The sequence below is a fragment of the Kitasatospora sp. NPDC002040 genome (assembly GCF_040296785.1).
Taxonomy (GTDB): Bacteria; Actinomycetota; Actinomycetes; order Streptomycetales; family Streptomycetaceae; genus Kitasatospora.
The window spans coordinates 57,672-114,060 of sequence record NZ_JBEOXV010000011.1; the positions used below are offsets into that span (position 1 = coordinate 57,672).

A 56,389-nucleotide genomic window follows, 5' to 3' on the forward strand; every position below is an offset into this window, starting at 1 on the left:
TTCCGTGCAGGAAGGACCCGAGCGGGTCAGCCGGCGGGGGCGGGAAGTCGTCTCCCGGCTCGGGGCCGATGTCGTTGTAGCCGACGATGAGCATCATCGCTGCCCCAGTCTCAGCGGGAGAGAGCCCACCGTTGATCGGAAGGTAGCTGAACGGCTTCAGCTCCGCGACGGGCCAGAGGTCGAAGTCGTCGTCAGGGATATCTATTTCCAGCACAGGCTGCATCACGATCACCCGGCGAAGTGTGTCCCACTCCCCGCTCATCCCGCCTCCCCTTTACGTATGGCACCCTCATTGCCCTCTGGCGAGCAGCGAGTCTGACAGAGCACGTTCGGCTGTACCTCGCTGGGTACATACAGGTGTACGCCGACACAGGGCGACGGCAGGCCGGCGGGCGCGGGGCCCGGCCGCCCGGTGACAGCGGTCCTGGACCGATTGCCATCGAAGGTGGACCGAACTCAGTTCGTGTCGGCGAAGCTGGACCACCGAAGGTCAGTCGTCCTGTCGTAGGAGCGAGAGTCGTCGTTGGGCCTCGTCGCGAACACCTGGATCTGCGTCCGACGTCAGCGCTTGGAGTTGCCGGATGAGCTCGGCCGCGCCGTTGCCGGTCATCCAGCGCGGGTCAGCGTCAAGCTCTGCGCTGAGCTGGTCTGCGGTTCCCTGGTCGGCGGCATTGGCTCGGGCGGCGAGCACGGCTTGCAGACCGGGTAGGTCTCCACGTGCCAGCAGGGCCACGGCTGTCTCGGAGGTCACTGCGCTGTCGTGAGCGTCGAGCAGGAGCCGGTGAAGGACATCGGCGACGGCCTCAAGCTGAGGTGCTGCCGCCAGCCGACGCCCGGCAGCGGCCCTGACGCTCCATGAAGGAGAGGCTGCGGCAACGAGCGAATCAATCAGCTCGCGATCTTGGAAACCGTTCATGCCACCAGCGTGCCAGGGGACATCTCGGCTGCGGTGGTCCATCTTCACTGTCCTGGCCGACTGCGGCCTCGGCCAGTGGGAGTGCGTGGCGGGTGAGCACCCGTACAAACCGCACATGTCCAGCGAACACGCCTGGCTGGAGCTCGACGGCCTGATCATGGACATCACCGCCGACCAGTTCGACGATGCGCCGGGAGAACGGGCCTGGGTGACCCGCGACCGCCAGTGGCACGACACCTTCGAGGCCACCGTGCGGAACCCCAGGATGTACCGGTCGGAAGACGACGATCGGCTGGATGCCTACCCGACGCTGCGCACCCTCGCTGACGGCGGGTAGCGAACAGCCTTGGGGTCGGGATCTGACTCGCACCAGGCGGCGGGCAACGAGCAGCCTGCACCAACTGGAGCGCGGGCCTGCTCCTGAAGGATCGTCAGTTCAGGGTGTCAGGTCAATGATCCTGACCGGCCGCCCCTTCCTACGTGCTCCTCGTTGGTCAGCGGACCTTCCAGGCGCGGGCACCGAGCGCGGCGCGGTGGATGGCAACGACCGGGGGCAGGAAGGGGCGCCCCCGATGGCGCCCAGCAACTCCACCCCACGCACCAGCGGCCGCGTCCGTCGCCTCGCCCGCCACCCCGCACACCGGTTCCTGCACGGCGCGGCCTCCGCCATCACCGCCCTCGCCCAGTGGCTCCTCAACCACTGACACCCGGCCACCCGGCGGGCAGGCCCAGCGAGAGGAGCGCCACCCGGGACTGCTGCCCGGGATCCCCCGGGGGGGCAGCTGATGCTGTCAGCTCTGCAGCTTCCAGGCCTCGCACAGGATGTCCTCGACCTGCCATGCCGGGTACCGCTTAGGCACCTGTGGAAGGCGCTTCCGGAGCATGAACTTCTTGCCGGGCTCCGGGCGGAGGCCGAGAGCTCTGGCGGCCCTCCCGGGATTCGAATGGAGGTAGACACCGCCGGGCTTGAAGCCGCGGTTCGCAGCCAAGGCGAACGCCACGTCGTAGACGATGACGGAGCGCCTGCGCGAGGTGTTCACCTTGGGGACCTTCATTCCCACCTCGTCCAGGCGGTTGTACAGCGGCTCGAACCCTTCGATCGCCTCCAACTCGGCCACGATCGGGAACAGCACGTCCAAGAAGCTTCGACGGGTCTCCCAGAGCACCTGCTGGAAGTGCGTGTGGGGGCTACCGTTCGCCGTCCGGCCCAGGCAGGCCCGGTCGAGAGCCTCCTCGAAGCTCAAGTCCTTCCACGCCCTGCGCTCCCTACGCGCTCCTTCCCGGTCGTAGCTGTCTATCGCCATGACCAGCCCTGCCTCAATAGCACTGCCGGCCTTCACAGTTGCCTCACCCTGTTCCATGACCCCACAGTCTCCCAGCAGGAGCCGCGGGCCATCCCCCGCCGAACCCGCGGGGGGCCGAGGCCTTGGCGGCCCGACAGCAACGGGGACAGCAAAGCTCCATGTTGGGGCCTTCCCCCGGCCTATCGAGGCGGCGATCATGGAGCGATGAGCGATCAAGCCCTCGACACGACGTCACCGAGCTTCGCGACCGGGCGGCGCTTTCGTATCTGGCGCTACGGCGTCGGCCACATGACGCTGCTGCTGCGCAGCGCCGCCTGGCAGGAAGGTCAGGAAACGATCGACATCTGGTTCGACGGCGTCAGGGCCGTGGACCTGCTCGAGAGCTTCGGACCTCTGACCATCCGCGCGGCCGGCCCCGACGAACGTGAGCGGCTACTGGCACGCGCTGCAGGTCTCATCCACGACCCCGTCAACCGGCCACCCCTGTGCTTGGTCCTCTCCAGCGACCAGCACGACGGCTCCGTCGTCTGCGCCCATGTACGCGCCACTGCCACGACCCGTGCCGCAGACACCGTCGGCGCTTGCCCGGTCGACCCTGAGAACGGCCGACTGCTCTGGAGCGCCGGCCCCACCGGCCACCCCACACCACGACACGAGTACACCCTCCACGAAGCCGGCCACACCTACCTCCGAAGCCGGTCCACCTGACAACGGCACCCAGTCCGTAGCCCCGGATGCGGAGCGGGCGGTCGCAACCGTTTGAATACCGACATGGACTCCCCGATCTGGGCCGAGCTGCCGCCCGCCGACCGCTCCGCCGTTGACGCCCTGGTCCGCCTCGACCGTCGGATCGCGGCGGTCAAACGCCTGCGCGACGCGTTCCCGCTCGACTCGGCGCCGGGCCTGTACGAGGCGCTGGACGTGGTGGTGGAGCGCTACCGGGACCTCGGCCAGCGCTACGAGCGATACCCGACCCCGCCGCTGAGCCTGCCAGCACTGACCGACCAGGTGCAGGCACTGCCGGGCCGGACGGTGGCCATCGAGGCGCTGTGGGACGGCGACAGTGACGGCTGGTGCGTGGCCCTGACCGCGCTGACGGACGACCCCACCGCGGAACACCGGCTGGCGACCATCCGCCATGGCAGCGACATGCGACTGTTCAACGGCTCGGTCCCCCCATGGCCCGAAGCACAGGAAGCCACCATCATCGGCCGGGCCCTCGCCGAGCAGCTCGGTGTCCCGTTCCACTTCGCCAGTCCCGATCAGCCCGACCTCGACGCTCCCCGTTGGCGGAGCAGTCCCTGAGTCTGTGGTCAACCAACGGTCGCGCCCCAGCTTGGCTCGGGCCGTTCGGCCCCATGCCGCCAGAGGTAGATTCGCCCCTGTCAACGACGGCTGACCGAAATAGCCGCGCAATGGGGGCTGGTGTGACGCACGAGATGGACATTCGGGTCGGCGCTGACGTGCGGATTTCCGGGGGACCGTTCACGGACTTCACGAGCCCTGTCGTGGCTGTTGACCATGTCCGGGGCCTTGTCGAGTTGACGGTGGACATCTTCGGTGACGCGACCAGGATCGCTGTCCCCCTGTCGGATGTCGTGAGAGTTGTCTGACTTGCTCCAGGTGCGCCAAGCACTCCGGGCCCGGCCGTGGGCTGACCGCAGCCGACGGTGGGAGGCGCGTGCCGCCGACCGCTGCGCCCCGAACTGGGACTACGGGCATCGCAAGCCGGTCGCTCGGCTTCCTGACGCTTCAGCTCGGACGCCTCCCGTACCGCCCTCATGTCAGGCGGATCCCCACGTGAGCGCCCCCGTTCGAGGCTGGAAGGAGAGGACCTGGTTCAGCTGCAGCCAGGCGCAGGCGTCGGACGGCAGCAGGCCATCACCGCAGTCGGCACTGGCCAGGATCACGTCCGCCCCCTCCGGCAGGGGAACGGGCCGCGCGGTGAAGTTGACGGTGCAGGCGAAGGAGCCGCCGCGGCCGAAGGCCAGGATGCCCGGCGGGGACGGGAGCCAGCTGATGTCCTCGGGCAGGGTCGTCAGTGTGCTGCGCCGGAGTTGTAGGGCCTCGCGGTAGAGGGACAGGTGGGAGGCGGGGTCGTTGCTCTGGGCGCTGACGCTCTGGCCGGCCCAGTCAGCGGGCTGCGGGAGCCAGGGCGCGGCGGAAGTACCGGCCGGGGAGAAGCCGAACGGGGTGGTCTCGCCGGACCACGGCAGCGGGACCCGGCAGCCGTCGCGGCCGCGGTCGGTGCCGCCGGAGCGGACGAAGGTGGGGTCCTGGCGGAGCGGGTCGGGGAGGTCCTCGACCTCGCTGAGGCCGAGTTCGTCGCCCTGGTAGATGTAGACGCCGCCGGGGAGTGCCATGGTCAGGAGAGCGGCGGCGCGGGCGCGGCGCAGACCGAGGGAGCGGTCGGTGGGGGCGCCGAGGCGCTTGTTCCCCATGTCGAAGGAGGTGTCCTCGCGGCCGTAGCGGGTGACGTGCCGGATGGTGTCGTGGTTGGACAGCACCCAGGTCGGGGGTGCGTCGACCAGGGCGTGGGAGGCGAGGGTGGCGTTGATGACGCCGCGGACGGCCTGCTGCTCCCAAGCACTGCACAGGAACTCGAAGTTGAACGCGGAGTGGAGTTCGTCCGGGCGCAGGTAGCGGGCGAACTGGCCGGGGGTGGGCAGCCAGACCTCACCGACGAAGACCCGGTCGCCGGGGTAGGAGTTGGTCATCTTGCGCCAGGAGCGGTAGATGTCGTGGACGGCGTCGACGTCCTGGTACGGGAGGTCGGTGACGTCCGGATCGGGGCCGACGTCCGGCAGGCCGGGCTTCTTCGCCAGGCCGTGCGCGACGTCGATGCGGAAGCCGTCGACCCCGCGGTCGAGCCAGAAGCCCAGGATCGACTCGAACTCGCCGCGGACCTCCGGGTGTTCCCAGTTGAGGTCGGGCTGCTCGGGGGCGAACAGGTGCAGGTACCACGGGCCGGGGGTGCCGTCCGCCTCGGTGATCCGGGTCCAGGCGGCGCCGCCGAAGTAGGACTGCCAGTCGTTGGGCGGCAGTTCGCCGTTCTCGCCCCGGCCGGGGACGAACCAGAACCGTTCCCGCTCTGCCGCGCCGGGGCCGGCCGCCAGCGCCTCCCGAAACCACGCGTGCTGGTCCGAGCAGTGGTTGGGCACCAGGTCGACGATGACGCGCAGGCCGTGCCGGTGGGCCTCGGCGATGAGCTCCTCGGCCTCGGCGAGGGTGCCGAAGAGCGGGTCGATGTCGCGGTAGTCGGCGACGTCGTAGCCACCGTCGGCCATCGGCGAGAGGTACCAGGGGTTGAACCACAGGGCGTCCGCGCCGAGGTCGCGCAGGTAGGGCAGGCGGCTGCGCACTCCCGCGAGGTCGCCGACGCCGTCGCCGTTGCCGTCGGCGAAGCTGCGCACGTAGACCTGGTAGATGGAGGCGGTGCGCCACCAGGCCGGCGTGGGGCGATCGGTGGGGTGGGTCACGGGGTTTCTCCCTGTTCGTGGACGGGGCCTGAGCCCGCCGACGGGGTGTCGGCGGGCCCGGCCGGTGGTCCTGGTACGGACCGGATGGGACTGCGGCGGCCTGAACGGCCGTACTACCAGCCGCTGTTGCCGCTGCCGCGCTGGATGGTGAAGCCGCCGGTGAGGTTCAGCGGCGCGGCCGCGGTCCGGGACACCGTGGTGTTGGCGAAGGTGCCCTGGCCGGCGGCGTTGCCCTCGATGCCGTTGTTGCCGGTCCGGTCGATGGCCAGGCCGTCCACCCGCAGGTCGGCGACCTGCTTCTGCCAGGTGATCAGGAGGCCGCTGTAGGTGGAGTCCTCGACGGTGTTGTTCTTCAGCACGACGGGCTGGGTGATGTCGCTCTGGTCGGCGAAGATCCACAGGGCGCCGAGCTTGGCGTTCCAGTTGACCTCCATGCTGCCGGTGCGGCGCAGCACGTTGCCCGAGACCGTGGTGGTGCCGCTGAACGGCTGGCCGAAGCGGGTGGAGACGGCGACGCCAGCGGCCGCGACGACGGTGTCGGAGATCAGGTTGTTCTCGACGCTGTTGCCGCTGCCGCCGTACACGGCGGCGCCGTTGGCGAGGACGGGCAGCTGCACGGTGTTGTTGCGGAAGGCGCTGTTGGTCACCGCCGCGCCGTCCGACCACATGGCCAGGGCGTCGTCACCGGTGCCCCGGATGCTGCTGTTGGAGACCACGGTGCCGTCCACCGCCCCGTGCAGGTTGACGCCGTCGGCGTAGGTGTTGCGGATCCGCAGGCTGCTGGCCTGCAGTCCCTTGGTCGGGGCGTTGATCCACAGGCCGACCTTGGTGTGCTGGATCCAGACGTTCCTGATCACCGAGTCGGTGCCGAAGTCGCCCTCGATGCCGGCCTGGCCGCCCGCGTCGTCACGGACGGTGTTCTGGCCGTCGATGGTCAGGTTCTCGACGGTGCTGGTGCCGCCCTGCCCGTACAGTCCGCCCTTGAGGCCGGTGCCGCGCAGGACGGTGTGCCAGATGCCCGCGCCGCGCAGCTTCACGCCGGCGAGGTTGATCCGGTCGGAGACGGTGTAGGTGCCGGCCGGGAGGAACAGGCCCTTGCCCTGGTTCTTGGCCGTGGTCAGCGCGGCGTTCAGGGCGGCGGTGACGTCCGGTCCGCCGGGCGGGACACCGAGGTCGGCGGCGGAGACGTAGCCGCTGGGCAGGGTGGCGGCGGTGCCGGTCTCCTCCGCCTCGATCAGGTCGATGGTGTAGGTGGCGGCGGTGTCCCCGGCGTCCTTCTGCAGGCGCAGCACGGTGCCGGCCGGCAGGGTCTGGCCGAAGGTGGCGCGGGTCTCGTCGAAGAAGCGGTGCCCCTGGCCCTCGCTCGGGTTGTTGGTGTACGGGTAGCCGCCGTAGACCCAGGCGTAACGGGAGGTCAGCTGCAGGTCGGGCAGGGCCTGGCCGTTGGCGTAGGCGCTGAGGGTGGCGTCGGTGCCCTTGCCGTCGCTGCTGTCGGGCAGGGAGTAGCGCAGGTTGAGGGCGTTGGCGGGCCGGGTGAGCTTGATCTCGACGTACTGGCCGGTCTGGGCGAGCACGACGGCCTGACGGCCGGAGGCCTCCGAGGCGACGGTGAGATACGTGCGGTCGGGGCCGAGGACGGTGCCGTTGGTGCTGCCGGCCTCGGCCTCGTAGGTGGTGAAGGGGAGGGTGGCGCCGACGCCGCTCGGGTTGGGGTCGGTGGTGCCGGTCGGCGACGGGCTGGGGCTCGCGGTGCCGGCGGGGGTGGTGGGGGTGAGGCTGTCGAGGTTGACGTTGCCGCTGTCGGCGGTGGTGAACTTCAGCGCGACCGTGTTGGCGCCCGCGGTGAAGGTGACGGCCTGGCTGACGGTGCCCCAGGTGTCCCAGTTCGCCGTGGCGGGCAGTTGGACCTGGCCGGCCGCGGTGCCGTTGACGATCAGGGTGAGGGTCCTGGTGGAGCCGGTGCCGTTGGCGTAGCGGATGGCGACGCTGCCGGTACCGGCCTGGCCGGCGGTGACTGCGAAGGAGGTGGCGGCGTTGCCCTTGTTGCCGTCGGTGTACCCGCCGACGAAGCCGGTGCCGGTGTAGCCGCTGTGGTCGGAGGCGAACGAGGCGCCGCCGGTGAGTGCCGCGGCCTCGGCCTGCAGGGTGCCGCTCGGGGTGGCGGTGCCGGTGGTGGCGGTCAGGTTGTCGAGGTTGACGTTGCCGCTGTCGGCGGTGGTGAAGGCCAGGGCCACGGTGTTGGCGCCGGCGTTCAGGGTGACGGTCTGTTCGCTGGTGGCCCAGGTGTCCCAGTTGGCGGTGGCGGGCAGGGTGACCTGCCGGACGGCGGTGCCGTTGACGACCAGGCTCAGCGTCTTGTCGGAGCCGGTGCCGTTGGCGTACCGGATGGCGACGGTGCCGGCGCCGGCCGTGGTGGCCTGCACGGTGAAGGAGGTCTTCGCGTTGCCCTTGTTGCCGTCGGTGAAGCCGCCGACGAAGCCGGTGCCGGTGTAGCCGCTGTGGTCGGAGGCGAACGAGGCACCGCCGGCCAGCGCGGCGGACTCGGCCTCCAGGACGACGGAGACGGCCTGGGCGCCGGGGGCGAGCGACCACAGGGCGAGACCGGCGACGATCGACGCGGCGGTGGCGACGGCGGTGGTTCTGATGGTGCGGGACTTGCCGGGTGCAGGGGACACGTGGGCTCCCGAAGGTCCACCGGGGCGTGGGCACCGGTGTGGATGGGTGGGGGGTGCGGCGCCGGCCGCATTGAGCGGCTCTGCGGCCGGCGCCGGGTCTGTGGGGGTGCCGGTCGCGGACCGTGCCGTGCAGGTCCGTACGGCCCGGGGCGCGCCGGAGCGGGGAAGGGCGGGACGTCAGCCCTTGAGGCTGCCCGCGGTCAGGCCCGCCATGATGTTCTTCTGGAAGACCAGGAAGATCACCAGCAGCGGGACGCTCGCCATCACCATGCCTGCGAGGAGCTGGTTGGCGGGCATGTCGAGCGAGAGCGTGGCGAGGGCGACGGTGAGCGGCTGGCCCTTGGGGTCGGGCAGCGTCAGCATCGGCCAGAGGAAGTCCTTCCACACGCCGACCACGGCGAAGATGGAGACCACGCCGAGCACCGGCCGCGACAGCGGCAGCACGACGGACGCCAGGATCCGCAGCGGGCCGGCACCGTCGATCCGGGCGGCGTCGATCATCTCTTCGGGGATCTGGTCGAAGAAGCGCTTGAGGACGAAGATGTTGAAGGCGTTGGCGCAGGCGGGCAGCCAGATCGCGAACGGTGTGTTGATCAGGTTGACGTGGATCAGCGGCACGTCCACCACCGTGAGGTAGGTGGGCACCAGCAGCGCGGACACCGGCAGCATGAGGGTGGCGAGCATCATCGCGAGCACGATGTTGCCGAGCACCGGCCGGAGTTTGGAGAGCGCGTAGGCGGCGGCGACGTCCACGACGAGTTGGAGCAGCAGCGCTCCGGCGGCCAGCAGCAGCGTGTTGAGGAAGTACCGGCCCAGGCCGGTACTGCTCCACGCCTCGGTGTAGCTCTCGGGGTGGAACGACTGCGGGAGCAGGTGCGGTACGGGCTCGGCGAGTTCGGCGGACGACTTGAGCGCGCCGGAGGCCATCCAGAACAGCGGGAAGACGAACGCGGCGGTGAAGCTGACGAACACGAAGGTCAGCACCGTGCGGTACAGGAGGCGTCCGAGCGGGCGTTGCAGTTCGGCGGGGGCGACGAGGGTGCGGACCGGGGATTCGGCGGTGGCCATGGCGGGTTCCTCTCAGCCCTTGGTGCGGGTCAGTCGCAGGTACAGGCCGGCGAAGGCCCCGAGGACCACGAACAGGACGGTGCTCATCGCGCTGGCCAGGCCGAAGTCGCTGTAGACGAAGGCGTAGCGGTAGAGCAGCAGCAGGACGGTGATGGTGGCGTCGCTGGGGCCGCCGCCGGTGAGGACGAACGGTTCGACGAAGACCTGCATGGTGCCGATCACCTGCAGCAGCAGGGTGATCAGCAGGATGAAGCGCATCTGCGGGATCGTCACGTGCCACAGCCGCTGGCGGATCGACGCGCCGTCGAGCTGGGCGGCTTCGTAGAGCTCACCGGGGATGCCGCCCAGGGCGGCGAGGTAGATGAGCGTGGTGGTGCCCATGTTGGCCCAGGTGGAGACGATGACCAGGGAGAGCATGGAGAGGTTGGACGACTCCAGCCACTGCTGCGGCGGCAGGTGGAAGATCTTCAGGACGTTGTTGAACAGGCCCGGGCCCGGGTCGTAGAACCAGCGCCACAGCAGGACGGTGACGATCGGTGGGAGCATGACCGGCAGGTAGACGGTCATCCGCAGGTAGGCCCGGCCGTGGCGGAGTTCGTTCAGGACGACGGCGGTGACGAACGGGGCGGCGAAGCCGAAGACCAGCGCCAGCAGGGTGAACCACAGGGTGTTGCGCCAGGCCGTCAGGAACAGCGGGTCGTCGAGCAGGCGCTGGAAGTTGTCCAGGCCGACCCATTCGGCGGGGGCGGCGAAGTTGACCTGCTGGAAGCTCAACAGGAAGCCCCGCACGATCGGGTACCAGGAGAACAGCGCGAAGGCGAGGATGCCCAGGACCAGGAACGCGTAGGCGACCAGGTTGTCGGCGATGCGCCGCCGCAGGCGGTCCCGCCGCGGCAGGGGCGCGCCGAGGGGACGCGGGGGGACGCTGGGTGCTGCCACGCCGGGCCCCTGCCGGGACGCTCGGGGGGTGTCGACCTTCATGTCGGATGGCTTTCGGCTCGTTCGGTGACCGGTCGGGGATCGGGGCGCGGCCGGCCGGCGGGATGGAGGGCCGGCCGCGCCCCGGGCTCACTTGACGGCGGCCAGCACGGTGGCGGCCTTCTTCTCGGCGTCGGCGAGGAGTTGGTCGCGGTTGGCGTCCTTGTCGGTCAGCACGGCCTGCATCACGCCGTCGAGGATGGCGTAGAGCTGCTGGGCGTTCGGCGGCTCCACCTTGACCTTGACCGAGCTGTTGCGGTCGACGAACGGCTGGTAGTTGCGCTGCGGCACGTTGGCGTACTGGGCGTGCACGGCCTTGATCGTCTCGCCGCCCTTGCCGTTGAACAGGTCCGGCTGCGGCAGGCCGATCGGGATGTCGGAGCCGGCCGACTTCTTGGTGATCTGCTCCTCGCGCTCGGGGTTCAGGTACTTCCACTGCACCCAGGCGAGGCCGGCCTTCGTCTTCTCGGGGGTGTTCTTGAGGTTGAACATGAAGCCGTCTCCACCGCCGAGGGTGCCGGTGCCGGGCATCGCGGCCAGGCCGAACTCGTCGTACTTGCGCTCGAACTGCTTGACGATGGTGGGGATGTTGTCGGGGCCGGCGAGGTACATGCCGAGCTTGCCGGAGCCCATCATCTTCTGGACGTCGGGGATCTCCAGCAGCTGGCGGCTGCCCATGGTGTCGTCGGTCCAGCGCATGTCGTGCAGGTACTGCAGGGCCTTGTGGCCGGCCTCGGAGTTGAAGGCGGGCTTCCAGGTCTCGCCGTCCTGCTTGGCGACGTCGCCGCCGAGCGAGTAGATCCAGGAGCTGAGGTGCCAGCCGCCCTGGTTGTTCTTGCTGAAGTCGGCGTAGCCGGTGATGCCGTCGCCGAGCGCGGTGATCTTCTGCGCGGCGGTGCGGACCTCGTCCCAGCTGGTCGGCGGCTTCTCCGGGTCCAGGCCCGCCTTGGTGAACAGCGCCCGGTTGTAGACCAGGCCCATGGAGTAGTTCCCGGTGGGCAGGCCGTAGACCTTGCCCGTCCTGTCCTTGAAGACGTCCAGCAGTTCGGGCTTCACGTCGGCGAGCGCGGGGACGTCCTTGAGGTACTGGCTGATGTCGGCGACCTGGCGGCGCTGGATCAGCCCGGCGGGGTCGGTGAAGTAGACGTAGAAGACGTCCTCCAGCTGGCCGCCGGCGAGCTTGGCGGCGAACGTCTTCGGGTCCATCAGGCCCTCGCGGGCGTCGATCCGGATGGTCGGGTGGCTCGCCTCGAACGCCTTGACGTCGTCCTCGAAGTTCTTCCGGTCCACGGTCTGCGTCGCCGGCGGGAGGCCGTTGACGGAGATGGTGACCACGCCGCCGGCCTTGCCCGAGTCGCCCGAGGAGGAGCCGCTGCCGCACCCGGCCACGGTGAGGGCGACGGCCGCGGCCAGTGCCGCGGCGGAGAGTCGGCGGGTTCTGTTGCTGTCCATGCTGATCGGACCTTCCGTGGATCCTGCAAACATTTGCGGTGGCCACTGCACCGCAGGGTCACCGCTCGATGCGGATTGTCTGACCGGCGCCACGGGGAGGCGTTCGCCGGTGGCAGTGAACATAGACAGTGTTAACGCAATTGGTCAACAGTGTTACGCAATATTCTTGCATCGCTTCATCGCTTCGTGACCCTGCGAGGACGGGGCGCGACCGGCGCCGTCCGGGTGGAGGACCGGACGATGAGCTCCGGCTCGAACAGGAGCTCCTCGGGAGCGACCCGGTGACCCTCGATCTGCTCGACCAGCAGCTTTCCCGCCGCGGCGGCCATCAGCTGGACCGGCTGGCGGACCGTGGTGAGCGGCGGATCAGTGGCGATCATGTACGGCGAGTCGTCGAAGCCGACCACCGAGACGTCCTCGGGCACCGACAGCCCGTCCTTGCGCAGCCTGCGGATCGCCCCCAGCGCGAGGGCGTCGCTCGCGCACACCACCGCCGTCGCGCCGGCCGCCACCAGGCGCGGCACCGCCGCCGCTCCCCCGTCCAGCGAGAACATCGTGTGCGCCACCAGTTCGCGCAGCAGCGCCCCCTGGCCCCGGTCGTCCAAGTACCGCGAGAACGCCTGCAGTTTGCGCACGGACGGCACGTGCGCCGCAGGGCCGAGGAGCAGGCCGATCCGTTCGTGGCCGAGCGCGGTCAGGTGATCCAGCGCCTGCTCGACGGCGCTCGCGTCGTCCACCGCGATCCGCGCCGCACCCTCGTGCCCGTCGGCCGCGTTGATCAGCACCATCGGCATCTCCCGCTCGTGCAGCACCCGGCCGTGCTCCGGGCCGGCGTCGGCGTAACTGCCGCCCACGAAGACGATCCCGGCGACGTTCTGCCGCAGCAGCATCTCGACGTAGTTCGCCTCCGAGACGCCGTCGGCCGTCCGGGTGCAGAGCACCGGCATCAGACCGCGCTTGCTCAGCGCCCCCGCCAGCACCTCGCAGAACGCGGGAAACACCGGATTCTGCAGGTCAGGCACCACGAGACCGACCAACGGCGCACGCTCGGCACGCAGCACCGACGGCCGCTCCAGCCCCATCACGTCCAGCGCCGTGAGCACCGACTGCCGGGTCGCGTCCGCCACCCCGGGCCGGTTGCGCAGCACCCGGCTCACCGTCGCCGTGCTCACGCCGGCGAACCTCGCGACGTCGTTCATTCGCTTCGTCATGACCGAAGGCTACAAACTTTTACGCAAAAACTGAACTGGCGAGCGCAAGTACAGGATCGGTCGATGGGCGCCTCTCTTGGGCCCGGTCGGTCAGCGGATCGCGGCTCGCCACTGGGAGCAGAAGGTCATTTATCGGAACAGAGTAGTCATAAATGGCCCACGGTGGCCGAGGCCTGCCCGGTCAGACCCCAACGTGCGTTGATTGCTCAGGATTGCAAGACTTTTGCTCAGTACCATGTCGCTTTTGCTGTCGGGCCGCTACGGTAGTCCTGCCCGCACACCTTGCTCACCAGTTCCCCATGCCGCCGGCGCTCACAGCGGCATGGGGAGACCCGTCCGTGTGACGCGGCGTCAGCCCGAGGTGCCGGTGGCCCAGCGCGCGACCCGGGCGGCGTCGACGATGACGATGTTGCCGTCGCCCTGAAGCCTCAGCCACCAGCCGCCCGAGGCGGGCCCGGCGGACCAGACCAGGGTGCCGGTCCCGTCGTGGATCGCCAGGGTGCCCCGGGGAGCGAAGTCGAAGCGGAACCCCCTGCCGTCGTTGCCCCAGGTGTTGCTGGCCCAGATCGGCTGGAGGCCGGCGCCGTACCAGACCAGGTTGCCGTCGCCCTGCATGACCAGCTGGTGGTTGGAGCCACCGACCGAGACCGCGTTGTTCGGGAACAGCGTCAGACCACCGAACTCCCCGGTCAGGGAGGTGAACCAGCACTGGACGCTGTACCGGTCGAGGATCTGCAGGGTGCCGCCGGGCAGGAAGACGAAGGTGGCGCCGAGCCCGCCGGCCACGGCCGAGCGCCAGAGCACCGCGCCGGTGGTGCCGACCACCTGGAGCACGCCGTCCGCGGTGAACCTGGCGGTCGCCCCCGGGTTGCCCCAGGTACTGGAGGCCCAGCGCACACCGGGCACGCCGGGCGAGGTCAGGATCAGGTTCCCGTCGCCCTGCATGGTGAGGACGAAGGCGGTGTTCGGGGAGTTGGCGTCGGTACCGGTGCTGAGGGTCTGACCGGAGGCCAGGGTCCAGGAGCCCGCCGCCCCGCGGAAGCCGGTCGCGCTGAAGTTCGCCAGCGTGTACGAGATCTGCACCCGACCGTTGCCACCCGTACCGGCCGGGGGCGTGAAGGTCCCGCCGGAGGCGGTGCCGAGGTCGGCCACCGCGACACCGTCCGCCGGACCGGCGTGGCTGCTGCCACCGCCGCCCGGTCCGGCCGTCTGGGCGAAGCCGCTGCCCGGGCCGAGACCGACGCCGCCCCCGTACCAGCCCCCTCCCCCGCCGCCGCCGTGCGTCATGTTGGCGCTCAGCAACTGGTTCGTGTAGAGACAGGTCCCGCCCTCGCCGAAGCGGCCGTCGTGGCAGACCTGCTCCGTACCGTGCCAGGGGTTGCTGCCCGCCCCACCGCCGGTGTTGCTGCCGCCCGCGCCCTGGGTCCCGCCGGAGGCGGTCTGCCCGGAGTCGAGGGAGGAACCGCCGACGGCACCGCCGCCCGCACCACCACCGGCGGCCAGGGCGAGCGGACCGCCCGCACCCGCGCCGCCACCACCGCCCGCCACCACCAGCCGGTCCGCCGGTCCGTACTGGCCGGCGCCGTCGGCGGCCCGGACGTCGGAGGCACCGCCGCCGCCCGTGAAGCCGGTGCCGCCGCCGTTGAACCCGCCAGCGGCCGGATACCAGAACGGGCCGCCCGGGCGGAGGTCGCCGCCCACTCCCCCGACGTTGACCTGGAGCCGCTGACCCGGCGTCAGCCCGGACAGGGCCGCCGCCTGTCGACCGCCCGGACCACCAGGCCCGGGGTGCCAGTCGTACCCCTGCCCGCTGCCGCCGCCGCCCGCCGCGCCGTACGCGGTGACGGTTGCCGCGGTCACCCCGGGCGGGACGGACCACAGTTGGGAGCCGCCGGTCCAGTCGAAGGCGCACGTCACCTCGGCGCCGGCGGCGGTGCAGCCGGGGCCGCCGACCGGGTCGGCGTGCGCGGCCGTCGCGCCGGGCCCGAGCGGCCCGACCACCGCCAGCGAGCCGAGTGCGGTGAGCACGGCGGCGATCCGCCGCAGCCCGCTGGTCCGTCTGTTCGTATCCATCAGTTTCCAACCCCCACCGAAGAGTTCGGCGCGCCTCGTGTCGACGCACCGCCCGGAAACATACCCGCGGCCGCGGGGGCCGACCGCTGCGGTGCGGAGCGCGTGGAGCGCGGACGCGGCACGCGCCCGCAGTCGCGCCCCGACGAACCGGTGGAAGTTCGGAGGACTCCGGGCCGGGCGCCGGAGCGGGGCTGTCGCACTTCTGGGAAGCGCACGCAGCCGGGCCGGATCTGGCTTCAGGCGTTGGCGTTGCGGGGTCGGTCGGGGGTGAGGAGGTAGGTGGTGGCCATGTCCGCGAGTTCGTCGGCGTACCGGCCTCTGGCCGCCTCGCCGGTGGCGGCGTCGGGACGCACCGAGTTGTGGAAGCTGGCGCCGAGGATGGCGCGGGCCGCGGTGTCCAGGGCCGCCTGGGGGTCGGAGCGGCGGATCTGGCCGGTGTAGGGGGCTGCGGCGTCGAGGAGGAGGCGGTGGAGTTCGGTGATGGTGCGGGCGCCGCGGTCCAATGACCGCGCCCCTCGCGTGCGCAGGAGTTCGGGGAAGAGGCTGCTGCTGTCGGCGAAGGACTGGAGCAGGGCGTGGGCGTAGGCGTCCATGACCCCGGACAGGGAGGGCTCGGCGGCGCGCAGCCGGTCGGCCACGTACGTCTCGCGGCGTTCCAGCATCTGCTCGGTGAGAGCGGTGACCAGTTGGTCCTTGTCCTCGAAGCGGCGGTAGATGGTGCCGACGGCGACGCCGGCGCGCTGGGCGACGCCGGCGATGGTCATCTCATCCAGGCCCGAGCTGGAGGCGATCTCCTCGGCGGCGCGCAGGACGCGGGCGAGGGTGGCGGCGCTGCGGGCCTGCTGGGGCTCCCGGTAGGGGGCCGGGCGCTCCGGCTCGTCGGTCATGTCCCGCATGGTATCCGCGCATCCACGCCGCTCTCACCTGCTCCTTTGACATCCGGTGTGCTCCTCGGCGTACTCTCCTGATGCGAACGCGAATTCACATTCGCATCCTACTCGGAGGTTGGACCATGACCGACACCCAGACGCCCCCGCCCGTCACCGTGACGCTGGCGGCCGGCCCCACCGGCACCGGCAGCATCGACGACTTCGAGCTCTTCTACGCCCGCCGCGCCCTGGGCCGCTTCCGGACGCTGCTCGGCCGCCAGGGCCTGCTCGACCTGCTGGCCGCGGACATCGAGCAGGGCAACGCCGTCCTGCGCGAGAGCGCCCGTACCTCCGACGGCGCCTTCAAGGCGGGCACCACCGTCCTCGAAACGAAGGGACTGGCCTCGGGCGAGTTCCTGGCCTGGATGGACCAGGCGTTCGCGGGCGACGAGCGCGCGCTCCTCGCCGCGCACCCCGAGCACTACGTGATGGGCACCGATGAGATCGGCGCGCGGGTGGTGGAGAACATCGGCCCGCACGTCGCCGACTTCTACATGGGCGGCTGGGGCACCGACGCCCTGGCCTGGGCCGAGGACGCGGACGAGCTGCGCCCGGAGGCGGAGTTCCCGCGCAAGATGTCCTCCAACCTCTTCCTGGCCGACGGCACCGTGGTGGGGCGGGCGCTGATCCAGTTCGGCGACACCGCCGACGGCTTCACCGCCGACCTGACCGTCTACTTCCCCCGCACCTGCCCGGACGAGGTCCTGGAGCACCACCTGCGGCACTACGCCGTCGAGTTCCGGAACTGGATCGTCGCCGCCGCGGCCGCCCGCGCCTGACACCCCCGGCCGGACGCCGGGCCCGCCCCGGCGTCCGGCCGACGCCCCGCGCGATCCTCACCCGCCCCACCGGACGGCCGCCGGCCCCTCGCGCACCCCGAAGCAGAGAAAGACCCCACGATGTCGAACCACCCCCTGTCCGCCACGGGACGCAAGCTGACCCTGGTCGTCCTCGGCCTGGCCGCGCTGGTCACCGCCATGCTGTGCGCCTTCGCGCTGCCCTCGCTCCACAGCGGCCCCCACCGCGTCCCCATCGGCGTCACCGGCCCGCAGGAGAGCACCGAGGCCCTCCGGCAGAACGTCGACGGCGACGCCTGGAAGGTCCGCACCTACCCGACGGCCGAAGCCCTCCAAGCCGCGGTCAAGGACCGGGACGTGGCCGGCGGCCTCGCCGTCACCGACCGCCGGGTCGACCTCTACACGGCCACCGCCGGCGGCCCCTCCGCCACCGCCGCCCTCACCGCTCTCGGCGACACCATCGCCGCACAACAGGGCACCCGGGCCACCGTCCACGACCTGGTCCCGTTCACCCGGGACGACCCCCGCGGCGCCGGCCTTACCGCCGCGCTCCTGCCCATGATCTTCGGCGGCATCTTCCCCGCCCTCATCCTCAGCAGCGCCTTCCCCGGCCACCGCGGACTGCGCACCCGCGTCGCCGGAGCCCTCCTGTTCTCCGTCGTGGCGGGCGCCGCCATCGCCGCCGTCCTCCAGTACGCCACCCACTCCGTCGACGGGAACTACTGGCTCACCGCCACCGGCCTCATCCTCGGCACCGCCGCCCTCTCCACCACCCTCCTGGGTCTCCAAGCACTCCTCGGCGCCGCCGGCTTCGCCCTCGGCGGCGCGCTCATGATGCTCCTGGGCAACCCCCTCTCCGGCCTCGCCACCGGACCCCACTGGCTCCCCACCGGCTGGGCCGACCTCGGCCAACTCCTCCCCCCGGGCGCCTCGGGCAGCCTCCTGCGCTCCAACGCCTTCTTCAACGGCACCGGCGCCGCACTCCCCGCCCTCACCCTCACCGCCTGGACCGGCCTCGGCATCACCCTCGCCCTCTTCGCCGACCGACGCGGACGGCGGGCCGCCGCCGGCCGCCCCGAAGCGGGTCCCGCCTGAGGGCGTGGGGCCGACTTTCGGGGACTCGCAGAACCGGTTCGGGGGACGGTTGTGAGGGGGGCCACCGCGGGCTGCGCCGAATCCGACGGTCCGTGTCCGTGTCCTCGCGGTGGGTCGACGGTGTGCCCGGCATCGCCACCCGTGCGGGGTGACGCCGGGCACATCGGGGCCCGGAACGCTCCTCCGCAGGACCTGCCCGGCCCTTGAAATCAGGGGCCCGGTCCCGCCCGTACCTTCGGTAACCCCGCTCTGACCTGCCGCTTCACCGAAATGCTTGCCCCCGGGCCCCGATCGCTCGTAGCTTCGTAACCAGTGCACAGCGCACCACCCGGGTCCACCACCCGCAGCCCCCGCCCACCAAGCGGCCGGGCACACGCGGCGAAGGTGACCGGGGCGGCACACCACGTCGGACACGTGAACAGCCGCCCGTGACGTGCGACATCCCGCAGTACACCCCCGCCAAGCGGGGGCGGCTGCGTGCTGTCCGCCCGGGGCTTCCGAGAGGATCTGCATGACCTTCCGTAACGAGACCACCACTGCCACCACCACCACTTCCGCCAAGCGCAACCGCCTGCGGATGGTCCTGATCGGCGGCGCTGTGGCCGCCCTCCCGGTAGCAGGCCTCGTCACGGCCACCTCGGCCTCCGCCGCGTCCAGCTCCACCTGGGACTCCGTCGCCCAGTGCGAGAGCACCGGCAACTGGAACATCAACTCCGGCAACGGCTTCTCCGGCGGCCTGCAGTTCACCCCGAGCACCTGGGCCGCCTACGGCGGCACCCAGTACGCCGCCTCCGCCGACCAGGCCAGCAAGGGCCAGCAGATCGCCGTCGCCGAGAAGGTCCTCGCCGGCCAGGGCCCCGGCGCCTGGCCCGTCTGCTCCGTCAAGGCCGGCCTCACCAAGGGCGGCGCCGCGGCCCAGGTCGACACCTCCGCTGCCGCCGCCCCGGCGAAGTCCACCAAGTCGGCGGACCAGACCACCAAGGCCGCGCCGAAGAACGACACCACGGCGGCCTCGCGCAGCACCGAGCGCAAGCCCGTCGAGAAGACCGCCCCGGCCGCCCCCGCGCAGAAGAGCACCGGTGGCAACTACACCGTCAAGAGCGGCGACACCCTCAACGCCATCGCCGCCGCCCACGGCGTGAACCTCAACACCCTCTACACCAACAACGCCGCAGTCATCGGTGGCGACATCGACCTGATCCTGCCCGGCCAGCTGCTCAGCATCTGACCCGACAGCCGGTACACGCATGCGACGAAGCCTCCCTCGCACCGACCCCGGTCGGCGCAAGGGAGGCTTCGTCGTATCCGCGACGTGCACCCGGGCGGTGTGATCAGGCGAAGCGGAACACCGGCCGGGCACCAGGCCCCTCCCACCGGGCCGGTTGTCGACCGCGCCTCACTCCAAGGCAACCTGGCCAACGCCCAAGAACACGCCGGTCGTAACGGGGTCACGGTGTAGGTTCCGAGTTCCGCTGTCCAACAGGACAGCAGCGACCAGCATGGCTTCGACGTTCCGCGCTTGTGTCACAGGATCGCGTTCCCAGGAGTACCGGCCAATCCTCGCTACGGGTGATTTTGGTCAGGACTGGACGCGGTCGTTCCCTCGTCAACAGGTGCCGTTCCTGGAGCCGATTCGCGGGGAGTCGGCGTGGCCGGGGAAACTGGGCCGGTGAGTAGTCGTCGTCCTTGTCCTTGTTGTGGCCATCTCGTCTTCGATGCCGAGGAGGGGTGGCCTGGGTCGTATTCGATCTGTCCGATCTGCTTCTGGGAGGACGACGCGATCCAGTTCCGGTGGGCCGGCATGGCGGGTGGTGCGAACCGGACGTCGCTGATCGCCGCTCAGCAGTACTACCAGCAGTTCGCGGCATGCGACGCGGGCGGTATCCCGTATGTCCGACCTGCCGGCGGCGATGAACCCCTCGATCCGAAATGGCGACCCATCGATCTGGCCCGGGACTCCTTCGAGGTCTGGGGTGCACCCGATTCGGTGCCTTGGCCAAAGGACCTGATGGTGCTGTGCTGGTGGCTGCCAGAGTTCTGGCGTCGAAGCCAGTGAACGCGCTGCGGTGCCTCCAGGCGACGTGTCCAATTGGGCATCTGCCTGAGGCACGATGCCGTTCAGCTGCGCTCGTGCCCCTGCGAGCGCGCGGTTCGGGCGGCCCACTGCCGCACCACGGCGGGAAGCAGATCGTGCTCGACGGCCAGGACCCGGGCGGCGAGCGAGTCGACGGTGTCGTCCGCCAGCACGGGCACCTCGCGTCGCGCGATCACCGCGCCCTCGTCGTACTCGGCGGTGACGTGGTGGACCGATGCCCCGCTCACCTGGTCTCCCGCAGCCAGCACCGCCCGGTGGACGGCGTCACCGAACATCCCGTGACCGCCGTGGCGGGGCAGCAGCGAGGGGTGGATGTTCACCACCCGGCCCGCGAAGTCCTGGAGGGTGCGCGGGCCGAGCTTCCTCAGGAACCCGGCAGTGACCACCAGGCCGACCTCTCGTTCGGCGAACGCGGTGCGCATCGCCTCGTCCAGGTCCTCGGGAACCGGGTGGGTGCGGCCCGACAAGTGGCGGGCGGCGATGCCGTGGTCGCGGGCGAACGCCAGCCCGCTCGAGGTGCTGTTGTTGCTGACCACCAGAGCGATCTCGAAGCCGGCGCCGGGCCGGCGCGAAGCCGCGTGCAACGCACGGAGGTTGGAGCCGGCGTGGGAGACCAGGACGGCGACCTTCGGAGTTGTCATGCCGTCACCTCGCGGGCCGCGACGTGGTGCACACGCAGTTGCTGAGCGGCGAAGACGATGAACCGCGCACACTGGGCCAGGCAGCGCAGGTCGAGTTCCCGCTCGGCGGGAGACGTGCCCCCGCCCGCGAAACTGCCGAAGAACGCCTGCCGGTCCACGCCCGAGGTCGAATTGTTCACCATGCCCCAGTCGTCGCCACGGCTGTGATACGCCGCCGAGGTCCGGACATCGATCCCGGCCGCCCGGGTGGCCGGCACGATGTCATCGCGCAGCGCCGCGAACAGTAGCGCCCGCAGCGCCCGGCCGACCTCAGGATTCGGCGCTCCCGCGCCCTCTCCCCTGGCAGGCGAAACCTCATCCAACTCAGCATGAAATGTCACATTGCCATCCTAAGGGTCTTCTCGTACCAGCCCTCATGGCCTCTGGCCGCTGTGACAGGACGCCGGAATCCGGGTTCAGCAGGACATGGGTTCCTGGCATCATGGCGCCCGTGATCACGTGTCGAAAGGCCGATGCCGCGTAGACGGCCACGCGCACTGCGCGCTGAACAGCCGGCCGCCCGCATCTGGGGGCCGACCCCGCCGTTCCGGATTCATGGACTCTCCACCAGGGCGAGCCTGGCCGTGCACCGGGTCGAGCACCTGAGCAACAGCTCCTACATCCACCCAGGTGCCACCAGCTGGGCATTGCGGCGGTACCGCGAGTTCCTCCACCCACCGGGCAGACGTCCGCTCTACCCGCAGGAGTCGCACTGCTCGTGCACCTGGTGCTCCTTCGACGACGTCAGGCACGCACGCGACGTGCTGGAGGAAGTCCTGGAGAGACTGCCGGAACGAGCCCGTGCCGAGCTCGGCAGGCTCGTGAAGCCTCTGGACGCGGTGTTCCTGTGCCGAACTCTGCCGGACCCGTTCGCGCACCGGCGCCAGTGGCGCACACAGCTCTGGTGGTACCGCCGCCTGGCCGACAGATCGGAGTGGGGATGACCGAACCGTGGCCGACCCGCGCCGAGACAGGATGATCACAGCTCCTGGTCAACATGGCTCATGACGGTTCGTCACGCATGGGGCGAATGCACACGTCCCCAAGCGGCCCTCTGGTTGAGGGGCTCCTTCGGCGTCTGACGTCCAGGCCGGCTGAGGGCCGTCCCGGGCGGAGCGTCATGCAGCGGGGTCGCCGGGTTCAGCCATCGCGGCGCTGCTCGTAGCGCGACACCGCATCCAGCAGCCAGGTGTCCGGCCAGCTCGTCCGGTCGACCGGGCCGATGAGGCGGGCGCCTTCCAGGCAGCGGGGGTCGTCGGCACCGGCGAGGCCGCTGACGGCCTTGATACGGACCAGTTGGTCGTCTTCGGTGAGGGAGCCGGCCAGGATGTCGGCGACGGCTGGGCCACGGCCCTCGAACTCGTAGAGCTGCTCGCACACGGTTGCGCGGACGTCGGCGTCGGGGTCGCGGGCAGTGCGGCGAGCACGTCGAATGCGTCGGTCGGCCGATCGGCCCCAGCAGACAGGGTAGGCCGCGGAGGTGATGGGGTGGAGGGCCGGATTCAGGCGCCCAGCGCCAACTCGTCGGACCGGGCTCAAGTCCCAGCGCCGCCGCACGCCCCGCCGGGACTCGCCAACGGGACGATCGCGGTTTGGCTGTGCCGCACCGGCATCACACATCGGCCGTTCTGCAAACGGGACCGCCCGAACGTCCCATGCGACGGCTGAGAGGCGAACTTGTCGGCCGGCCGGTGCGCGGACGGGCGCAGTGGCTCGGCGAGGTCGAGCTCGGCGCCGGCCCACGCCGGTGGCCCGCCGTCACGGTCGATCAGGCTGGGAGCAGCAGTCGGGCCCGGGCCTGGAAAGCCAGGTCCTGATCGATGATCAGGTGTTCCAGCCCCGACCGGACGACGCGCCCGTCCCCTTCTGCCAGGGTGGTCAGCCGCCGTAGCTGGTGCGGATTCAGGGTGTGCGTTTCCAGGGCTGCCAACGCCTCGCAGGCGCCCATCGGATCTCCGCCCCGTTCGGCTGCGGTCAGTACGGCTGTCACCAGGGCGGTACGGTCGAGGGCTGCCGGATCTGCCACGGCTGCGAGGGCCAGTGCGGCCGCGGGGGCCTGCCTGGGGTCTTCGAGCATGGCCTCCAGACGGTGCGTCAGGGGCCGCCCGGCGGTGCCGAAGAGCACTGCACACCGGGCTGCTCGGGCTGCGGACCACCCCGACCAGGTGCTCTCCGCGGCGCGCAGCAGGACTGTGTCCAGGATCGCCACCACGGTCTCGGCGTCCTGGGTCAGATGCCACAGTGCTCCGGCCAGCGCGGTGTCCGCGTCCAGCACGGGGGTGCCGCCCTTGTCGGCCGCTGTGCTGACGGCGGTGCGCAGTGCGGGCAGCAGCGGCGCGGCCCGGAGTCCGAGGGTGGCGGCGATGGCGGCCGCCTCCCTGACCTGATGGGCGCCGCCGCCGAGCTGCCGGGTGAGGTGGGACAGCAGGGTCTGGTCCTCGCCTGTCAGTTCGGACAGGGCCCGTGCCGCTGGGAGTGAGCCCGCTGCGGCGGCCCGCAGTGCCGTGGCCGCCCGGTCCTGCTCGGCCGGCCCCGCGGTGGTGGCGACCGCGCCGAGCCCCGTGGCGGCGTGGGCCGGGAGTTGGGGCAGCGCTGCGCACAACTCCGGCAGGGCCGGAGCGGCTTCGGCGCCCCAGGTGGCCAGGAGCTGGGTCAGGTGCAGCGGTTCGTTGCCGGTGAGGGTTTCGGGCTGGGTGAGCCGTTGCCGGACGGCGTCGAGGAGTTCACCGTCGTACGGGACCACGGTGTCGCCCAGCCCGCCGAAGCCCCCGGCGGCGGTGGCGAGCGCACGGGGTCGGCGTCCGAACGCGCGGGCCAGCAGCGGGGCGGCCTGGGCGGGTGCTACCCGGACCAGGGCGTCCAGGGCCCGGTCGGCGAGGTCGTCGTCCTGCTCCGGGGCCCGGGCGGCGAGCGGTTCCAGGATCGGCGCGGCCGCTGCGGCGGCAGGGCCAAGTTGGCCCAGCAGGGCTGCCATCCCGATCACCGCCTCGTCGTCGACAGCGGCCGCGACCAGGCCGGGGAGCAGTTGGGCCGGCGCGCTCCGCGAGAGCTTGCAGGCCTGCTCTGCGGACCACAGTGCCTCGGCCCGCACCTCGGGCCTGCTGTCCCGCAGTGCGGTGTCGAGCAGGGCGAAGACGGCGACCCGGTCTGCGGCGTCGTCCCGGTTCAGCAGGGTTTCGACGATGACGGACAGCGGCTCGTGGCGGGTGAGTTCGAGACGGTCCGCCATCAGCGGGTCGGCGGGCAGGAGTGCCAGCAGCGCGGTGGAGTGATCCGCTGTCCAGGGCAGGTCGGCGTCAAGGATCGCGAACAGGGCCGCCAGGTGGAGCACAGCCGGCCCGGTGTGCGCCAGAACGGTCCGGGCCTGGGCGGCGCCGAGGGCCGGATCGAGCCGGGAGATCCCGGCCAGGAGGTCCGCCCGTACCAGCGGGTCGGCCTCGCGTTCCCAGCGGGCGCGGAGCGCCGTGAGGACCGGGTCAGCGGCCCGGGTGTGGGCCACGGCCCAGGCGGCACGCTGCCGGACCTTCGGATCGTCACTGCTCAACATCGTCAGCAGCAGGTGAAGTTGGCTCGCAACGGCGGCGCGCACCGTGCCTGGCTGCACGCCGTGTTCGTCCTCGCTCTCGGCCAGGCCGCCGAGCAGCTCCAGCACGGCTGCCGTCCGTATGCCGGCCGCCGCCGTCCGGGTCAGGAAGGGCACGACCTCGGCGCTGGCGGGGTAGACGGTGCCCTGGTGGAGCACGCAGCTGTAGAGCTCGGACAGTGCTTCCGAGGCGGCGTCGTCGGGCCCGGCGAGAACGCGCAGCAGCGCCGGGAGGTCCTCGGCGCTGCCGTAAGCGTGTGAGGTGGCGGTCCAGGGGTGGGCGTCCAGACCCTTGAGCGCAGGTGCGAGTTCCATGCCGGGCATCGTTCCAGAGCCCCCTGACACCGGTCGTCCCGAGGCCAGGGTGTACGCCCAAACAGCTGCGGACCACGAACCCCCGTAGAGTCGGCCTTCGCCACCGTGCGCCTGCGCGCGCGGGCGGCCATCTGGTCGCCCTCGTCCGCACCGACGCACGGTTCACGAAGGGGCACTTGGTCGAACACGGGGAGATCGCAGCCTGATGGACACACCCGAGCCGCTGACCGCCGAAGACCTCGCCAGGATCGAGGAACGTGCCGAGGCCGCCACGCCTGGCCCCTGGCACGTCCGGGAGCTCGACGACGACGATGCCATGAGCCTGGTCGCCATCAGCACCGTCCCCGACACCGGTCATGGTGAACGCTGGCCGGACTTCGACCACCAGCAGATCGTCGCCGCCACTCTCATCCAGCAGCCGCGCTACGTCGACGTCGCGGACCAACGCTGGGATGAGAACGCCCGGTTCATCGCCGACGCCCGCCAGGACATCCCACGGCTGATCGCGGAGATCCGACGCCTCAACCGTCGGCTCGAAGGCAAGGACCAGACCGCCGAACCGAGCTGACCTGCGGTCCGGCGGCCCGTCAGACGGACGCGAAGGCATCTCGGTTGCGCTCGACGGTGAACCGCTACTGGCAGTCGTTCCTCCGCCGCTTCGACCTGAAGCACACCTTCCGTCTGCTCAAGCAGACCGTCGGCCAGACCCATCCGCGCCTGCATGTCCAGGCGACGCGGAACTCGGCCCGCAGGAACTCTGGAGTTGCTGTGGCTCATGCGGCGGAACCGCTGAGCCCAGGAGCTCGGTAAGGACTCTTGCAGTCGGGTGGTCCAGACCACCAGTATTGGTCCGGGCCAGAGCGCTTCAGGTCGCCGAAGTCCCCCACCTTCGAAGGGAGCGCGGTCCATGCCCGGACCCGTTCGCGCACCACTCCGAGCCCTGCTCGCCGCAGCCGTCCCCGCCGCCGCCATCGCCATCGCCATCGCCATCGTGGCGCTCACCGGCACCGGCACCGTCCACGCGGCGGACACCCCACTGCCCGCCCGGGTCCTGGCCGCGTACGTCGAGGCCCAGGCCGACGACGGCTTGTCCAAGCTCGCCTCGCAGTCGGGTGACAGGTATCAGACGAGGGCCTTCCTCCAAACCGCCGCCTCCTCCTCCCCGTCGCCCTCCGCGTCGAGTGTCCAGGTCCCCGCCATCCAGGTGCAGGTCAGCCCGTCCTCGGGCACGGTGACCGCCGGCTCGTCGACCACCGCCACCGTGAACACGGCCATCATCAACAACGGCTCGAACACGTCCATCGCGATGACGGTCAGCGGCGCTCCTGCGGGGGTCACCGCCTCGGTCAGCCCGTCCTCGGTCAACGGAAGCTCCAGAGCCGCCCTGTCGGTGTCGACCGTGTCCACGGTCGTCCCCGGCACCTACACGCTGACGGTCAAGGGCACGCTGACCGGCACCTCGGCCACGTCCTCCGCGACCTACACGCTCACCGTGACCGGCACCGCCCCGACGTGCTCCACCGCTTCCTGGGTCGGCACGCAGGTCTACACCGGTGGCAACACCGTCTCGTGGAAGGGCCACCAGTGGAACGCCAAGTGGTGGACGCTGGGCGAGGAGCCCGGCACCACCGGTCAGTGGGGCGTCTGGCAGGACCTCGGTGCCTGCTGATCTGCACGCGTCGCTGTGGGTGCCGGTCGGGTTCGGGAGCCGGAGCGCGGAGGCAGAGCCGGCCTCTGGGCGGTCCCCTGTCCGTGAACGGGTAGCGGGCGTAGCGTCGCTGGTTGTGGATGACGGGGTGGACAAGGTAGTTGTCGGGCTGCCGGCCGAGTGGCGGCTTCGGAGAGCGCTGTCGGCAATTGGGGCCGGTACGGTGGTTGCGGCGTGGTCGGCGGCCTACTTCGTGGGGCACCCCGGTGTCGCCGCACTGGCCTCCGGCGTGCCGGTCACGGTGGTGATCCTGTTGGCGTGGTTCGGGGGGCGAGTGGTGCTGACCCCGTCCGGTCTACGGTTCCAACTGATGTTCGTCACCGTGCACTTCTGCCGCTGGGCGGAGGTGAGGGACATCGAGTTGATCGCGCGCGAGGCCAGTGGGGGCGGACGCGGACGCGGCGGCCCGATGCCGGGTGAGGTGACCGAGGAAATCCTCGTGCACCGGCACGGCCGCGACACGAAGGGCCGCACCCGCGAACCCCTGCGCGTGCCGACCCCGTACCGGTTGCGGTGGGCCCCGCAGCCGGGATTCGCTGCCGACGCCGATCGGATCAAGGCCTACTGGCTGTCCCGCACCTCTGTGTGACCCCTTCGGCCGGCGAGCGGCCATCAGCCCGGCCCGGAGCGCAGCCTGACACACCGACATCTGACGGCCCGGCACGGGCGGCAGCGCAGCAGCAAGCCCGGCAAGCCCGGGACGGCGGGCAGGCGCAGCAGCATCGCCAGGCGCAGCGAGCCGAGGCGGAGCAGGTTGCGATTGAGCCACTGGCCGATTGGCCCGCCGACAGCCTTGGAAGCATGTGCATGACCGGGGTGGACCTGCTCTTCCTGGCAGCCACGGCAGCCGCAGCGATGACCCAGCACGCCTTCGAGCTGTACCTCGCCCGGGCCCGCCCGGCGTTCATCCGGCGTCGCCCCCACGAACCTGCCCACGAGGTCCCGGTGGGTGCCTAGCGTGTGCTGCCATTCCCGACGCAGCACGGAGGCATCGTAAACACGTCTCGGGTCCGAGCCCGGTCGGGAGGCGCGTGCCGTTCGGCTACGCCCGTGCGCTCTTGACGGGTCGTCACCGGTGGGTGGAGCGTCGTGCAAAACCGTGCAACCGACTTGGTACGGGAGGGCATCATGACGCTACGGTTCAGCGGGGTCGACCCCAACACCGGCGATGACGAGAGCCCGATGGTGTGGGTGGACGACGAGGCCAAGGAACTGGTTCTCCAGGGCTTCAAGCCCGCTGAGGAGCTGCTGACCATCATCGGTGGTACGCAGTGGGTGCCCGGTCACACCGTCGGTACCCCCGACCACGAGAACGTGACCCGCATCCCACTACGGATGGCGGCGATCATCAGGAAGGCGCTCGACGATGCCGAACGTGCCGGACTTCTCTGAGCTGCTGGCAGGCGCCCGGCACTCGGCGGTGCACCTGGAGATGCGGGACTCCTACTGGGTGGAGAAGGAGAAGGGCCCCTTCGCCGAGTGGCAGGCCGGTGTTCGGCTCGACCGCGACGACCGCGCGACGTGGTGGCGGCCCTGGCTCGACCTCATCGCGGACTCCGTCGCGCGCGGTGTCGAGATCCGCCGCGCGCGCATCGTCTCCGAGCCGGTGACCGAGTACATCCGGTTCGAACACTCGGGCACCTTCACCAACATCGCGGCCGGCGAACAGGTCCGCTGGCTGCCCCGGCGCCTCGCCTCCGATCTCGCGCTGCCCGGGAACGACTTCTGGCTCTTCGACGGCCGCCTGGTGCGCTTCAACCACTTCACCGGCGACGGAACCTCCGCCGGACCGGAGATCCGCGACGAGCCCGCCGTCGCGAAGCTCTGCCAGGACGCGTTCGAAGCCGTCTGGGAGCGCGCGATCCCGCACCAGCAGTACACCGTCTGACGCCCGGACCGGACGACCAGTTCCGTGCCCGCCTCCCCGTCCTCCAGCGCGCAGGAAGCCCGCCTGGCCGTGGCCGCCAGGCTGCGCGAGATCATGCAGGACGCCGGCCTGAGGGGGCAGCAGCTGGCCGCCCGGTGCGGGTGGAACGGCGCCAAGACCTCCCGCATCATCAACGCCCGCACGGCCCCCTCCGACGCCGACATCCGCGCCTGGTGCCGGGCCTGCGACGCGGACGGCCAGGCCGACGACCTGATCGCCGCCAACCGCGCCGTGGACTCCATGTACGTCGAGTGGCGCCGCCTCACCCGCACCGGCCTGCTCCGCCTCCAGGAGTCCGCCGCCCCGCTGTACAAACGCACCCGGCGCTTCCGCGCCTACTCCTCCCGCGTCGTACCGGGCGTCCTGCAGACCGAGGCCTACGCCACCGCCCTACTGGCCATGGTCGCCGACTTCCGCCGCACCCCCGACGACGTCGCCGCCGCCGTCCAGGCCCGCCTGGCCCGCTCCCGCGTCGTACGCACCGGCCACCACCGCTTCGCCATCCTCATCGAGGAGTCCGTCCTCTACTACCGCCTCGGCACCGCGGAGACGATGGCCGAGCAACTGGAGCACCTACTGGCCGCGATGGCGCTGCCGGCCGTCTCGCTCGGCATCATCCCCTTCACGGCGACCCGCACCATGTGGCCGGTGGAGACGTTCAACATCTTCGACGACGGACAGGCCGGGGTGGAACTGCTCTCCGCCCAGGTCACCATCACCACCCCGAGCGAGCTCGCGCTGTACGCGAGTGCCTTCGACCGGCTGCGGGAGTTCGCGGTCTACGGCGCCGAGGCCCGGACCCTGATCACGCGGGCCGCCGCCGCCTTGGGGTGAATTCCTGCAAACGCGTGCAAACGCGTTGAGGCGCAGCACCCCCGCTCCCTACCGTCGATCCGTCGTAGCCTGTCGCCGACGACGAGAGAGCGGAGTACCGCCGTGATCGCACGTCCCGAGCCCAGCGTCACGACTGCCCTTGTGGCGTCGGGCGGGCCTGTGGCGGCTGGGCCCGGCAAGTCGACCAGTGGCCGTGTCCAGTCGCATCTGCCGTACGAGCCGCAGTCCGCGGCCGCCGCCCGCCGCCTGGTGCGCACCGCGCTGCTCGGCTGGGGCCTGGCCGAGCTGATCGACGCTGGAGAGGTGGTCGTCAGCGAGCCGGTGGGCAACGCGGTGAAGACCGGCTGCCGCCTCACCATGACGGTCACCCTTCAATGGACCGCCCTCCGGTCGGTGCGGATCGGCGTCCGGGACGGCTCCCGGGCGATGCCGTGCCGGGTCGACGCCGGGCCGGCCGCCGAGTGCGACCGCGGCCTGGCGCTCGTGCACCACCTCACCGAAGGCCAGTGGGGCGTCACCGTCGAGCCCGACGGCAAGACGGTGCACGCCGACTTGTGCACCCGCCCGGCGTGAACGCTTCGGCGGGGTCGGCCCTCTACTCCTCCCGCGCTGGGGAGGGCAGCATCAGCACTGACGAGAAGGAGACCGGCATGGACGTCGGACCAGTCCGTACCAGCGGTGGCGGGGGTGAGGGGGACAAGCTCCCCGGCACCCCGTGGACGCCGCCCCCGGAGCCGCCTTCGCCGGACGGCGGCCCGCCGCCCGGGGACGGAGGCCGGCGGAAGTGACGCTCGCACCTGAGAGCGAGGGCCGCCCCGCGCCGGGGCGGTCCTTCCCCGTCGCCGAGGCGTGGGTGCCGGCCTTCGACGCTGTCCCGCGCTCGCTGTTCCTGCCCGACCTGGTGTGGGCGCACGACATGGCCACCGGCACCAACCGGCCCCTCGACCGCACCGAGGACGAGGCGGCCTGGCTGGCGGCCGCGGATGCGGACATCCCGGTCGTCACGCAGTGGGACGACGGCGAGCACCAGGGCGCCGAGCCCGGGACAGTGCCCACCAGCTCCGCCTCGCAGCCCTCGGTGGTGGCCTCGATGCTGAACGACCTTCAGGTGGAGCCGGGGATGCGGGTGATGGAGCAGGGCACCGGCACCGGCTGGAACGCGGGCCTGCTGAGCTACCGGCTCGGCGACGCCAACGTCACCACAGTGGAGATCGACGCGGCCGTGTCCGACCGGGCGAACGCGGCTCTGACGGCGGCCGGCTACCGCCCGCAGGTCGTGTGCGCCGACGGCGCGGCTGGCCATCCGGCCGGGGCGCCGTACGACCGGATCATCGCCACCTACGGCCTGCGCTCGATCCCGCAGGCCTGGATCCAGCAGACCCGCCCGGGCGGGCTGATCCTGGCGCCGTTCGGCACCCACTACTCCAACGCCGACGCCCTGGTCCGCCTCACCGTCCACGGCGACGGCACCGCGAGCGGCCCGTTCCTGCAGCCGGTGGAGTTCATGAAGATGCGCTCCCAGCGCCTCATCTGGCCGAAGAACCCGCCGGACGGCGGGACCGTCACCGAGACCACCACCACCGCTGTGCTGCCCGGCCACGGGAAGTTCGACCCGTTCCCGCTCGCCGCCGGCCTGCGCCTGCGCGACATCGTCCACGCCGTCCAGCCGCACGAGGACGGCACCCGCACCCTATGGCTCTACTCGCTGACCACCCCCGCCTGGGCCGCCGCCACCTTCCGCGACGGCCAGGACGCGCACCAGATCCACCAGTACGGCGGCCGCCGCCTGTGGGACGACTTCGAACACACCCTCACCTGGTGGCGCGGCGCGGGCGAGCCCGGTGTCGACCGGCTCGGCCTCACCGTCACCCCCGACGGCTGGCACACCTGGCTGGACGACCCGACCCAGCCGATCTGACCGCACACCCTCCCAGCGCTCTTGACCGGCCCCGAGCGCCCCGACCAGGGCGCGCGGCTGCGCCTGCTCCACACCGCCCGACACCTACACCCCGGCGGCCCGGGCTCCGCACGGTGAAGCCCCCGGGCAACCGGGCCCGTACACAGCCCGGCTGCCCAGCCCGGTGGTTCTGAGCTTGAGCTCTAACCTCACGCGAATTGGTTCCCCAGGACGACCAGCGCCAGCAGGAGCAGCGTCTTGGTGTCGCCCCTGCGGATGTTGGTGATGATCTGGTCCCGGCCCGCGAAGTTGCCCCGCACCTTGTTCCCGCTGCCCTGGACGGTGACGCCCTGCCCGGAGTTGAAGTGCTGCGCCGGCACCACACCCCGTCCGGGCGCTGCAGGCGCCTCGGGCGCCGCCGGCGGCAGGGAGCCGGCGAGCAGCAGTACCAAGGGCTGATCGTTCGTCATCACGGCCACCAGAGCCGTCTGCAGGCCGGCCTGCGCCGCAGGCTCCTGCGGCGCCGCCTCGAACTCGCTCACCGCCGAACCCAGCCCGGCGCCGGTCAGGCGGGAACGGACCACGTCACCGAGGAGCGAAGCCGTGGCAGTCCCCGCCCCCGTAGCGGCGGCCGTCAGGAACTGGACTACGGCAGCAGCAAGTTGATCCAGCACAACCATCAAAGATTCCCCCGGGGCAGCGAATGGGCAAGCCCAGCACTGCCCCGGAACCACCCCGGATATCCCCGTCGAACCGGCGCCCGATGCCGCGGCTCCTCACGACCTCACCTGACGGCCCGCACGCCCTCACCGACACGCCGCCTCAGTGCCGCTGACAGCCGGCTGACCTGCGCGGAGCGGCAGGCACAGCAGCAGGGGCAGGGGTGGCGGCCCAGTGGTCAGCGCCCTGGGGCGGGCAGCGGCCTGACCGGTCGCCACCCGCCGCAAGGCCGTGGGTTCGGCCAGCGGCATACGGGGTCCGGCCAGTTTCGAGGAACGTGCCGTGAGGTCTTTTGTTGATCTTTACGCTGGCGGCTGCGTCGGCGCGCCGTGTGCCGGCCGGGGAGGGGAACCTGCGGTGACGGATCTGCGGACGTACCACTACTACGCCCTGCATGAGGCGGACAGGCGAAGGGGCGGCTGGGCGGTGTCGGTGGTCTCTCCGGAATCGGGCGAAGTCCTGGGCACAGTGGCCGGCGAGCGGCCGGGGGGCGATCTGGGACGGGGTTTCCTGTGCGCGGACTCCCGGGGGACCAAGCTGTACGTCGGAGTGAACGACGGCCTGTACCTGGTGGACACTCAGACCCTCACCGCGATACCCAGCACCGTACAGCTGCTGGACGAGCCGGAAGAGGACGCGGACCAGACGCCCCGCACCGGGCCGATCCTGGAGGAACCGGTGTGGGACGCGGTCATCGACCGCCGGCGGGAGCGACTCTACGTCGCGGTCGGCAGTGGCGGTGTCGTCGAGATCGACACCACCACCAACACCGTGCTGCGCCGGCTGAAGAGCGACACGCGCTACGCGGGCGTCGCAGTCTCCCCCGACGGCACCCGGCTGTACGCGGGCAGCTCCGAGGGCGCCCCCACCCTGACAGTGCTGGACCTGGCCGACGGCAGCGTGACCGCCACCCTCCAGCTGGCCGCGCTCGAGGTCGGGGTGCTGCCCGACGTCAGCCTCGCACTCAACGAGGACGGAACACTGCTGTACACCTGCCACGGCGGCTACGACGACACCCTGGCCGTGGTGGACACCACCACCCTGACGATCGCGGCCCGCAGGAGCGGCCGCGTCGCAGCGGTGTGGCCGGGCGGTGACGGCCAGCGCGTCCACACCGTCGTCGACAACGGCAACCAGGGCGTCGTCCTGGCGGCCCGGACCCTGGAGAAGATCGGGGACTTTCCCCTGGCCCCGGCCGGCGACCAGTCGAAGCCGTGGATCACTGCGATGACCGGCGGCCCGGACGCCGCCCTGTGCCTGGCCTCCTACAGCGGGTTCGTCATCGCCACCCCCGCCGGCGAAGGCCGGTGGGAGCACCAGAAGGTGACGACCGAGGACCTCACGTGCACGGCGGTGGTGGCAGCCGCACCCACCCGCTACCGGGCCCCGGCACCCGCGCGGCCCGCCCGCACAGTCGGCGTGATCAAGAAGCGCACGACCATCCTCTTCCACCGCGCCGAGTCCGGACAGATGGCCGAGAGCACCTACGTCGGCGGCAGCTTCCCGCCCGGCGAGCGGCTGCCGGAGACCACCGAGGTGGTCCAGGGCAACTACGCGAGGGGCCGGCAGGCCACCTACATCTGGTACCCGGTGCCGGGCATCATCGGCGGCAGCTACAAGTACTTCTACTACGTGCCGTTCTGGGGCATCTACATCGACGGCGACGACATCACCTGGGACGACGCGGCCAGCGCCGCCATCCCCGCCCAGGCCGGCCTGGTCGCCCGGCACAGCGGCAAGCCCGTCGAGATCACCGGCGGCACCGGGGCGACCGACGACGGCGCGAAGGCGCAGCAGTGGGAGCGCCGCGACGCCGACAACCAGCGCTTCGCCCTGGAGGCGGTGCAGGACGGCTTCTACCGGATCACCGCCCGGCACAGCGGCAAGGTCCTGGAGGTCACCGACGCCTCCACCGACAACGGCACCCCCGTGCGGCAGTGGGAGTGGGACGGCGGCACCCACCAGCAGTGGCGCCCCGAGCCCGTCGGCGACGGCTTCTACCGCCTGGTCGCCCGCCACAGCGGCCGAGTCCTGCAGATAGCCCTCGGCAACGACGGCACCCGCAACGGAGCTCCCGTACGCCAGCAGGAATGGGCCAACGCCGACCACCAGAAGTTCCGCCTCGACCCCCAGATCTGACCACCCGAATCCGGCAGGACCGCCCGTGCCGGGTCGGCACGGGCGGTCTGCTCGGGCGGTCTGCTCGGGCGGTGCTCGCCCGTCAGGGCCGGCGCCTGTGGCGCCGTCGCGCTGCGTCAGTGCGGGAGGCTGAAGCCCTGCTCGATCCTGTACTCGGGGTTGCAGGTCCACAGGGTGAGCAGCGTGCCCTTCTCCCTGGATCCGCCCTTGTTGGTGATGCACTTGTGGCCGTTGACGGTCCAGATGTGGAAGTTGGGGTTGGGCTCTTCGTTCTGGAACCGCTGGGGGCTGCCGGTGGTCGCGTTGAAGTTGCAGGTCCACAGGGTGAGGACGGCGCCGTTGGTACCCGAGTCGTTGCCGTAGGGCGTCAGGCACTTGCCGCTCACGTCGTGGACGATGAACATGCCGGCCCAGTGCCACTTCTGCAGTGGGTGGCCGGTGCACGACCAGATCGTGATCTCCGTGCCGTTGTCCGTGCGGTTGCCGTCGGGGCCGGCGCAGACGCCGACCTGCATCATCTGGTACGACGCGGCGTGGGCCGGACCGGCGGCGACAAGGTTGACGCCGACCATGGTCAGGAGCGCTATCAGCGCTGCCGAGGCCTTACGGATCATGTTCTGTTCGCTCCTCTGTGCGCCGGCCGAAAGGCCGGCTGTTGGTGTTTCCTGACGTCGCGTCGGCCCCGGGCGCCCGGTGCGGGCGCCACCGGCTCAGGCGAACAGCTCGGCGAGCAGTTCGGGGCCGAGCGGGATGGGGGCCGGGCGGTGGGCAGGGGGCTGGGTGCCCGTCAGCTCGCGGACCAGGAAGTCCCAGGCGCGCTTGCGGACGTAGGCCAGGTGGTCGATGAAGGTGTGTTCGGCGCCGGGGACGAGGAGGAGTTCGAAGTCCTTGTCGGCGGCGACGAGCCGGTCGGCCAGGCGCAGGGTGTGGTCGGGGTGGACCTGGTCGTCCAGTTCGCCGTGGACGAGCAGCAGCTTGCCCGCGAGCCGGTCCGCGAGGTCCAGGTTGGAGGTGCGGGCCCAGGCCTCGGGGTTGTCGGCGCCGTCGTAGGCCTCCACGAAGCCCGGGTTGAAGTGGGGTGCGTCGTGGGAGCCGGACATGGCGACGGCGGCCTTGTACGTCTCGGGGAAGTCGAGCACCGCCCGTGCGGCCGCGAACCCGCCGCCGGAGTGGCCGAAGACACCCACCCGGTTCAGGTCCATCCACGGCCGGGTGGCAGCCAGTTGGGGCAGCGCGGCGACGTGGTCGGCGAGGCCGCCCGCGTCGGCCAGCCGGCCGTACGAGGCGTCGTGGAAGGCCTTGCTCCGCCCCGGGGTGCCGCGTCCGTCGAGGGCGATCACCACGAAGCCGAGCGCCGCGAGGGGTTCCGCGTCGAGGCCCATCCCGCCGGGGTCGAAGCACGGGGCGACCCGGGTGACCTGCGGACCGGGGTAGACGTTGTCCACCACCGGGTAGCTCTTGGCGGGGTCGAACCCGCGCGGGTGGTACAGCACCCCGTAGACGTCCGTCTCCCCGTCGGCCGCCTTGACGCAGAAGCGTTCCGGCGGGGTCCAGCCGGTCGCGGTGAGCCGGCTGGTGTCGGCGCGCTCCAGTTCGACCAGCACCCGCCCGGTCCAGTCGCGGACGACGGTCACCGGCGGGGTGTCGACGGTGGACGCGGAGTCGAGGAAGTACTCCTGACCGTCCGTCATGGCGACCACGTGGTCCAGCGCGTCGTCCGTGAGCCTGGCGAAGCCGGAGCCGTCCAGGCCGACCCGGCACACGGTGCGCCGGTACGGGTCCTCCTCCACCAGCCCGGAGGCGGTGAACCACACCACCCGCTCGGCCTCGTCGACGCGCAGGATCTGCCGCACCGCCCACGGCCCCGAGGTGACCTGGCCGAGCAGCGCGCCGGTGTGCAGGTCGTAGCGGTACAGGTGGCCCCAGCCGTCCCGCTGCGAGTACCAGAGCACCTCCTCGGCCAGCACCCGCACGATCGGCGGCTCGAACGCCCACTGGTTCGGCTCGACCCGGGTGGCCCCGGTCTCGGTGAGCACGGTGGTGACCTCACCGGTGGCCGGGTCGAGCCGGTGCAGGGTGAGCGTGCGCAGGTCGCGGGGACGGTCGAGGTAGTACACCGCCGAACCGTCCGGGGCCCACCAGGCCCACTTGAGCGCGATCGGCGACAGCTGCGGCACCAGGATCGGCTCGGTCTGCGCGCGGACCACCGTGCCCGTCGCGACGTCCAGCACCACCAACTCGGCCAGCGGTATGTGCTCGTCCCCGGCGTAGGCGTACCGCTGGGTGCGCAGCGCGGGCGCACCGCCGTCGGCCGGGCGCGCCGCCAGCAGGTGGGTCTCCCGGACCAGGCGCTCGTCGGTCCGGTGCGCCAGCACCTTCGTCGAGTCGGGCGACCAGGCCACCGCGGGCGGCAGGTACGGCAGGCCGATCTTGCCCAGCAGGGTGGCGTTGCCCGTGCAGTCCGGGCCGTAGCCGTACCCGTGGTCGGGTGCGCCGTCGGTGGTCAGCGGCCACTCGCGGCCGTCGGACAGCGAGCGCGCCCACAGGTCCTGTCCGCGCCGGGACACCGCGAGCTTCCCATCGGGCGACGGCACGTCAAGCGGGCTGCCCGGCGGCGTGAACTCGGCCGGCTCGCACGTGTAGTCGTCGAGCCGGCAGCGCCAGTACCCGGTGGGAGTGGCGAACTCCACGGCGTTCCCGACCAGTTCGATCGCCGCGAAGGGCAGGGCCTCGGGGTCGACCGGCTGCCCGGAGGCGGCGCCGAGTGCGGCGGCGAGCCGGGCGTGGTCGAAGGCCGGCACCCGGGTGCCCGCGGCCGGGTCGACCAGCACGAACCGCCGGCCGACACCGTTGCTCACCGCGTACTGGAAGCGGGCGCCGCCGTCGATCCACTGCGGCCTGACCTTGTCGCCGGTGACGAGCTCGCCGGGGCGGGCGGGCCGGTGCAGCAGTTGCTCCGCAGCCTGGTAGTCCTCGGTGGTGCTCATGCTGGTTGTCCTTCCTCGGTGCTTGATGGTGTGTCAGAGGCTGCGGGCGGTGATGTCGCCGTGGGCGGTGGTGGCGTGGATGGTCAGAGCGGGGGTGCCGTCGGCGTTCCGGAGGGAGTTGTGGATCCGCCCCGCGCCGGTCCCGGCGTCCAGGGCGGCGGAGACGCCCTGAGCGGCACCGATCGTCAGGTGGCCGGCCTCGGTGCGCAGGGTCACCGCGCCGTGCACGGCCTCGGTGACGGTGATGTCGCCCTTCTGGGTGCTGAGTTCGGCGGGGCCGCCGAGCCGGCCGACCGCGATGTCGCCGGCCTGCAAGCTCAGGCGTGCGCTCGCGGTCTCGTCGAGCCTGACCTCGCCGTGCGCGCTCTCGAAGGTGACGTCGCCGAGCCGTCCCTCGGCGAGGAGTTCGGCGCTGGCCGCCGTCGCCCGGACGCCGGAGCCGGCGGGCAGTTGGACGCTCACCCGGACCGACCCGAAGCTGCCGAGCACCCGGTTCTTCGCCTCCGGCGCCTCGATCCGCAGCACACCGTCGGCGTAGACGACCTCGGTCTGCTCCGCCGCCTTCACGTCGCGGCTCTTCGAGGCGTCCGTGGGCAGGACCTCGACGGTGGTGTCGGTACGGTCCGCGGCGACGAACCGGATCTGCCCGGCGGGGATGTCGAGGACGACGGCGATCGGGGCGGTGGTGTCGAACTTCTGCATGGCGCTCTCCCGTGACTCGTTGTTTGCGATGACGGAAACGCTACGTTGCCTTCATGGATCGTGCAACGCACTCACTGCCCAAAATCTGCATTTGGGCAGGTCGTTGCCTTATGATCGTTGCATTGGCCTCGAACCTAACGCAACGTCAGGCAGTCAACTCGTTGCATTGACCTGGAAGTGAACGCTCTACGAGCGGCGCCGAAGGAGCACCTGGGTGCCCGCACGCCGTCCCTCACCTGCTCCGGTGCGGGCTCACCGCGATGGCGGTCATCTCCGGGCATCGGTGCGGCCTGCGGGCCGAGGCGGCACGGCCCAGACCTGCGGGGCCGATCAACAGGACGGCTGCGAGAGCCAGTTGGGCCTGCCAGAAGCGCAGCACCAGCACGGTGCGGTCCTTCGCCGACAGCTGCGCCATCGCCTCCAGCAGCCCGATCCGCAGCGCCGGGCCGCCCGGTCGGACACCTGTGGCCGGGCGGCCTGAACTACGGGCCTGTTCCAGGCCCGTTCGCGAGGCGGTTCAGTTCTCGCCGAGGCGGTAGAGGTGGAAGTCCATGTTGGCGCCGTGGGGCAGGGTCGGGGTGGGCGTGATGCTGCGCAAGTGCTGCGCGCCGGTGAAGGAACGGGCGAGGGAGTCGTGGGCGATCCGGTCGTTGGTCTTGATGGCGACCAGGCAGGGGCGGCCGTCGCGGGAGCGGCGGATGTCGTCGAGGATCTCGGGGACCGGCGGGGAGGTACGGATGAGGTCGAGTCCGGCGGCGGTGAAGGCGGAGCCCCAGGGGGGCTCGACGACGTAGGTGTCGTGGTCGCTGCGGGCCGGGAGTTTGCCCAGCAGGTCGCGGTAGTCGAGCAGGTGCAGCTCGACCGTCGAGCCGATCAGGCCAAGGTTGTTGCGGGTGGTGTCGTGCACCACCAGGTCGAGCTCGGAGGCGTACACCGGCAGGTCCAGGCGTCGGCCGAGGTGGAAGCCGACGTTGCCCGATCCGCAGAACAGGTCCACGACCATCGCCCCGCAGTCCTCGGGCGAGACGGTGCACAGGTCGGCGACGGCGTCGGCGACGGCCGCGCTGTAGGAGTCGATGGAGCACTCGATGGCGGTGCGGCCGAGCAGTTGGATGCCGCGGGCTTCCATCTCCGGGGCGGGGATGCCGTAGAGGGACAGTCCTTCGGGGCTGCCGTAGATGAGGCGTCCGGCCTCGCACAGCTGCCGGCCGGTCAGCACGGTGGTGCGCAGGGGGCCGAGGAGCTGGTCACGGAAGGCGAAGTAGGCCGCATGACTGTCGGAGGTGGTGCTGTTCACAGGGGGTGGACTCCGGGGTTCGGTCGGGGTTGCCCACACCGCCCAGTACGGTGTGTGAGGAATCGTTTGCGCAGTGTAGTGTCCCGGCGGATGCAGTGATCATTACCTCCGGAGCACCCCGAACAGGAGCAGGTCCGATGACCGTGCCAGCAGCAACCGCCCCCGTACGCGGAGTTGAGATCGAGGCCGGGCAGGCGGCAGCCCGGCCGTTCGACGCCCTCGGCCTGGTGTACGAGGACACATACGCCCGGCTGCCGGAACAACTCGCGGCGATCGACTGGCTCCTGGCACGGCTGCCGGCGTCGGCACGGGTGATGGACATCGGGTCGGGCACCGGGCGGCCGACCGCCGAACGGATCGCGGCGGCCGGTCACCGGGTGACGGGCTACGACGTGTCGCAGACGATGGTGGACCTGGCCCGCACCCAGGTACCTGACGCCTGCTTCGAACTGGCGGACGTCCGCACCCTGCCCGACGCCGCCGGACAGTGGGACGCGATCACCGCGTTCTTCCCGCTGCTCCAGATGCCCCGGACGGACCTGGACGCCACGCTCGCCCGGATCGCCGACTGGCTGGCCCCGGGCGGGCTGTTCGTCTTCGCGACCGTGCCCTTCGACGCGGAGGACACCCCGATCGAGTGGATGGGGCACACCATCCACGCCACCAGCTACCCCGCCGAGGTCTATCCCCGTCTGCTGCGCGCAGCGGGGCTGGATGTCGTCCACGAACAACTCAGCGTGTTCCACCCCGACTTCCCCGGCATGGGCGCCGAGGAGCATCTGTTCCTGTACGCCCGCAAGCCCGGCGGCCCCGCCGTGACCCCGCACGCCCTGGCCGGCCCCTACCCGCTGCCCGCCGAGCACCGCGGGCCGCACGAGCTGAGTGAGCTGGGTTGGCTCGGTATGGAGGCCCGCTTCGAGCGTCATGACATCGCTCCCGTGGTCGAGGCCCTGGCCGCCAACACGAAGGTGCTGGACGTGGGGGGAGGGAGTGGCGCCGTGGTGCGGGAGATCGCCGCCCGGCTCGGCGCGGTCACCACGGTCGAGCCCCATGCGGCCCGCGAGGAGAGCATGCGGGCCCTGGCCGTCGAAGGGGTGCAGGTGCTGGCGGGCTGCGCCGAACGGCTGCCCGTGGCGGACGCGAGCATGGACGCCGCAGTGGCCGGCTGGATCCTGCACTACGCCGACGACCCCGATGCCGCCGTCACGGAGATGGCGCGCGTCGTGGACCCCACCCGGCCCGGGGCGAAGGTGATCCTGGTCCAGGGGGCGCCCGACAACCAGCTCATCGCCCTGTGGAACCGTATCTGCGCGCCGCTGCTCGATGAGGCGCCCGACCACCAGGGCCGCCTGCTCATGCGCGCCGCCGAGGTCCTGGCCGAGCGCGGCTTCGACGACATCGCCTTCACCCGGGCCCGCGTCGACGTCGTCTTCCCCGAAGACGGGGCCGATGCCCGGGCGCTGGCCGCTGCCACCGTCCTGGCCGACTTCTGGCACCTCGGCCACACCCGCCACGCCCGACTGCGCGAAGCCCTGCTCCCCGCCCTGCGCGAGCACTTCGCCAGCGGCACCGACCGGTTCAACGACGACGCCGTCCTGCTCGTCGCCCGCCCCCGCACCGTCTCCGCCGACGCCTCGGGCGCCTCGGGTGCCTCGGGCCGGTGAGTGTCCGGGCGCAGCGCCCGTCAACATGACGGTGACCGGGGACCTCCAACGTGTGTTCTGTGGTCCGTTGTTCGCGTCTGGCCGCTTGGTACGGACTGTCGGCGCACATGCTGCTGGGGTCAGTCAGTACGCATCCCTCGAAAGGGCTTCTCAGTGACCAGTGACGTGCTCCGCCGCAAGTACGATCGCGCGTTCGACCTGTTCGACGCGGACGGCAACGGGGTGTTGGAGGAGCGGGACTTCGTCGCTCTCGCGGAATCGATCGCACGGGCCACCGGCCTGGCCGACGGTTCGGCCAAGGAGGCGGCGCTGCTGCGGGAGTGGCGCCGCAGCTGGACCGTCCTGCTCGAACAGGCCGATGCCGATCAGGACGGGCGGATCAGCCGCGAGGAGTTCCAGCAGGCGCTGTCGGGCACCTACGGCGACCCAGCGAAGCTGGCACACGATCTGCGGTCCGGTTTCGAGGCCGAGTTCGCGGCCATCGACTCCGACGACGACGGTGTCGCGCCGGTGGAACAGATGGAGGCGTTCCTCACCGCCTGGGGCCTGGAGCCTGCCGAGGCGAAGGCGGCGTCCAGGGCGCTCGACCAGGACGGCGACGGCCACATCACGCTCGAGGAGTATCTGACCGGGTGGACCGCCTACCTGCTGGACGAGGACGGCGACGCGGTGGGCAGTACCCTGCTGGGCCCCCTCGCCTGACAGTCGGCACAACGGGCGGGCCAGGGGCCGTAGTTGGGTGCCGGGCCCACGAGGAGCCTGCCTGACCGGCCCGCAGGCAGCCGGACTTTCTGACTGCCACCGCACCGGCCCGGGAAGCTCGGTTGCCTTCCGGGGCCGGTGCGGCAGCTACCAGCTGACAGACACCCGCTCAGGTCCGTGAATCCCCAGATCGGTCCGGGCCCATGCCCCTTCGTCGGCCTCTTCCAGCCGCAGCCCGGGAAGGGCCTGGGCCAGCGCGGCCACCAGCAGCTCGGCCAGGCGCCGGGAGAAGGCCGCGGCAGGGCAGTGGTGGATGCCCACCGAGAACGCCAGCGGCGCGGGAGCGTCTCGCCGGTCCGGATCCAAGGTGTCCGGATCGGCGAGACCGGTCGCCTCGTCACGGGACGCCGACCCCAGGAGCAGCAGCAGTTGCTGCCCGGCCGGGATCGTCACGCCCGCCAGGCGTGCCTCGCGCCGGGTCGACTTGAGCCAGCCGGTGACGGCGGTGCAGTGACGCAGTGCTTCCGCGCAGACGGCCGGTACCCGGTCGGGCCGGGCGGCGAGGCCGGTGAAGTGGCCGGTGCGCAGCAGGTGGTAGCAGGTGTTGGCCAGGTGCAGCGGCATCACCTCGGCGTTGGTGATCAGCAGCTCGGCCAGTTGGGAGGCCGCCTCCTGGCCGGTGAGGTGTTCCCCGCCGGGGCCGCGCCAGGCCACCAGTGCTCCCGCCACGTCCTTGGACGGCGTGCGGGCCCGGTCGGCGATCACCTCGGAGCAGAATTCGTTGAGCCAGGTGAGTTCGGCCGCGGTGTGCCGCTGCACCTGCGCGGGCTGGCGGTCCCAGACCAGGCCCGTCAGCCCGCGGGCCGCCGCGGCGATGCGCGCATGGTGGGACAACGGGATCCCGCACAGGGCCGTGAAAACCCTGGCCGACAGCGGTCCGGCCAGGTCGGCCACCAGGTCGCCGCGACCGGCGGGCCGGGCGGCGAAGGCGGCCACCGCCGCCGCCACGTGCCCGCTCAGCATCGCCTCGTGGGCCGCCACCCGGCGCGGGGTGGTCGGCCAGGCCGCGGTCATACCGGCGCGCAGCCGGGCGTGCTCCGGCGGGTCCGTGGTGGAGGCGACCGGCACTGTGCCGCTCTCCCCCAGTACCCGTACGGCCTCCGGGTCCATGGGCCACATCGGCTCCAGGGTGCCGGCGTTGCCGAACGTATCCACGTCCCGCAGCACCTGGTCGACATCTGCGTAGCGGGACACCAGCCACAACCCCAGCTCCGGGTCGAAGCAGACCGGGTGCTCGGACCGCAACCACCGGTACACCGCGTACGGGTCACGGGCCCCGCGCAGGCCAGTACGCACGACCGCCCCGGCCCCGGCGCTCTCGGCAGTCCCGGTCGTCATCGGACAGACACCGGCTGCACCACTGTTCAGGCTGTTCACCGGCCGGACGCTACACGCCGGCCCGGCACCTGCCCCGCCACAACGGCACGGACACCACGATGAATTGACCAGGGCCGCCGACTGGCACGGTCGGGAGCGGATGCCCGTACGAGAGGTACCCGGCTGACGACACGTTCGATCAACGTCGGCCTCCTTCGGGACACCGGTTCGCGAACGGCCGCCGGGCTCGGGAACCGGGTCGGTGATTCGGACTGATCGAGACCGTTACCAACACCGGCGGCTGTCGTTCTGGATCATGGCCGTCCGGCCGACCCGCTGAACGAAAGTGCCCCCGTCCATGCCGACACCGCCGATGACCGGCCGCCCGCCACGCCTTCCCTCGACCCGGCTGGAGTCCGGCGACGGCACCGGGCCGCTGGCCGTGCACCCGAAGGTGTTCCGCGACGAACTGGCCGCCGCCGCAGAATGGGTCGCCGACTACCTCGGGCAGATCACCCGGCATCCGGTGGCCCGGCCCATCCCGCCGGCGCACCGGCAGGCCCTGGCCAGCGGGGCGCTGCCGCAGGAGGGCCAGGAGCTCGGCGCCCTGCTGGACTTCGTCGACCGGGCGATCGCCCCGTACCCGACCGGCAACGGCCATCCGGCCTTCTTCGCCTGGATCAACTCACCGCCGTCCCCGGCCGGGGTGATCGCCGAACTGCTGGCGACCGCGGTCAACGCGACCTGCGGCATGGGCGAGCACGCCCTGATGGACCTGGAACGCGGAGTGGTACGCGACCTGGCCTCGCTGGCAGGCATGGCACCGACCACCGGTGGCGTCCTGACCAGCGGCGGCTCGATGGCCAACCTGCTCTGCCTGGGCGCCGCCCGGACCTGGTTCCTGCGCCTGCGCGGCGCCACCGACGGCCCCGCCTTCGACCAGGCCCATGCACGCCTGACCGCCTACCACAGCGACCAGGCCCACATGTCGGTCGCGAAGGCCGCCGCCGTGATCGGCCTGCCGCCGTGGCGGCTGCGAGCGGTGCCCACCACGGCGGACCAGCGCATGGACGTCCGGGCCCTGCAGGCGATGGTCGACGCCGACCGGGCAAGCGGCCTGCTGCCGTTCTGCGTCGTGTCCAACCTCGGCAGCACCGCCGGCGGCGCGGTCGACCCGATCGAGGCGATCACCCGGGTCTGCCGCCGCCAGGGCATGTGGCACCACGGCGACGGCGCCTGGGGCGGGCTCGGCGCACTCGTCCCCGAACTCGCCCCCCTCTACCGGGGTGTCGCCGACCTCGACTCCCTCACCGTCGACCCGCACAAGACCCTGTCCGTCCCCGTCGGCTGCGGCGCCGCCCTGGTCACCGACCCCTCCCGGCTGCGCGACGCGTTCACCTTCCGCGCCTCCTACCTCGACGGCGACCAGGACTGGCCCTGGATGTCCGACTACACCATCGAACTCACCCGCCCCGGCACCCGCGCCCTGACGCTCTGGGCCACCCTGCGCCAACTCGGCCGCTCCGGCGTGGTGGACCTCCTCCAGCACTACCAGGACCTCGCCCACCACCTCCGCCGACGCGTCCAGGAACACCCCGCACTGGAACTGTGCAACACCGGCCCGCTGCCCGTGGTCTGCTTCCGCCTGGCCCCCGACCCCGGCTCCGACCCTGTCACCGACACCCCGGATCGGCGAGCGGACCTGCACACAGCGGTGGCCGCACGCATCCAGGCCCGCGGCCACGCCTACCTCGCCACCGTCTCCCACCAAGGAGAAACGGTCCTCCGCGCCTGCGTCTGCAACTACCTCACCACCACCGACGACGTGGACACCCTGCTCCAGGAGGTCCAGTCCGCCATCGACCACCTCCGAACCACTTGACGCACCGACACCATCAGTAGCCGGCAACGGAATCCCCATGGGACGACCGGGGGATGGACCTCTGTGCCCGCCTGATGCCATCATCACGCTTGCGTCCGGCGAAGGCCCGGCGCGAAGGAGCCGGCCGTGAAGCTGTACATCGCCATACCCCTCCTCGTGCTCGCCATGCTCTTCGCAGCTGCGGGTATCGCCGCCGTCACCCGCGGCTGGGTCGTCCCCACCAGCAGGCGCTGGGTCCGCAACCCCCGCCGCTACGGCTGGGGTGTACTCCTCCTCGCCGCCGCGCTGCTCTGGCAAATCCTCTACAACCTGGCCGGCGGCGACACCGGACCACTGCCCTGGGGCATCATCACCGGCGGCGTACTCCAGGTCACCGGCCTCCTCATCATGTTCGCCAGCCAACGGCAGCCCCGACACGACAGCGACACCCGGCACACCTCCTGAAGCCTCCAGCAGCAGGTACGGGCCGGAATTCACCGGCCGAGGAGGTCGCCCGCGAGTGCGACGTCGGCCGGAGCCGCACCCACGGCCCGACGGGGATCGGTGACTTGACGCCTACACGCCCGCTTGGGTCAGCAGCCACTCCATCCGCTCGACGGGGAGGAACGGCGAGGCGCCGGCGGCTTCCGCGACGCGCTCCGAGGAGTCGGCGAGGAGTCGCCGCAGGGATGGGAGCGGGAGGTTGCGGTGAGCTGCGACCGCCTGGCGGACGCGGGCTTCGGGGTCGCAGGCCAGCTTCTCGGCGAGGTCCGGGGGCAGATCCGGATCGCGGGGCGCGAGGGAGCGGAGCCGGGGCTCGGGGTCGGTGGCGAACCGGCGCAGGACTGCCGGCGGGAACGTCAGTACCTCCGCCATGTCCCACCAGAACGTGAACTTGTCCCGTCGGGGGTGGTAGCGGCGCTCGATGCTCTCGGCGGTCCCGGGATCGACCAGGTGCGGGGCGGTGTGGGCCATGGTGAGCCGGACGATCTCCTCCTCGTCGTCGAGCAGACGGGCCACCGCGTCGGCGGGGAGCCTCTTACTGGCAGCCGCGGAGACCCGGAAGCTGACGTAGGGCGAGTCGATGTGCGGGAGTGGATCGGCCGTGACCCACGGTAGGCGCAGGATCCGCAGCTCGGTGGGTGCGAAGGCGTTCCGGGACCACCGCAGGAGTGTCTCGTCGTCGGCGTCCGGGTCCGGATCGGCCAGCGAGTGCGAGAGTTCGTGGACCGAGGCATGGATCTGTGCCCGGATGTGCTCCGGCGTGTCGGGTCGCGCGAAGACCTTCACCCGCACGCTCAACTCCGGATCGACGGCGAGGACTTCGCGGACCGACGGCGGCAGGCCGGGATGCCGGGCGAGTTCACCGCGCACGTCGCCGTCCGGATCGTGGGTGAGCCGCTGCAGGGTATCCGCGTCGAGGACGGCGTGGATCACCGCACCCGCCCGGGTCACCGGGTCCGACAACAATGCCGGCAGCAGGTCCGAGGGCGGTACTGGATGCGGCGCGTACGCGAAATAGGTGGAACAGGCCGCGGCGCGGACCTCGGCCTCGGGGTCGGTCAGCAGGACCCGGCGGACCTCTTCCGGCGCCTGGGGCCAGTACTTCGCCAGCGCGGCCCGGACCCCGGGATCGGAGTCGACGACGAGGCGGGCCCGGAGGTCCGGCGGTGTGTGAGGGTTCTGGGCCAGGCGCTCGCGGACCTTTGACTCCGGATCACCGACGAGCTGCTCCAGCATCTCCCTCGGCGCGGTGTCGGCGTGTACGACGAGCGCGGACCGCACTCCACTCTCCCGATGGGACGCCAGACGGATCCGGAACCGGTCCGGCAGACGGTCGTTGAGCGCCAGGCTGTGCAGGAGCCAGTGGTCGTCGAGCGCCAGGATCTCGGCGACCATGGCCTCGGACAGGTCCGGCCGCCTCGCCACCTTCCCATCACCCCGCCGCCATCCGAACAGTCGCCGGACCATGGAGGCCGGCAGGGCGGAATTCACTGCCAACCCGCCCATCACCTTGTCGAGGTGGACCGGGGTGGGGGCGTCGGCGTCCATGCGGCCAGGATGCCAGCCGGGCGTCGAGCCGACGTCGGCGGGTGTCGGCGTACACCACTGTGCGCTCAGGGAGATCCTGACTGACCGGCAGCAGGCTGCAGGCGCAGCGGGCCAGGGCCGGTTGGCACGGCCCTCGCCGACCCCTGGACGCATGACTCCTCGGCCTGCTCTGCTCCCCTGCCGCTGGAGCGGGTGGGGCCGTGCCGATGCCGCTGTCAGCGTGACGGTTCCACTGCCTGCGAGAGCGGAGCGTCAGAGGTGGACGGTCCGGCCGGGTGCGGCGGTGCGGTGGGCGAGTTGGTGGTAGCTGGGCACTGTCGACGAGGTCGGCGAGCTGATCGGGGGTCAGGGCCTCTTCGACGGCGGTCCAGGACTCGTGGGGCATGGGGTGGCTCTCGACCAGGAGGCCGTCGGCTCCCTGGTGTCCGGTCCCAGTTCCCCCGCAGCTCGCAGGCGAACGCGGTGGCGGAGTCCGCACCGAGGTGGACCAGGCTGCCGGGCAACGACCCGATCCGCTCCCGCGCAGCTCTTGACCCCGGTGCACTTCTGCGGTCACCGCGTTAGCTGTCGAGAACGCCGACGGCGTGGGCGATGACGAGGAGGGTGGTGATGAGCGCGGAGACACTCTCCATGCTCATCAGCGCCTTCGCCCTGGTGGACAAGGGCATGGTGTCGGTGGGACTGAAGGCGGTCGAGTCCGTGACCGACACGTAGAGGTAGTCCATCAAGGTCGGCACCCAGTCACTCCTGCGGGCGGAACCGTCGGCCACCTCCTCGATGGCGTCGTCGTTCTCGTCCTGGGAGAACCGGAAGTCGGCGAGCGGCAGGTCACAGCGGTCGGCCTGGGTGCGCACGACGGGACCACCGCGGTCGAGCTCCCAGAACGCCAGGCCGAAGATGATGATGTTGGTGGCCCACACCTGCAGTGCGGCGAGCAGCAGCGAGCCGCCGTTGCTCGCCTGCTTGGTGACCATGGCGTGGACGAGCAGTCCGAGCGAAGCCAGGTTGCTGACGCCGATCACGGCCACCAGGGCCAGCGACAGCGTGCGGGAGACCCGGTTCTGGCGGGTCATCCGGCGCGGGTTCACCGCGATCAGCGGGATCAGCAGCAGCACTTCCAGGGCCGGGAGCACGAACCGCGGCCCCAACAACAGCTGCGCCGGCAGCGCGACGTACAACAGGATCGCCACCAGCGTCGCCAGCACGGCAGGCAGGCGGGCCTCACCCCGGCGCTCATGGCGGGCGAAGCGCTCGCTCGCCTTCACCCGGTGCTCGGGTGTCTTCCTGCCCGGCTCCATGAACGCCTCCGCCTCGGTACGACTGTCAAGTGGCGACTTCCCCGGTACCGGCATTCCACGCGTGGGCGGAGCCGCGGTCCCAGGAGCCAGGAGCCAGGGTTGTCGACCTGGCCTTGCAGATCGGAGCGGCGCCGCGATGGTGCTACTCACTGCGGTGCGGCGGCTCCAGTGCTGCGTTCTCCGGCGGCGGTGTGCTGTCGGCCGGAGGTGTGTGCGGCGGGCAGGATGCAGGCCGCGGTGAGCATGCCCAGGGCGATGGCGGCGAGGAGTGCGAACATGCCCGCGATGTCGTGCAGGCCCTGGACGGGGTGGCCGCCGAGCCAGGTGTCCAGGCCGCGCAGGCCGTGTGAGCCAGGGGTCAGGACGAAGAACGCGGCGAGGTAGAGCACGTACGGCGGCGGCGTCCCCGGGCGGCGCCCGAGCAGCAGCGCGGCGGCGGCCATCGCGGCCGCCGCGACGAAGGTGCCGGCCAGGGTGTCCAGCGCGCGGACCGCCAGCAGCTGGACCCCGTAGGTGCCCAGTACCAGGGCCAGCGCCCAGGGCAGGTCCCGGGTGCGCATGCCGAAGACGAGCATCACCCCGACGGTGAACACCGCCCAGCCCAGCCAGCCGGCGACCGGGCCGAGGGTGGGGGCGACGGGCTGGTCGAAGATGTCGCTCTGGTCCAGGCCCAGGGCCGCTGCCGCCAGGACCGGGCCGAGGGCGAGGGTGCCGAGGGCGGCCAGGGACTGGGCGAAGCGGGCCGCGCCGGCGGTGTAGCGGCCGACCGACAGCTCGACCATCGCCATGGTGATCGCGTCCCCGGGGATGAACACGAACAGCACCGGGATCATCAGCTCGACCGTGCCGCCGTCCACCCAGCCCTGCCGGGAGGCGGTCAGCACCACCGCTCCGACCGCCGCCGACGCCACCAAAGGGGCCAGCCAGCCGGGGCGGCCCAGGCGTCGTACCCCGGCCTGGAGGAGTCCGACCAGGAGACCCAGCAGAGTGGTGATCCACGCCTCCTGCCAGGTCGGCTGGATGGACACCCCGAACCCGACGGAGAACAGCACGACCCCCGCCACCCGCAGCCAGTCCGGATAGGGGGCCGGCATCGCGACGACGGCCTCCAGCCGGGACCGGGCCTGACGCACCGGCAGCTGTCCCGCCGTCACCTGGGCCAGCCAGGGCTTCAGCGCGCTCACCCGGTCCAGCTGCGGGATCTCCGGCGTGTGCGCCACCACGCGCGTCACGCCGCCGATCGACACCACCGCGGACTCGGCCAGCACCGTCACCTCCGCCTCCGCCCCATAGGCCGCGGCCACCGCCCGCAGCCGCTCCTCCGCCCGCAGCGTGCCCTCGTAACCTCCCGCCACCAGCAGCCCCGCCAGCCGGGCCACCAGGTCCAGCACCTCACCGTCACCAGCTCCGCGATCAGCCATGCCGCCCAGTCTGTGCCGCACACCCGCCCGGGCGGCGCCGCGAAACGCCCGCTCCGCGCCGACCGCCGCCTCCGGGTAGGGCTGTCCGGATGAAGAACAGCGGGCCGCAGGGCGGGACTTCGGGCGGGCGGGGGCGGTCCGCTTAGCGTTGCCCGGTGACCGCCCCCGTGAACCCTTCCGTCCGCTACCGCTCCGCCCGCCGCCTGCTGGCGGTGACTGCCGTGATCGCGCTGGCCAACCTCGGCGGGCCGGTGGCCGACCGGGCCGATGCGGTCCCCGAGCGGCCCAAGCCGAGAGCCGGGGGCGGTTCGGTACTGCTGAACGAGACCTTCACGGGCAGCTCGATCGCCGACCCCGGCTTCGTCCCGCTCGACTCGGTCTGCCTGACCGGTGCGGCCGGCGCACCGCCCGCCGGCCAGTCGCCGACCGGGCCGTGCACCGGTGCGTCCCAGACCACCCCGTCCGTCCCGGCCCCCGGCGTCACGCCGGGCTGGCTCCAGCTCACCGACGGCGGGAACTACCGGGTCGGCGGGCTGCTCTACAACCGTCCGCTGCCGGGCAACGGCGGCCTGATGGTCTCCTTCGAGCAGTACCAGTACGGCGGCAACGGCGCCGACGGCATCGGGTTCTTCCTGGTCGACGGCAGCGTCGACCTGAAGACGGCGGGTGCGGACGGCGGCTCGCTCGGCTACGCCCAGCGGAACCTGGTGCCCGGCGTGGAGGGCGGCTACCTGGGCATCGGACTGGACGCGTACGGGAACTTCGCCAACGACGGCGAGCAGCGCGGACTCAACTGCCCCGCCGGGCAGAAGTCACCGGTCATCAGCGACAACCAGGTGACCGACTCGGTGACGCTGCGCGGGCCGGGCGAGGGACTGGACGGCTACTGCTTCCTGGTCTCGACCATGAAGCCGGACCCGAGCAAGCCGTCCGGCCAGGTCACCACCCTGCCCGGCAACCTCCGGATGGACACGACCGACCCGGAACAGGCCGTCCGGACGGTGCGGCTGACGGTCAGTCCGGACGCCAAGCCGCTGGTCGTCGTCACGATCGACTTCCACGACGGCAAGGGCTTCCAGGAGGTGCTGCGGTACCAGATGGACGCCCCCGCGCCGAAGACCTACAAGTTCGGCTTCTCCGGGTCCACCGGCGGGCTGATCGACACCCACCTGGTCCGCAACCTGGAGGAGTCCTCGGTCGTCCCGCTGACCCAGCTGAACCTGGTGAAGTCGGTCGCGGGCCAGCGGCGCGGCCGGGCGGCCAGGACGTACGCCGTCGGTGACACCGTGCAGTACGAGTTCCTGGTCACCAACACCGGTACCGCCCCGCTCGACCCGGTCACCGTGACGGACCCCCAGGTCACCGACATCGTCTGCCCGCGCACCGCGCTGGGGCCGATGGGCACCCCGACCGCGTCGATGGTCTGCACCGGCAGCCACGTGATCACGGTGAACGACTCCTTCACCGGCGAGTTCAGCAACACCGCGACCGCCCACGGCACCGCGCCGGGCGGCGCCGACGTCCCGTCCAACCCGTCCACGGCGACCGTCCCGGTGCGCAAGCTGACGCCGGGGATGCAGCTCGCCAAGACCGCCTCGGCCTCCCGCGCCGCGCCGGGCGACACCGTGACCTACACGGTCACGGCGACCAACACCGGGAAGATCCCGATCGATCCGGCCACCTTCGCCGACGACCTGACCGGTGTGCTGGACGACGCCCGCTACAACGACGACGCCAGTGCCACCTCGGGGACCGTCACCCGGGACGGCTCCGTCCTGCGCTGGAGCGGCCCGCTCGCGGTCGGGGCCACGGCGACCGTCCGGTACAGCGTCACGGTGAACGACCCGGACCGGGGCGACCTGTCGCTGCGCAACACCGTGGACACCGCCGTCCCCGGTACCACCTGCGCCGACCCGGCCGCCGTCACCCGCGCGGTCCGCGCCTCCGCCCTGCCCTGCGCGGTCGAGGTCCCGGTCGACCAGCCGACCCCGAGCCCGAGCCTGGAGCCGACCCCGGCCCGGTCGGGCCCCCCTCGGGCGAGCTCCCCGCGACCGGTGTGCCGGTGACGGCCCTGCTCGGGTCGGACGCCGCCGCGACGGCGGCCGGGGTCCTGCTGGTCCTGCGGCGCGGCGGGCGGTCCCGGCAGCGCTGAAAGGGAGTTCGGTGCCCTTCGCAAACACCGGGCCCGGCCCAAGAATGGGCGCCATGACTGACAACACGCTCTGGGTGGGCGTACTGACCGCGGGCACCGCGGTGGTGGCGAGCTGGGTGACCAGTCGGGGCACGGCGCGCGCCGCCCGGATCCAGGCCGAGACGACGGCGGCGGTTCAGCGGGCGGATCAGCGCCACACCATGCGGCGCAGCGCCTTCGCGGACGTGATCGAGCAGGCGCAGAAGATGGGAGACCTGTACTGGAAGGTCAACGACGCCCACGCCGACCCGGATCCCGAGTCGCGCGCGGCCGCGCTCAAGGACCTGCGGCTACGGCTGCGCGACGCGTACGCGACGCTGCGCCACCTCGTGCGCGTGGTGGAACTGGAAGGGCCGCAGGAGGCCGCGGCGGCCGCCGACAGGTTGCGGCGGTCGACCTCCGCCAGCTACCAGGCGCTGGAGGATGATCGGGGGCGACGCGGGCGCGATCCAGCGGTTCAACGAGTGCTACGCCCCGTTCTGGGCGCGGGTGGTCGCGTTCCTGGCCGTCGCGCGGGAGGTGCTCCAGGACGGTGCCGCCACGGTGCCGGTCCCGGCCCGCACCTCGTGGTTCCGGGCGCGCCGACCGGGGGCGGGGAGCTGAACGGGGGCCGGGAGCTGAACGGGCTCGTCCCACCCGGCAGGCGCCCGCGTACGGATCGGCGTCACAACTGACGATCCGTCAGCGCAGCACCGCGGCCAGCAGGTCCGAGCCGATGGCCGCGGTGGCGGCCAGGTCGAGCGAGTAGTGGACGTAGCGGCCCTGCCGGCGGGCCGTCAGCAGGCCCGCCCGGCGCAGCACCGCGAGGTGGCGCGAGACCTCGGGGTCGGTCAGCTCCCACGCCCGGGCCAGCTCGCCGGTGGTGTGCGGCCCACGGGCCAGGGTGCGTACCAGCCGCAGCCGTACCGGGTGTGCGAAGGCGTCCAGGCGCAGGCGCACGGTCTCCAGCGGGACCGGCTCGGCGTGGCCGGCCTCGGCGAGGGGGTACTGGACCACGGGCTGCCACCCCGGGGCGTGGACGGCGACCAGGTGCGGGTGGCCGAAGAGGGTGGGCAGGAAGGTGAGGCCGGCCGGGCCGGTTTCGGTGGCGTTGTCCTGGAGCTTGTCCAGGACCAGCGAGCGGCCGTCCGGGCCGACGGTGATCGCACCGGTGACGGCGGCCATCGCCGCGTCCAGGCCCTGACGCCGCAGCAGTTCGTTCTTGTCCCGCACGTCCTGGGCCAGGCGGACCGCGATGCCGGGCCAGGCGGCGTCGAAGAAGGCCTCGCCGCACTGCTCCAGGGTCTCCCGGATCCGGGCCCGGACCGCCGCCGGGTCGGTCAACAGCCGCTCGGCGAAGGCCTCCTGGGCCGTGCCCCGGGCCTGGGCCCGGTCCAGCGCGTCGGCCCGCGCCTCCGGGTCGCGCAGCGGCGAGCGGCCGGCGAAGTGCAGCCGGTTGCTGCCGCAGGTGGTGACCAGGGCGGAGTGCGCGTACCGGTCGTCGTCGATCAGGTCGACCTCGTCCAGCTCCGCCGCGAGGGTGACCCGCGGCCGGGCCGGGACCAGGAAGTCGGCGCGCGAGGAGCGCCAGAGGAACTCCGCCTCGTGCAGCCGCTCGGCGAGTTCGGGCCGCAGCGCGGCGCGCACCCCGGCGGTCCACCCGGCCAGCTGGGGGTGGTGGCCAGGGGCCGCCAGCACGTGCAGCATCGCGCTGAGTTCGGCCAGCGGTGAGGCGGCGAAGCGGATCCGTCCGCCGGGCGTGCCGGTGAGGTCGATGCGCAGGGTCACCCGGACATCCTCCCTGGTCGCGGCCGAGCACAGGGACCGGGTTGACCGGAATCGTCAATCGACGTGACCCGCCCGGTGCCCCGGGCGCACGGTGTCCGCCATGACCGCCACCGCACCGCCGCCCGTCCGCCCCCGCCTCACGCTCCGTCAGCTCGTCGCCGCCGGCGGCGGACCGCGCTACGCCGCCGCGCTGGCCGTGGACGCCCTCGGCACCGGCCTGCTGCGCCCGTTCCTGCTGCTGTACGGGATCACCGTGCTGGGCCTGTCCGCCACGGCGACCGGCCTGGCGATGACGATCGGCATCGTGGCGGGCCTGGCCTGCCTGCCGCCGCTGGGCCGCTGGCTCGACCGGGGCGTGCGCAGCACCGCGGTCGCCGCCTCGATGCTGGTACGGGTCGCCGGCGTGCTGGTGCTGCTGGCCGCGCCGGCGGGAAGCTCGCCGCTGTTCGCTCTCGCTGCGCTGCTGCTCGGCGTCGGCAACCAGTCCTGGCCCGCCGCCCACGCCGCCCTGGTCGCCACCGTCAGCACCGGTCGGCAGCGGGACGCCGCGCTGGCGGGCGCCCGGTCGGTGCGCAACGCCGGCCTCGGAGCCGGGGCCCTGCTGGCGGCCGGCGCCATGGCCGCCGGGCCGAACGGACTGCGGGCACTGGCGGCGGCCTCCGCCGCCGGGTACCTGACGGCGGCCGCGCTGGCCTGGTCGGTGCGGGTGGCCGCCGGCCCGACGGTGCGTCAGGGCCCGGACGCCGGACCGCCGCCCCGGCTGGGCACGCTGCTGGCGGCCAACGTGCTGTACGTGTTCTGCCTGAACGTGCCCGAGATCGCGGTGCCGCTGGTCCTGGTGAACGAACTGCACGCCTCGCCGTCCTGGGCCGCGGCGGTGTTCGTCGCCAACACCGTGCTCGTGGTCACGCTCCAGGTGCCCGTGACCACCTGGGCGGCCCGCTGGTCGCGCGGCACCGTGCTGGCCGGCTCCGGCGCGGTCCTGGCCGTCGGCTACCTCGGCTTCCTGTTCGCCACCGGCTTCGGCCCGGCCGCGGTCGCCCTGGTCTCGGTCCCCTTCACCCTGGGCGAGATCCTCTACGCCGGCAGCTCGACCGCCCTGGTCACCGCGCTCGCCCCGGCCGCCCTGCTGGGCCGCACCCTGGCCCGCTTCCAACTCTCCACCGGCTTCGGCCTGGCCGTCTCCCCCGCCGCCATCACCGCCCTGGGCGCCCACGGCCCCACCGCCCTGTGGGGCACCCTCGCGGCCGGTACGGCCGGCGCGGCCGCCGCCGTCTGGCGCGAACGCGACCGGGCGTAGCGGCGGGGCGGCGGGCCGGTCAGCGAAGTGGGCGCGGTGCCACCGCGTCCTGTTCCGTGAGGTGGCTGTCCATGGTGGTGTTCAGGTCGGCCATGAACGCTTCGACCTGTTCCAGGAACTTGGGCGGGTAGTGCGACATCGCGGCGTCGAGCCGGTGGGCGAGCGGACCGAAGAACTCGTCTGCCCGCTCCTGGATGTGCGCGCCGCTGCGCAGGGTGACGATGCGTCGGTCGGAGTGCTCGCGGGCCCGGGTGATGTGTCCCGCCGCTTCGAGGCGGTTCAGCAGCGCGGTGGTGGCACCCGTGGACAGGGGGATCCGCTCGCTCAGCCGCGCTGGTGACAGGGGGGTGCCGCGCTCCTCGGCGGCGGCGATCTCCAGGACCGCGGTCGCGTCCGTGGAGTGCAGGCCCAGCCAGGCGGCGAAGCGCCGGCTGAGCTCGGTGTAGTGGCCGCCGTAGCTCCTCAGCGACTCCATCAGCCGCTCGCGCTGCTCGGCGACCCCGTCACGCGCTGCTTCCTCCACGCCTCCACCCTTCCTTCCGGTCTGCCGGTCCTGCGGTCCGCGCGGTCACCCGCTTTGACAACCTACCGCCATCACTTTACCTTCATGGTGGAATTACTTCACCATGGAGGTATCTGGAATGCGTGACCCGTCCCCCACTCCCGAGGAGACGACCGAGCCCTACCGGTGGCGGTGGCTGATCCTGGTGGTGATGATCATCGCGGAGATCATGGATCTCCTGGACGCCTCGATCGTCAACGTCGCCGGACCGGACCTGGAGCGATCCCTCGGCGCCGGCCCGGTTGGGCTGCAGTGGGTGATCGGCGGCTACGCCCTCACCCTGGGCGCCGGGCTCGTGCTCGGCGGCCGGCTCGGGGACCGCTACGGCCGGCGCCGGATGTTCCTGATCGGACTCGCGGCCTTCACCGCGGCCTCGCTGCTGTGCGCACTCGCGCCGAACATCGAGTCGCTGATCGCCTTCCGCCTGCTGCAGGGCACCGCCGGAGCGATGCTCCTGCCCCAGGGTCTGGGGCTGCTGCGGGAGAACTTCTCCGGCCCCGAACTCACCAAGGTCTTCGCGATCTTCGGCCCCGTCCTCGGCCTGGGCGGCATCATCGGCCCGGTCCTGGGCGGCTTCCTCATCGAGGGCGACTTCTTCGGCCTGGGGTGGCGCTCGGTGTTCCTGGTCAACCTGCCCATCGGGCTCGCGGCACTGGTCGTCGCCGCGAAGTTCGTGCCCAGGAAGCCGGGCGACCGTACGATCCGGGTCGACCTGACCGGCGCCGCCCTGATCGTGGCGTCCTGCGCCCTGCTGGTGCTGCCGCTCAATCAGGGGCAGGAGAACGGCTGGCCGTTGTGGACCTGGCTGTCCATGGCCGCCTCGGTGATCGGGTTCGCCCTCTTCGCCGTCCAGCAGCGCCGCACGGCCGCCGCGGGCCGCGAGCCGCTGGTCACCCCGGGCCTGCTGCGCAAGCCGGCCTTCACCGTCGGCCTCGGCGGCATCGCCCTGTTCTTCGGCGGACTGATCGGCACTCAGCTCGTGCTGACCCTGTTCCTCCAGATCGGCCGGCACTTCACCGCCGGCGAGGCGGGACTGGGCAACCTTCCGCTCGCCGTGGGCACCGCGATCGGCGGCGCCATCAGCGGCGCGTTCCTCGCGGACCGGATCGGCCGCAAGGTGCTCCAGGTCGGACCGCTGGTCCAGCTGGCCGGCGCGGCCCTGCTCTGGTTCGAGCTCGACGGCCTCGACGCCGCCTCGTTCTCGATCTGGGACATCGCCCCCGGCGTGGCAGTGGCGGGCATCGGCGCCGGCCTGGTGATCGCCGCCCTGTTCAGCTTCATCCTGGCCGCGGTCGACGACGACGAGATCGGTTCCGCCTCCGGCGTCCTGTCG

At 71.7% G+C, this 56,389-nt stretch carries 53 protein-coding genes (2 of these 53 only partly in view); 26 read left to right on the forward strand and 27 right to left on the reverse strand.

Annotated features, from left to right (window positions below; translation table 11 throughout):
- Both ABT118_RS22720 and ABT118_RS22725 read right to left on the reverse strand, forming a co-directional pair.
- A protein-coding gene (locus tag ABT118_RS22720; protein ID WP_350672177.1) for a hypothetical protein crosses the window boundary here: on the reverse strand, nt 1-223 show its 5' end (the start). The gene continues 437 nt to the left of window position 1, outside the view; only the first 223 of its 660 coding nucleotides appear in the window; it begins with the start codon at nt 221-223; its stop codon lies beyond the left edge, outside the window.
- A gap of 267 nt (nt 224-490) precedes the next feature.
- Nucleotides 491-916, reverse strand: coding sequence for a hypothetical protein (locus ABT118_RS22725; protein WP_350671894.1), 426 nt, complete (start codon nt 914-916; stop codon nt 491-493).
- A 115-nt stretch (nt 917-1,031) separates the two neighbouring features.
- Between ABT118_RS22725 and ABT118_RS22730 the strand changes: the two genes are divergently transcribed.
- The gene (locus ABT118_RS22730; protein WP_350671895.1) at nt 1,032-1,253 is read left to right on the forward strand and encodes a hypothetical protein; all 222 of its coding nucleotides are present in this window, start codon (nt 1,032-1,034) and stop codon (nt 1,251-1,253) included.
- 235 nt (nt 1,254-1,488) lie between these two features.
- Nucleotides 1,489-1,620, forward strand: a complete 132-nt coding sequence (locus ABT118_RS22735; protein ID WP_350671896.1) for a hypothetical protein — start codon at nt 1,489-1,491, stop codon at nt 1,618-1,620.
- A gap of 87 nt (nt 1,621-1,707) precedes the next feature.
- Here ABT118_RS22735 and ABT118_RS22740 read toward each other — a convergent pair whose 3' ends face one another.
- Nucleotides 1,708-2,277 carry a hypothetical protein gene (locus ABT118_RS22740; protein ID WP_350671897.1) on the reverse strand — a complete coding sequence of 190 codons (570 nt, stop codon included), beginning with the start codon at nt 2,275-2,277 and terminating at the stop codon, nt 1,708-1,710.
- A gap of 147 nt (nt 2,278-2,424) precedes the next feature.
- Here ABT118_RS22740 and ABT118_RS22745 point away from each other — a divergent pair, with 147 nt between their 5' ends.
- Together ABT118_RS22745 and ABT118_RS22750 are read left to right on the forward strand one after the other, a co-directional pair.
- Complete coding sequence (locus ABT118_RS22745; RefSeq protein ID WP_350671899.1) at nt 2,425-2,928, forward strand: hypothetical protein; 504 nt, start codon at nt 2,425-2,427, stop codon at nt 2,926-2,928.
- Nucleotides 2,929-2,991: 63 nt separating this feature from the next.
- Entirely contained in the window at nt 2,992-3,525 is a 534-nt protein-coding gene (locus ABT118_RS22750) for a hypothetical protein (protein WP_350671902.1), read from the forward strand.
- 479 nt (nt 3,526-4,004) lie between these two features.
- Here the strand turns inward: ABT118_RS22750 and ABT118_RS22755 are convergent, their stop codons facing one another.
- The 8 genes from ABT118_RS22755 to ABT118_RS22790 all read right to left on the reverse strand — a co-directional run bounded on the left by ABT118_RS22755 (nt 4,005) and on the right by ABT118_RS22790 (nt 16,043).
- On the reverse strand, nt 4,005-5,699 hold the full coding sequence (locus tag ABT118_RS22755) for a glycoside hydrolase family 13 protein (RefSeq protein ID WP_350671904.1): 1,695 nt from the start codon (nt 5,697-5,699) through the stop codon (nt 4,005-4,007).
- A 113-nt stretch (nt 5,700-5,812) separates the two neighbouring features.
- Nucleotides 5,813-8,374: a carbohydrate-binding protein gene (locus tag ABT118_RS22760; protein WP_350671908.1), complete on the reverse strand. Its 2,562-nt coding sequence runs from the start codon at nt 8,372-8,374 to the stop codon at nt 5,813-5,815.
- A gap of 177 nt (nt 8,375-8,551) precedes the next feature.
- Nucleotides 8,552-9,442: a carbohydrate ABC transporter permease gene (locus ABT118_RS22765; RefSeq protein WP_350671910.1), complete on the reverse strand. Its 891-nt coding sequence runs from the start codon at nt 9,440-9,442 to the stop codon at nt 8,552-8,554.
- 12 nt (nt 9,443-9,454) lie between these two features.
- Nucleotides 9,455-10,423, reverse strand: a complete 969-nt coding sequence (locus tag ABT118_RS22770; RefSeq protein WP_502884639.1) for a carbohydrate ABC transporter permease — start codon at nt 10,421-10,423, stop codon at nt 9,455-9,457.
- Nucleotides 10,424-10,510: 87 nt separating this feature from the next.
- A complete protein-coding gene (locus ABT118_RS22775; RefSeq protein ID WP_350671915.1) occupies nt 10,511-11,872 on the reverse strand; it encodes an extracellular solute-binding protein in 1,362 nt (453 codons plus the stop codon).
- Nucleotides 11,873-12,048: 176 nt separating this feature from the next.
- Entirely contained in the window at nt 12,049-13,083 is a 1,035-nt protein-coding gene (locus ABT118_RS22780; protein ID WP_350671917.1) for a LacI family DNA-binding transcriptional regulator, read from the reverse strand.
- Between the two features lie 351 nt (nt 13,084-13,434).
- Nucleotides 13,435-15,156 (reverse strand): glycine-rich protein, encoded by a 1,722-nt coding sequence (locus tag ABT118_RS22785; protein ID WP_350671919.1) that lies wholly within the window; start codon nt 15,154-15,156, stop codon nt 13,435-13,437.
- Nucleotides 15,157-15,392: 236 nt separating this feature from the next.
- Nucleotides 15,393-16,043 (reverse strand): TetR/AcrR family transcriptional regulator, encoded by a 651-nt coding sequence (locus tag ABT118_RS22790; protein ID WP_350671923.1) that lies wholly within the window; start codon nt 16,041-16,043, stop codon nt 15,393-15,395.
- A 125-nt stretch (nt 16,044-16,168) separates the two neighbouring features.
- On the opposite strand from ABT118_RS22790, the gene ABT118_RS22795 reads away from it, so the two are divergent.
- The 4 genes from ABT118_RS22795 (at nt 16,169) to ABT118_RS22810 (ending at nt 20,033) form a co-directional block, all read left to right on the forward strand.
- On the forward strand, nt 16,169-16,864 hold the full coding sequence (locus ABT118_RS22795; protein WP_350671925.1) for a hypothetical protein: 696 nt from the start codon (nt 16,169-16,171) through the stop codon (nt 16,862-16,864).
- A 120-nt stretch (nt 16,865-16,984) separates the two neighbouring features.
- Nucleotides 16,985-17,977: a hypothetical protein gene (locus tag ABT118_RS22800; protein ID WP_350671926.1), complete on the forward strand. Its 993-nt coding sequence runs from the start codon at nt 16,985-16,987 to the stop codon at nt 17,975-17,977.
- Between the two features lie 511 nt (nt 17,978-18,488).
- Nucleotides 18,489-19,205 carry a transglycosylase family protein gene (locus ABT118_RS22805; RefSeq protein ID WP_350671929.1) on the forward strand — a complete coding sequence of 239 codons (717 nt, stop codon included), beginning with the start codon at nt 18,489-18,491 and terminating at the stop codon, nt 19,203-19,205.
- 441 nt (nt 19,206-19,646) lie between these two features.
- Nucleotides 19,647-20,033 (forward strand): CPCC family cysteine-rich protein, encoded by a 387-nt coding sequence (locus ABT118_RS22810; protein ID WP_350671932.1) that lies wholly within the window; start codon nt 19,647-19,649, stop codon nt 20,031-20,033.
- Between the two features lie 62 nt (nt 20,034-20,095).
- On the opposite strand, the gene purN is transcribed toward ABT118_RS22810, so the two are convergent.
- The 4 genes from purN to ABT118_RS22830 all read right to left on the reverse strand — a co-directional run bounded on the left by purN (nt 20,096) and on the right by ABT118_RS22830 (nt 24,650).
- Nucleotides 20,096-20,713, reverse strand: a complete 618-nt coding sequence (gene purN / locus ABT118_RS22815) for a phosphoribosylglycinamide formyltransferase (protein WP_350671935.1) — start codon at nt 20,711-20,713, stop codon at nt 20,096-20,098.
- The gene (locus ABT118_RS22820) at nt 20,710-21,093 is read right to left on the reverse strand and encodes a hypothetical protein (RefSeq protein WP_350671937.1); all 384 of its coding nucleotides are present in this window, start codon (nt 21,091-21,093) and stop codon (nt 20,710-20,712) included. Before ABT118_RS22820 ends, purN begins: the two co-directional genes overlap by 4 nt.
- A gap of 799 nt (nt 21,094-21,892) precedes the next feature.
- Nucleotides 21,893-22,132, reverse strand: coding sequence for a hypothetical protein (locus tag ABT118_RS22825; protein WP_350671938.1), 240 nt, complete (start codon nt 22,130-22,132; stop codon nt 21,893-21,895).
- Nucleotides 22,133-22,520: 388 nt separating this feature from the next.
- Nucleotides 22,521-24,650, reverse strand: a complete 2,130-nt coding sequence (locus tag ABT118_RS22830; RefSeq protein ID WP_350671940.1) for a hypothetical protein — start codon at nt 24,648-24,650, stop codon at nt 22,521-22,523.
- 205 nt (nt 24,651-24,855) lie between these two features.
- Here ABT118_RS22830 and ABT118_RS22835 point away from each other — a divergent pair, with 205 nt between their 5' ends.
- The 9 genes from ABT118_RS22835 to ABT118_RS22875 all read left to right on the forward strand — a co-directional run bounded on the left by ABT118_RS22835 (nt 24,856) and on the right by ABT118_RS22875 (nt 31,037).
- Nucleotides 24,856-25,218, forward strand: coding sequence for a hypothetical protein (locus ABT118_RS22835; protein ID WP_350671941.1), 363 nt, complete (start codon nt 24,856-24,858; stop codon nt 25,216-25,218).
- A 339-nt stretch (nt 25,219-25,557) separates the two neighbouring features.
- Nucleotides 25,558-26,319, forward strand: coding sequence for a hypothetical protein (locus tag ABT118_RS22840; protein ID WP_350671943.1), 762 nt, complete (start codon nt 25,558-25,560; stop codon nt 26,317-26,319).
- 115 nt (nt 26,320-26,434) lie between these two features.
- On the forward strand, nt 26,435-26,947 hold the full coding sequence (locus tag ABT118_RS22845) for a hypothetical protein (protein ID WP_350671945.1): 513 nt from the start codon (nt 26,435-26,437) through the stop codon (nt 26,945-26,947).
- 218 nt (nt 26,948-27,165) lie between these two features.
- Nucleotides 27,166-27,315 carry a hypothetical protein gene (locus ABT118_RS22850; RefSeq protein WP_350671947.1) on the forward strand — a complete coding sequence of 50 codons (150 nt, stop codon included), beginning with the start codon at nt 27,166-27,168 and terminating at the stop codon, nt 27,313-27,315.
- A 171-nt stretch (nt 27,316-27,486) separates the two neighbouring features.
- Nucleotides 27,487-27,750, forward strand: coding sequence for a hypothetical protein (locus tag ABT118_RS22855; RefSeq protein ID WP_350671949.1), 264 nt, complete (start codon nt 27,487-27,489; stop codon nt 27,748-27,750).
- Nucleotides 27,725-28,246, forward strand: a complete 522-nt coding sequence (locus tag ABT118_RS22860) for a DUF6879 family protein (protein WP_350671951.1) — start codon at nt 27,725-27,727, stop codon at nt 28,244-28,246. The genes ABT118_RS22855 and ABT118_RS22860 overlap by 26 nt, the downstream gene beginning before the upstream one ends.
- A gap of 24 nt (nt 28,247-28,270) precedes the next feature.
- Nucleotides 28,271-29,119: a helix-turn-helix domain-containing protein gene (locus tag ABT118_RS22865; RefSeq protein WP_350671954.1), complete on the forward strand. Its 849-nt coding sequence runs from the start codon at nt 28,271-28,273 to the stop codon at nt 29,117-29,119.
- A gap of 159 nt (nt 29,120-29,278) precedes the next feature.
- Nucleotides 29,279-29,692 carry an ATP-binding protein gene (locus ABT118_RS22870; RefSeq protein WP_350671956.1) on the forward strand — a complete coding sequence of 138 codons (414 nt, stop codon included), beginning with the start codon at nt 29,279-29,281 and terminating at the stop codon, nt 29,690-29,692.
- A gap of 211 nt (nt 29,693-29,903) precedes the next feature.
- Complete coding sequence (locus ABT118_RS22875; RefSeq protein ID WP_350671957.1) at nt 29,904-31,037, forward strand: methyltransferase domain-containing protein; 1,134 nt, start codon at nt 29,904-29,906, stop codon at nt 31,035-31,037.
- 188 nt (nt 31,038-31,225) lie between these two features.
- Here the strand turns inward: ABT118_RS22875 and ABT118_RS22880 are convergent, their stop codons facing one another.
- Nucleotides 31,226-31,696, reverse strand: coding sequence for a hypothetical protein (locus ABT118_RS22880; protein WP_350671958.1), 471 nt, complete (start codon nt 31,694-31,696; stop codon nt 31,226-31,228).
- A gap of 589 nt (nt 31,697-32,285) precedes the next feature.
- On the opposite strand from ABT118_RS22880, the gene ABT118_RS22885 reads away from it, so the two are divergent.
- Nucleotides 32,286-33,875: an RICIN domain-containing protein gene (locus ABT118_RS22885; RefSeq protein ID WP_350671960.1), complete on the forward strand. Its 1,590-nt coding sequence runs from the start codon at nt 32,286-32,288 to the stop codon at nt 33,873-33,875.
- A gap of 116 nt (nt 33,876-33,991) precedes the next feature.
- Here ABT118_RS22885 and ABT118_RS22890 read toward each other — a convergent pair whose 3' ends face one another.
- The 5 genes from ABT118_RS22890 to ABT118_RS22910 form a co-directional block, all read right to left on the reverse strand.
- Nucleotides 33,992-34,489 (reverse strand): RICIN domain-containing protein, encoded by a 498-nt coding sequence (locus ABT118_RS22890; protein ID WP_350671963.1) that lies wholly within the window; start codon nt 34,487-34,489, stop codon nt 33,992-33,994.
- 96 nt (nt 34,490-34,585) lie between these two features.
- On the reverse strand, nt 34,586-36,862 hold the full coding sequence (locus tag ABT118_RS22895; protein ID WP_350671964.1) for a S9 family peptidase: 2,277 nt from the start codon (nt 36,860-36,862) through the stop codon (nt 34,586-34,588).
- Nucleotides 36,863-36,895: 33 nt separating this feature from the next.
- The gene (locus ABT118_RS22900) at nt 36,896-37,564 is read right to left on the reverse strand and encodes a DUF4097 family beta strand repeat-containing protein (protein WP_350671966.1); all 669 of its coding nucleotides are present in this window, start codon (nt 37,562-37,564) and stop codon (nt 36,896-36,898) included.
- 232 nt (nt 37,565-37,796) lie between these two features.
- Nucleotides 37,797-37,979, reverse strand: a complete 183-nt coding sequence (locus tag ABT118_RS22905; protein ID WP_350671968.1) for a hypothetical protein — start codon at nt 37,977-37,979, stop codon at nt 37,797-37,799.
- Nucleotides 37,980-38,081: 102 nt separating this feature from the next.
- Nucleotides 38,082-38,861, reverse strand: a complete 780-nt coding sequence (locus tag ABT118_RS22910) for a class I SAM-dependent methyltransferase (RefSeq protein WP_350671970.1) — start codon at nt 38,859-38,861, stop codon at nt 38,082-38,084.
- Between the two features lie 137 nt (nt 38,862-38,998).
- On the opposite strand from ABT118_RS22910, the gene ABT118_RS22915 reads away from it, so the two are divergent.
- Together ABT118_RS22915 and ABT118_RS22920 are read left to right on the forward strand one after the other, a co-directional pair.
- Nucleotides 38,999-40,525 carry a methyltransferase domain-containing protein gene (locus ABT118_RS22915; RefSeq protein WP_350671972.1) on the forward strand — a complete coding sequence of 509 codons (1,527 nt, stop codon included), beginning with the start codon at nt 38,999-39,001 and terminating at the stop codon, nt 40,523-40,525.
- A gap of 153 nt (nt 40,526-40,678) precedes the next feature.
- Nucleotides 40,679-41,227 (forward strand): EF-hand domain-containing protein, encoded by a 549-nt coding sequence (locus ABT118_RS22920; protein WP_350671974.1) that lies wholly within the window; start codon nt 40,679-40,681, stop codon nt 41,225-41,227.
- 147 nt (nt 41,228-41,374) lie between these two features.
- Here the strand turns inward: ABT118_RS22920 and ABT118_RS22925 are convergent, their stop codons facing one another.
- Nucleotides 41,375-42,625: a cytochrome P450 family protein gene (locus ABT118_RS22925; RefSeq protein WP_350671976.1), complete on the reverse strand. Its 1,251-nt coding sequence runs from the start codon at nt 42,623-42,625 to the stop codon at nt 41,375-41,377.
- 337 nt (nt 42,626-42,962) lie between these two features.
- Here ABT118_RS22925 and ABT118_RS22930 point away from each other — a divergent pair, with 337 nt between their 5' ends.
- On the forward strand, nt 42,963-44,486 hold the full coding sequence (locus ABT118_RS22930; RefSeq protein WP_350671978.1) for a pyridoxal phosphate-dependent decarboxylase family protein: 1,524 nt from the start codon (nt 42,963-42,965) through the stop codon (nt 44,484-44,486).
- A 126-nt stretch (nt 44,487-44,612) separates the two neighbouring features.
- Nucleotides 44,613-44,930 (forward strand): hypothetical protein, encoded by a 318-nt coding sequence (locus ABT118_RS22935; RefSeq protein WP_350671979.1) that lies wholly within the window; start codon nt 44,613-44,615, stop codon nt 44,928-44,930.
- 111 nt (nt 44,931-45,041) lie between these two features.
- On the opposite strand, the gene ABT118_RS22940 is transcribed toward ABT118_RS22935, so the two are convergent.
- The 3 genes from ABT118_RS22940 to ABT118_RS22950 all read right to left on the reverse strand — a co-directional run bounded on the left by ABT118_RS22940 (nt 45,042) and on the right by ABT118_RS22950 (nt 49,236).
- The gene (locus ABT118_RS22940) at nt 45,042-46,670 is read right to left on the reverse strand and encodes a hypothetical protein (RefSeq protein ID WP_350671981.1); all 1,629 of its coding nucleotides are present in this window, start codon (nt 46,668-46,670) and stop codon (nt 45,042-45,044) included.
- Between the two features lie 407 nt (nt 46,671-47,077).
- Nucleotides 47,078-47,815, reverse strand: coding sequence for a hypothetical protein (locus ABT118_RS22945; RefSeq protein ID WP_350671983.1), 738 nt, complete (start codon nt 47,813-47,815; stop codon nt 47,078-47,080).
- Nucleotides 47,816-47,961: 146 nt separating this feature from the next.
- The gene (locus ABT118_RS22950) at nt 47,962-49,236 is read right to left on the reverse strand and encodes a threonine/serine exporter family protein (RefSeq protein ID WP_350671984.1); all 1,275 of its coding nucleotides are present in this window, start codon (nt 49,234-49,236) and stop codon (nt 47,962-47,964) included.
- A gap of 155 nt (nt 49,237-49,391) precedes the next feature.
- Between ABT118_RS22950 and ABT118_RS22955 the strand changes: the two genes are divergently transcribed.
- Both ABT118_RS22955 and ABT118_RS22960 read left to right on the forward strand, forming a co-directional pair.
- Complete coding sequence (locus tag ABT118_RS22955) at nt 49,392-51,302, forward strand: CLIPPER-2 domain-containing protein (RefSeq protein ID WP_350671985.1); 1,911 nt, start codon at nt 49,392-49,394, stop codon at nt 51,300-51,302.
- 139 nt (nt 51,303-51,441) lie between these two features.
- Nucleotides 51,442-52,101, forward strand: a complete 660-nt coding sequence (locus tag ABT118_RS22960; protein WP_350671988.1) for a hypothetical protein — start codon at nt 51,442-51,444, stop codon at nt 52,099-52,101.
- Between the two features lie 7 nt (nt 52,102-52,108).
- Here ABT118_RS22960 and ABT118_RS22965 read toward each other — a convergent pair whose 3' ends face one another.
- The gene (locus ABT118_RS22965) at nt 52,109-53,194 is read right to left on the reverse strand and encodes a DUF5937 family protein (protein ID WP_350671990.1); all 1,086 of its coding nucleotides are present in this window, start codon (nt 53,192-53,194) and stop codon (nt 52,109-52,111) included.
- A 100-nt stretch (nt 53,195-53,294) separates the two neighbouring features.
- Here ABT118_RS22965 and ABT118_RS22970 point away from each other — a divergent pair, with 100 nt between their 5' ends.
- Complete coding sequence (locus tag ABT118_RS22970; RefSeq protein WP_350671993.1) at nt 53,295-54,494, forward strand: MFS transporter; 1,200 nt, start codon at nt 53,295-53,297, stop codon at nt 54,492-54,494.
- A gap of 19 nt (nt 54,495-54,513) precedes the next feature.
- Here the strand turns inward: ABT118_RS22970 and ABT118_RS22975 are convergent, their stop codons facing one another.
- On the reverse strand, nt 54,514-54,969 hold the full coding sequence (locus ABT118_RS22975) for a MarR family winged helix-turn-helix transcriptional regulator (protein ID WP_502884645.1): 456 nt from the start codon (nt 54,967-54,969) through the stop codon (nt 54,514-54,516).
- 166 nt (nt 54,970-55,135) lie between these two features.
- Here ABT118_RS22975 and ABT118_RS22980 point away from each other — a divergent pair, with 166 nt between their 5' ends.
- A protein-coding gene (locus ABT118_RS22980; RefSeq protein WP_350671998.1) for an MFS transporter crosses the window boundary here: on the forward strand, nt 55,136-56,389 show its 5' portion. Its footprint extends 237 nt past the window's final position; only the first 1,254 of its 1,491 coding nucleotides appear in the window; the start codon lies at nt 55,136-55,138; its stop codon lies off the right edge, out of view.

Coding starts and splice junctions, on each gene's coding strand:
- ABT118_RS22930 (WP_350671978.1), top strand. CDS start 42,963: ATGCCGACACCGCCGATGACCGGCCGCCCGCCACGCCTTCCCTCGACC.
- ABT118_RS22840 (WP_350671943.1), top strand. CDS start 25,558: ATGCCCGGACCCGTTCGCGCACCACTCCGAGCCCTGCTCGCCGCAGCC.
- ABT118_RS22750 (WP_350671902.1), top strand. CDS start 2,992: ATGGACTCCCCGATCTGGGCCGAGCTGCCGCCCGCCGACCGCTCCGCC.
- ABT118_RS22790 (WP_350671923.1), bottom strand. CDS start 16,043: ATGACCGACGAGCCGGAGCGCCCGGCCCCCTACCGGGAGCCCCAGCAG.
- ABT118_RS22725 (WP_350671894.1), bottom strand. CDS start 916: ATGAACGGTTTCCAAGATCGCGAGCTGATTGATTCGCTCGTTGCCGCA.
- ABT118_RS22925 (WP_350671976.1), bottom strand. CDS start 42,625: ATGACGACCGGGACTGCCGAGAGCGCCGGGGCCGGGGCGGTCGTGCGT.
- ABT118_RS22900 (WP_350671966.1), bottom strand. CDS start 37,564: ATGCAGAAGTTCGACACCACCGCCCCGATCGCCGTCGTCCTCGACATC.
- ABT118_RS22975 (WP_502884645.1), bottom strand. CDS start 54,969: ATGGAGTCGCTGAGGAGCTACGGCGGCCACTACACCGAGCTCAGCCGG.
- ABT118_RS22795 (WP_350671925.1), top strand. CDS start 16,169: ATGACCGACACCCAGACGCCCCCGCCCGTCACCGTGACGCTGGCGGCC.
- ABT118_RS22960 (WP_350671988.1), top strand. CDS start 51,442: ATGACTGACAACACGCTCTGGGTGGGCGTACTGACCGCGGGCACCGCG.
- ABT118_RS22880 (WP_350671958.1), bottom strand. CDS start 31,696: ATGGTTGTGCTGGATCAACTTGCTGCTGCCGTAGTCCAGTTCCTGACG.
- ABT118_RS22850 (WP_350671947.1), top strand. CDS start 27,166: ATGACCGGGGTGGACCTGCTCTTCCTGGCAGCCACGGCAGCCGCAGCG.
- ABT118_RS22740 (WP_350671897.1), bottom strand. CDS start 2,277: ATGGAACAGGGTGAGGCAACTGTGAAGGCCGGCAGTGCTATTGAGGCA.
- ABT118_RS22805 (WP_350671929.1), top strand. CDS start 18,489: ATGACCTTCCGTAACGAGACCACCACTGCCACCACCACCACTTCCGCC.
- ABT118_RS22895 (WP_350671964.1), bottom strand. CDS start 36,862: ATGAGCACCACCGAGGACTACCAGGCTGCGGAGCAACTGCTGCACCGG.
- ABT118_RS22905 (WP_350671968.1), bottom strand. CDS start 37,979: ATGGCGCAGCTGTCGGCGAAGGACCGCACCGTGCTGGTGCTGCGCTTC.
- ABT118_RS22800 (WP_350671926.1), top strand. CDS start 16,985: ATGTCGAACCACCCCCTGTCCGCCACGGGACGCAAGCTGACCCTGGTC.
- ABT118_RS22730 (WP_350671895.1), top strand. CDS start 1,032: ATGTCCAGCGAACACGCCTGGCTGGAGCTCGACGGCCTGATCATGGAC.
- ABT118_RS22890 (WP_350671963.1), bottom strand. CDS start 34,489: ATGATCCGTAAGGCCTCGGCAGCGCTGATAGCGCTCCTGACCATGGTC.
- ABT118_RS22940 (WP_350671981.1), bottom strand. CDS start 46,670: ATGCGTCCAGGGGTCGGCGAGGGCCGTGCCAACCGGCCCTGGCCCGCT.
- ABT118_RS22780 (WP_350671917.1), bottom strand. CDS start 13,083: ATGACGAAGCGAATGAACGACGTCGCGAGGTTCGCCGGCGTGAGCACG.
- ABT118_RS22735 (WP_350671896.1), top strand. CDS start 1,489: ATGGCGCCCAGCAACTCCACCCCACGCACCAGCGGCCGCGTCCGTCGC.
- purN (WP_350671935.1), bottom strand. CDS start 20,713: ATGACAACTCCGAAGGTCGCCGTCCTGGTCTCCCACGCCGGCTCCAAC.
- ABT118_RS22745 (WP_350671899.1), top strand. CDS start 2,425: ATGAGCGATCAAGCCCTCGACACGACGTCACCGAGCTTCGCGACCGGG.
- ABT118_RS22830 (WP_350671940.1), bottom strand. CDS start 24,650: ATGGAACTCGCACCTGCGCTCAAGGGTCTGGACGCCCACCCCTGGACC.
- ABT118_RS22970 (WP_350671993.1), top strand. CDS start 53,295: ATGACCGCCACCGCACCGCCGCCCGTCCGCCCCCGCCTCACGCTCCGT.
- ABT118_RS22945 (WP_350671983.1), bottom strand. CDS start 47,815: ATGGAGCCGGGCAGGAAGACACCCGAGCACCGGGTGAAGGCGAGCGAG.
- ABT118_RS22785 (WP_350671919.1), bottom strand. CDS start 15,156: ATGGATACGAACAGACGGACCAGCGGGCTGCGGCGGATCGCCGCCGTG.
- ABT118_RS22950 (WP_350671984.1), bottom strand. CDS start 49,236: ATGGCTGATCGCGGAGCTGGTGACGGTGAGGTGCTGGACCTGGTGGCC.
- ABT118_RS22860 (WP_350671951.1), top strand. CDS start 27,725: ATGCCGAACGTGCCGGACTTCTCTGAGCTGCTGGCAGGCGCCCGGCAC.
- ABT118_RS22855 (WP_350671949.1), top strand. CDS start 27,487: ATGACGCTACGGTTCAGCGGGGTCGACCCCAACACCGGCGATGACGAG.
- ABT118_RS22765 (WP_350671910.1), bottom strand. CDS start 9,442: ATGGCCACCGCCGAATCCCCGGTCCGCACCCTCGTCGCCCCCGCCGAA.
- ABT118_RS22835 (WP_350671941.1), top strand. CDS start 24,856: ATGGACACACCCGAGCCGCTGACCGCCGAAGACCTCGCCAGGATCGAG.
- ABT118_RS22770 (WP_502884639.1), bottom strand. CDS start 10,423: ATGAAGGTCGACACCCCCCGAGCGTCCCGGCAGGGGCCCGGCGTGGCA.
- ABT118_RS22915 (WP_350671972.1), top strand. CDS start 38,999: ATGACCGTGCCAGCAGCAACCGCCCCCGTACGCGGAGTTGAGATCGAG.
- ABT118_RS22775 (WP_350671915.1), bottom strand. CDS start 11,872: ATGGACAGCAACAGAACCCGCCGACTCTCCGCCGCGGCACTGGCCGCG.